This window comes from Onishia taeanensis, from assembly GCF_013349955.1.
Classification (GTDB): Bacteria; Pseudomonadota; Gammaproteobacteria; order Pseudomonadales; family Halomonadaceae; genus Onishia; species Onishia taeanensis_B.
The window spans coordinates 111912-155412 of record NZ_JABVXC010000011.1 but is presented as its reverse complement, the minus strand read 5'-3'; the positions used below and the strand labels follow the sequence as shown (position 1 = coordinate 155412).

Sequence of the window (43501 nt, the reverse complement as noted above, 5' to 3'; positions counted from 1 at the left end):
TGAGGTGATGAAGGTATGGCAGATCAAGCACCCTGAGTTATTTACCAAGCGGGTGGTTAATCACACGGGACCCGACACCTAGGCCTGAAAGCCGCCGATACATCCAGGCCGGGTGGGATACGCGAGTTGCCTCTGGAATTGCCCGCCCTGACGGAGGCGGATTTTACCGGGTGTGCGCTACCCGAGGGTCAGCACCTGGAGGAGTATCTTGCCCGCCACCATGAGATACGGGCCCTATGGCAGCAGCACGTCGAAACCCTGCAGGCCCTACCAAGGGGCCTGATGCACGGCGACTTGAGCCTGACCAATTTCCGCGAGTGGGACGGGAAGCTGTTCTTGTTGGGCCTGGATGATGCCTGTGTCGGCCCGCTGGGTGGCGACCTCGCCTGGATGCTCTTCTATGCCGAGCGCATTGCCTGTCCGCAGAAGCGCCAGCGCCATAGGGAAAGGGCAATACGCCGCTACACCAGCGCCTGTCGTGAAATGGGGGCCTCGCTGGACGAAGCGCAGGTGTCTATCGCTGCGCGGGCGGTGTATTTCAAAAAGTGGCTCTTTCCGGGCTTGGGGACCCAGGCCAACCTCGAGGCGCTGGCGATACGCCAACGAGAGGCTCTGGCGTTTCTGGAAGCCCTGGACTGAGTGAAGCCACATCGACGAGAGGTGCTTCTTGCATAACTCACGCTTTGAAACCCTGCGCGAGCTGGAACGATTGCTGGTGTGGTTGGTGAATGGCCCGCTGGCCGTTGTCGTCAAGCCTCTGCTGCAGGGGCTGTTGTGGTGTCATGGGCGCGTCGAACGTATCCCTGCGCCACGCCTGCGGGCCCTGGGAAAGGGGCTGCAGTGGGATGTCACGGTGAGCGTGGTGCCCGAAGGGCAATGCCCGGGCATGTCAGAAGCGCTGGAGCTCGAGCGCAAGTTATGGGCGGGGCATGCTCGCTATGCCTTGCCATCGCTGGAACATCTGGCCCATTCGCCGGTCGGGTTGCCCCGGGTTCAGGCCTTTGCGGCATGGGTGGTGGGGCGTTGGTACCTGGCCGATGGTGACGATGGTGAACGCGCGCTGCAATACCTCATGCTGGCTCGCAGCCTGCACCCTGCCCGCCGCTGGCAGCCCGGGCAGGTGGTGCTGGAGTGTGAAGCCCTCCTTCGTCTTGAACGCTTGGACGAGGCCCGCGAACGGCTGGCCATCACGGCCGAGACCGTTGCGCCCTGCAGTGAGTGGTACCTGGCCAGCGCCAACCTGGTACGTGCCGAAGGTGGGGAGGATGGACGGCGCCTGGAGCTCTTGAACGCCATGTTGGTGCGATACGGGCTACAACCACTGGCATTGCGAGAAGCATGCGCGCCGTTACGGCTCGCCAACTTGGTCGGGGCCGAGGTCGCCCCCCTTCCTGTCGAACCTGCCGCCACGCACGCCTTGATCAGCGTGCTGATGCCGTGCTTTGGTTGCGCGGACACCGTCGAAACCGCGATTCGCGGCTTGCTGGCCCAGACCTGGCCCGCGCTGGAGATCGTGGCGGTGGATGACGCCAGCGATGATGCGACCTGGCCGGTGCTGAACCGCCTGGCGCAGGAGGATGCGAGGGTTCGCCCGGTGCGTCACGCAAGCAACCAGGGGGCCTATGCGGCAAGGTTGACGGCGCTTGAGCAGGCCCAGGGCGAGTTAATCACCGTGCACGATGCCGATGACTGGTCGCACCCGGAGAAGCTGGCGCTGCAGGCCAGGGCCCTACGGAAGGATCCGGCGCTCAAGGCGTGCATGAGCAGTTGGTGTCGGGTGGGGGAGGATCTCGTCGTACGCATGATCGGCGCTACACCGGGCAAGGGCTATCTGCGTGAGAATGAATCCTCGCTGATGTTTCGCCGCTCGCTGGTGGAGGAAATCGGCGCTTGGGATGGCGTGCGCGCCGGCGCGGATACCGAATACATCTGGCGCATCCGTGCGGCCTTTGGCCAGCAGGCCGTCGCCTTGGTTAAGCCAGAGGTGCCGCTTTCCTTTTCGTTGATGCATGACACTTCGCTGACCCGCACCGGGCGCACCCATGTCAGGACCATGTTCCATGGCTCGCGTCGCATCTACCGTGAGGCCCAGGCCTGGTGGCACCGCACCGCTGGCAGGGAGGCGTTCAGGGCGTTGCCCTGCGAGCCCGGCAGGCGGCCGTTCTTTGCGCCGCCCCAGCTGCTGGAGAAGGCGCCAGCCCCTGTCGAGGTTGATCTGGTGGTGGTGGCGGACTTGGGCGAGGCCTCGCCCGAGAAGGGCGCCGTGGAGGCGTCGATACGTCGGCAGGTAATGGCTAAGCGAGTGGCCGTGTTTCATTGGCGGCATTACGACTCGCCGGCCATGCAGCCGATCTGCGATCTCTACCAGGCCATGGCGGCCAACGGCACACTGACCATCATCGGCCCCCAGGACCGAGTAGTGACCGGGCAGGCCCGGGTGGTGGGCGCGCTCATGGCGCAACATCGTCTGGATGACTATCCCGCCTGGCAGTGCGAGCGCTTGGTAGTGGAGGCCGCCGGGCTGGAGGCGATGACTCAGGAGGCATTCATGGCGGCGGATGCACACTTGCATCAGGCGTTTGGTATTCGTCCGGATTGGCCCGAGCCTGGCTATCAGCGGCGTGAATGGTCAATCGGCCGGGAGGCTCAAGCATGACGAGCAGCGTGCCCAATGCATTGAAGTCACAGGCTTGCTGGTGGCTCGAGCAGTACGCCCACGCCGTGGCTCTTCGCCCGGCCCAGCAGCGGCCGGATGCACGGCAGCTCTGGGCCCTCTTCCGGCTGGGCATGTATTCGCGGGTGGCCGAAGCCGAGCCGCTGGACGGCCATTGGCGTGGTCAGTTTGCCCAGGCGGCATCGCTGGCGGCCTGCGGTGATACTGAGGCAGCGGGGAAAATGGCTGAGCGGCTGTTTGCTAGCCGGCGGCTGAGAAAGCGGGGGCCGGCGTTCCTGCAGGCGTTGGCGGCATTCTCGCCCGCGTTGGCGGAGCGCCATCGAGCGCAGGCCGACTTGCCCGAGTCGTCGTTACTGCCGACGGGGCTGTCGGTTCGCCTGGGGGACGACGACCAGGCCCGACATCGGTTGAGGGCTTGGCGTGCCGCCAATGCACATACGTCCCCCGAGTATCATCTGCTGGAGGGGCACCTGCATGCGGCAAGCCCCGGTAAGCAGCTTGCAGCGATGAATGGCTTTCTGGCTGCTCATGGTCTCGTTCCCATCGGATTACACGATCCAGATGCGCCGGCAGGGGTGATGAATCTGTGTGCCGCCAGTCGGTTGCCAGCCGCCGAGGGGCCGCTGGTCAGCGTCTTGATGACCACCTTTCGCTCCGGACCTCGTGCCGAGCAGGCGATTCGCTCTCTCCTGGCGCAGACGTACCGCAACCTCGAGATCATCGTGGTGGACGATGCCAGCACCGACGATACGCTGGCACGACTCGAGGCCATGGCCGAGCAGGACAGTCGCGTGCGTTGCCTGCAATTGCCGAGTAACGCCGGGACCTACGTGGCCAAGAGCATCGGTCTGCGCCACGCCCGGGGCGAGTTCGTGACCTGCCATGACTCCGATGACTGGTCGCACCCCGAGAAGATCGCTCGACAGGTACGCCCGTTGCTGGCTAAACCGAAGCTGGTGGCCACCACCTCGCAATGGGTGAGACTGCAGGACGACGGCCGTTACTATGTGCGCCAGGTGCTGCCCTTTACCCGCCTGAATCCTTCGTCACCACTTTTTCGCCGTCAACGTGTTCTGGATGCCATGGGCGCCTGGGATTGGGTGCGCACCGGAGCGGATAGCGAGTTCCTGGCTCGCTTGAAGCTCGTTTTCGGCCGAGGAGCCGTGAAACGGCTGGTGGAACCCCTGGCCTTCGGTGCACATCGGGATGATTCGTTGATGACGGCTAAAGAGACAGGACATCTGGATAATGCCGTGTCACCGGTTCGGCTGGCCTATTGGGAAGCCTGGAACGACTGGCATATCGCCGCGTTGCGCCTTGGCGATCCGCTGTATATGCCGCTGGACATGCTGGCAGATCGGCGCTTCGCGGCACCGGCAGAGATTCAGGTGGCTAACGCTTCGACTCGTCAGGCCTTGCGCTGAGCACAGCGGGAAAAATGTCCGGGCCGACTCAATGTCCACGACTAGTTCGATAGCACCACTTATAAAACAACAAGAACCTTTCATCAGTCAGATCGATCAGCATAGAGGCTTGAGTGCCGGATTCCATCGAATATTGTCAGGTTGAAACCTATCGAGTCAGCACCTCTGCAGAGGCGCAGCCGGACGAGTGGCGCTTTGCATCGGCTGGCCCGTCGTTCTTGAAGTTGCTGTTCGGCGAAGCCTATCGCCAGCGGCGGGTGCTGGCATCTGGGGTGAATTGGCAACGCGTGTTGTTCATCGCCGTCGATGGTGAGGTGGCGGGGTATCTGCAGTTCTTCCTGCGCGGCGAAGGGCCCCATCGTCCTTGTTTCGATGATGTCAGGGGTGAATTCGGTTGGTCGGCGATGTGGCGATATCCACTGTATTGTGGACTGATGCAGCGCTTCCGGCGGCCTGAGGCCTATGCTTATCGGCTGATTATCAAGGAGGCGTACCGTGGGCAAGGGCTGGGTCAGCAGCTGATGCGAGATTGGATAGCGATCTTGCAGGATGAACAAGTCGAGCAGGCCGAGCTGGACGTTTGGGGCGCCAACCAGGCGGCGATCAGGTTTTACTCCAGGCTCGGTTTCAGTGCTGTCAAAACACGGCGGTTGAAAGTGCTCGGGCGTTGGTTGCCGGATGGCGCCTTCGTGCGGATGGCACGACGGCTTGGCGAGACAGAGGCGCCATTCCGGCAGAGGGACAGTCGTTGATCGTCGATAAGGTGAGATCACTGGGGATGGCTCTGCTGCTATCGGGCTTAGTGGGGTGTGTATCCTCGCCGCGGCACTATTCGCAGATCGCGACGGACCTTGCGCCGCGTGAGGGCGTGTCGGTATCAATGCTTCAGGGTCGAGGGTTCGACCTGCTGGCTATTGAGCATCTAGCGGCCGGGCCTGGTGCGACGGTGTTCATCGAAGGTGACGGTCGTCCATGGCAGATCGGCGGTCGGCACGTCTCGCCGGATCCCACGCCGGGAAGTCCGTTACTGTTGCCGCAAATGCTGGCTTGGCCAGGCACGGCGCTGTACCTCGGGCGCCCCTGCTATTTTGGCCTTGGTCCTGAACAGCAGTGTAAGCCGGAGCTCTGGAGCTTCTCTCGCTATTCGCCTGAGGTGGTAGGGGCCATGCGTGAGGCGGCGGACGCCTGGCTCATGGGCTTGCCGGATATTGATGAGCTTACGCTGGTGGGCCACTCGGGAGGCGGTGTGCTGGCACTGCTTGTGGCGGAGGAGCTTACTGCGGTGGAGCATATCCGCGTGGTTGCGCTTTCAACCCCGGTCAGTCTTCAGCGCTGGACGGCGCTTCATGGCTATCAGCCGCTAGGTGGGTCCGTGGATCCCGCCAGGCGCGACGGGTGGCGCCAAGGCATCGAGCGACATTTCTTCTTTGGGGCACTCGACCGCAATGTGCCGGCGGCTCATTTCGTGCCGGTTGCCGAAGCTATTCCCGGCAGCAGGGTAACGGTTGAGGAGGGGGTGGGGCATCTCTGCTGTGAGCCTGAGGTGTGGCGACCCAGGCAACAATAACAATAACGGGAGCCCAAAGCTGGGCTCCCGCTGGAATCCGGGCCGCTGAGCAGCCCGGTAAATCGCATTACATGGTCACAGAGGAGTGATCAGGTGTGATCAGAACTGGTAGACCATGGCCGCTTGAACGGCTGTGTACTCGGTGTTGGTGGAGCCTACCGTGGTTCTGGCGGAGATATTGAATTGCATGTTTTGGCCGAGACGATGTGAGCCACCGATTTGCAGCTCGGTGCGGTTATCGTCATCTTCCAAGGTGTCGACGCTATCGTCGACGTCGCTGGTCACATCTTCGTAGTAAATCACGCTGCCGTAGATGCGGCCTAAGCCAAAGTCGTTGCTGAATTTGATGCCGGTGAAGGCTTCACCCAGTTCGATACCGTAGTCTTGTGTGGTGCCTAGGGTCTCGCCGTCCAGGTCATCCTTCATATAGGAGCCGCCGGCAGTAAGGCCGGTGTTGAAGTTGCCGTATGCTGGCAGGAAGTACGTGCCCGACAAACGTGCGCCGAAGCGGTCGCCATCCAGCTCGACTGCGTTGAAGCCGCTGCTGAATTGGCCTTCCAGGTCTTGGTAGAGCAGGATGCCGTCCAGCACAAGGCTATCGTCCAGCAGCGAGATGGCCCCGTAGGGAGCGAGGAAGTTGCCGCTCAAGTCGGCTTCGCCGCTGCTAGTGCCCTTGTTGGTGATCTCAACCTTGTTGTAACCGGCGGAAATACCCGTCAGCAGGTTACCGTGTTTCTGGTCAACGCCTACCAGAGCGGCCTTGGTGCTGCCGTCATAATCGGTGTTGCCCGTTTCACCCGAGATATCGCCGACTTCGCTTGAGACCCAGGCATTCAGCCCGTCTTGGCGACCGCGCATGGTGTTACCCGTATAGGCCAGGTCGCTGCTGGCACCGCCACCGCGGGGAGCGCCGAAGCGAGACTGCATGGCGTTGTCGATCTGTGTGCTGATGATGCCAAAGCTTTGCGCCATGAATTGCTTCTGGGCGCTACGCAGTGCCATGTCGGCGTTCAGGACGCCCAGTTTAGCGGCAATCGATTCAATTTCACTGGCGGACAGGCTGTTCAGGTCGCCGTCGATCAGCAGGTTGCCAGAACCATCACGCAGGCGGAACTGGGTATTGCCGTCGAAATCAGCCAGGGTAGTGCCTTCCGGCAGCTCGAAGGTGACGGGCTCACCGTTGAGCTTGGCATCGAAGGTGCTCGCAGAGTCTAGGCTGTCAGGAGACCCTTGAAACTCCACCGTGATGGGGCGCGAATCGACAACACCGGTCAGGTTGAAGTTAGCGACCTTATCTGAATTGTCGTAGGCGTCTATCAGGCTGGAACTGCTGGTGCCAACCTTCACTTGGTTGCCGTTAACCAGCAGCGTGCTGCTGTTATCCTGCAGAGTCTGACGCAACGTGCGTCCATCTAGCGTCTTGAGCTGCAGTTTAGACCCGTCGTCTAGGGTGATGGTGCCACTAGAGGCGTCCAGGTCAGACGAATCGGCGCTATCGGCGATCTCGCTAATCTTGGGGAGCGCCCCGCCTAGCCGGACCAGTTCGCTGAGGCTGAACGGCTCCGCTGCGGCCGAACCACAGGCAATGAGGCTTGATAAACCGATGGCGGTGGCCAGCTGCTTCTTGAACATATCCATTCCCTTGTTGCGTTTTTTTAGTGATCCTACCGGATGGTAATGTATGTTAGTAATATTTAAAATGATACTTTCATGACTATGTCTGATTTATCGGCTCATCCTGCGTCGACTTTAGGGCGTGAACGCATATCGTTGATGCCCTGTGCCAGGTAGCGTAAGAGGCCCTGGCCGGGCACCTATACGCTCCTGGCACCTATACGCTCCTGGCACCTATACGTTCCTGGTACCTACGCTACTAGTACCTATAGCGCTTGCATAAGGGCATCGAGAGTGCGGTCGACTTGCGCCTTGGTGTGGTCGCAGGACATAAAGAAACGCAGACGCGCACTTTTCTCGGGTACGGCAGGGTGCAGGATGGGCTGCACGTTGATGCCCTTGTCGAAGAGCGCATCGGAGACCCGGGCGGTGAGTACCGAGCTGCCCAGAATCACCGGCACTACCGCGATGCCGGTGCTGTGCCCGGTGTTCAGCCCCCTGGCCTGTGCTTGATGCAGGAAGTAGCCGGATACCTCTTGCAGCCGGGCAATTCGCTCAGGCTCTTCGCGCATCAGCCTAAGGGCTGCGAGAGACGGCGCGGCTACCTGAGCGGGCATGCCAACGCTGTAGAGGAAGCCTGGCGCGAAGTAGCGGAGCATGTCGATCAAGGCCGTGCAGCCGGCGATGTAGCCGCCGCAGCCGGCCAATGACTTGCTCAGCGTGCCCATCCAGATGTCGACGTCTTGGGAAGGCACGCCACTGTGCTCGCTAATGCCTAGCCCGTGCTTGCCCATCACACCGAAGGAGTGCGCCTCGTCGACCATCAGCCAGGCCTGATGGCGCCGCTTTATCTCGACGAAGCGCTCGAGGTCGGGGGAATCCCCATCCATGCTGTAGAGGCCTTCGATCACGATCAGCACGCGTTCGAACTGGCCGCGCTGACGTGTCAGTAGTTCATCCAGGGCGTCGGGATCGTTATGGCCAAAACTGATTCGCCGCGCACCGGACAGCTGTGCACCGACCAGGCTGCTGTTGTGGATGTATTCGTCGTGCAGCACCAGATCTCTTGGCCCAAGCAGGTAGCCCAGTGTCGAGACATTGGTGGCGTGACCGCTGACGAACACTACGGCGTCGTCGACGTCGTAGGCTTGGGCCAACGCCTGTTCAAGCTCCTGGTGAATGGGTCTTTCTCCGGAGACCGGGCGGCTTGCCGACACCGAACTGCCATAATGCTGCACGGCTTCGATGGCGGCTTGGTTGACTGCCGGGTGGCCGGAAAGCCCTAAGTAGTTGTAGCTGGCAAAGTTGATGCAGTCGCGTCCGTCGATACGAGTGGTGGCGCCGGCGCTGCCTTCGTGGACCTTGAAGAAGGGGTCGCGAATGCCGAGCTGTTGGCCACCAGCGCGCATCATGCATATCTGTTGATAGCCGGGGTGCTGGTCGAAGCGAGTGAAACGCTCGTCTACGCTGGCTGCCGGTTGGGCAGGCGCCACTTTTTCTTCGCCGGCAGCAGGTCTGACCTGTTGGCGTTGGCGGGCCTGATCAATCAAGCGCTGCTTGAGGGACGGGGTATCTTGGCTCATGCGTCCACCTCCTTGGTAGTGGATGTCGCATCCTCGACTCCGTGCTGCGCCTTGAGTGAAGCCAGCTGGGCCTGTTCATCCGTTTGCTCATCCGATTGTTCATGCTCCACGCCCTGAAGCTTGCGCATGAGGTACTCGGCTAGCTTGGCAAGGGTAGAGGCTTCACTGAGCACCATGACGGGAATCTGGATGCCCAGGCGGCCTTCCAGCGCTGTCATCAACTCAACGCCCATCAGTGAGTCGAAGCCCATATCGTAGACAGAGCGGTAGATATCCAGCTTTTCCTCTTCCACCAATAGAATCTTGGCCAGTTCCTTGCGCAGCAGCTCAATTAGGGTCTCGCGCAGTTCATCCGGACTAAGGCTTGCCAGTAACTGCTGAAGGTCGTCATCCCCCTCGCTGTCATCGCTGACGTCGGCATTGCGCGCGATGTCCCGATAGCGGGGGGCATCGGCCGTGGGCAGGAACCGGGCGAGAGCAGGCCAGTCGAGCTCCAGCACGCCCAGAGACCTCGCGTCATTGAGCAGCATCTGTTCCAGCACCTTGAGGGCATCCTCCGCGAGCAGGGCATGCCCACCCAGGCGCTCTTGCAGGGCATCGCGGGTGTCGGTATGGCGGGCCAGGAAGCCCACGTCTTCGATCGCGCCCCAGCGCACGCAGGTGGCCGCCAGCCCTTGGCGGCGGCGGGTGGCGGCAAGCTCTTCCAACCAATGATTGGCGGCGACGTAGCTGGCCTGGCCGGGGTTGCCGAACAGGGTGGTGGCCGAGGAATACAGCACAAAGAAGTCGAGGCTATCGTCGCGGGTCAGCAGGTCAAGATGGCGTGCACCGTCGATTTTGGGCGCCAGGGCGTTGGCAATGCGCTCTCCATCCAGGTTGCGGATCAAACCGTCGTCGATCACGGTGGCCGCATGCACGATGCCCTTGAGCGGGCCGAGCCGGTCACGGCAGGCAGCGAGCAAGTCCGCCAGTGTGGCCCGGTCGGTGACGTCGCAGGCGGCGGCATAGACGCGCACACCGCGCGCTTCCAGACGAGCAATGCCGTCCTGGGCCTCTTCGGTGGTGGGGCCGCGGCGGCCGATCAGGATTAGCTGACGCGCGCCTTTGTCGGCCAACCACTCGGCGGTTCTCAGGCCAAAGCCGCCCAGGCCGCCGGTAACCAGGTAGCTTGCCGATTCGCTAAGTTGCAGCGTGCCAACCGTTGCCTTGACCGGTTCGGCCGTCGGCGGCTGCTCGTAGGTGACCACGACCTTGCCGATTTGGCGCGCCTGCTGCATGTAGCGGAAAGCATCGATCACGCTATTGCTGTCAAAGGCAGTAAAAGGCAAGGGGCTCAGGGTGCTATCGGCGAACAGCGCCATCATCTCTTCGAACAGCGACTGGGTCAGGCGCGGTTTTTCGCGCATCAGCTGGTCGGAGTCGATGCCGAAGTAGCTCAGGTTGTTGCGGAAGGGGCGCAGGCCCACCTTGGTGTTTTCATAGAAGTCACGTTTACCGAGCTCCAGGAAGCGGCCGAAGGGGGCTAGCACGCGCAGGTTCTGATTGATGGCTTCGCCGGCCAGGGAGTTGAGTACCACGTCGACTCCGCGGCCGTCTTCGCTGTCGTGCAGGATGTCTTCGGCGAAGGTCAGCGAGCGAGAATCGTAGAGCCGGTGGATGCCCAGCAGCTCCATGAAGTCGCGCTTTTCTTCGCTGCCGACGGTGGCGTAGATTTCCGCTCCCAGCCAGCGGCCGATCTGAATCGCGGCCAAGCCGACGCCGCCGGCGGCCCCATGAATCAACAGCCGCTCGCCGGGTTCGAGCCGTGCAAGATGCTTGAGTGCGTAGTACACGGTAAAGAAGGTGGTCGGAATGGTGGCCGCCGCGGCGAAGCCGATTCCGTTGGGGATGGCCGCTAGTGCGTGGGTGTCGGCGATCAAGCGGTCGCTGAAGCTGGCCGGGCCGAAACCGACCACGGCATCCCCGGGCTGGAAGCGGCTGACGTTTGCGCCGGTGCGAACTACGCGGCCAGCGAACTCGAGCCCCAGGGTGGGCCCGGCAAAGCCGTGCTCGATGGCCTCATCGGACAGCAGCCCCAGGGCATACATCACGTCGCGGAAGTTGAGCCCGGTGGCCTCGACCTTCACTTCGACCTGGCCGTTACCCGGTGCGGGCAGGGCATGAGACTGCCAGCGCAGGTGGCGCAGCTGGCCGGGCAGTTCGAAGCCAAGGCTCAGCGCTTGATCATCCATCGTGACCGTCTGCTGCTCGGGAGCCGGTACCAGGCCCAGGCGAGGCACCCAGCGCTGGCCGTCGGCGTCCAGCACTATCTCGGTTGTTTCATCGTCCGGCTTGCTCAGCTCGTGTACTAGCGCGTCGAGCAGCGGGTCAGAAGATGCCGCGGCCATGGGGACGTCGAGCAGGCGCACGCTCCGCGTGCCAGCTTCGTTGCTGAGCGAGCGGCCAAAGCCCCAAAGGGCGGCGTCTTCTGCGACATGCTTGGTTTCTGCGACATGCTTGGTTGACGCTGCTTCATGCCGGGCATCATCGAGGCCGGCCCCGACATCATGGGTCAGGAGCCAGAGGGCGGCGGAATTCTCGCTGGCTTCAAGGCACTGGAGCCATTCCGTCGCCATGCGACAGCGCCGAGCTTGGTCTATGCTGGCAAGCCCTCGCAGGTCAATAACGGCATCAAAGGGGTCGCTCTCGATGAGGCTCGAAGGTGAAGCTTCATCGCTTTGGTGGTATTGGACCGGGTGGCCATTTGCCATCAGGCGCGTAGCGATGGCTTGCCCAAGTGCGGACTCGGCGTCGCCGCTGACAATCAGCCAGGCGCTAGGTTCGGCGCTAGGTTCAGCCTCGCTTGCTGACTTGCCGGGCCATTCTGCCACCACGGCCTGAACGCCATTGTCAGCGACTTCTAATGCCTGAAGCTCGATCTGGGTAAAGCCTGCCGAGGCCAGCAGTGCCTTGGCTTGCGTTGGCGAGCAGGGCGCCTGGCTCTCTTTATGCTGTGCCAATGTCAGCAGTTGTTGCCAGTTCGAACTGGCCGTGCCTACCAGCATGATGCGGGCGCTTGGCGCCAGTTGGTCTGTTAGCTGATCCATCAGGTGACGGACGTTGTCGAGGCCACTGTCTAGGCTTATTAGGGCGATCTGCGCGTTGGTATGCCGAGTGGCTGGCTGGTCAAGGCTTGAGTAGTCAAGCTGGGGATAGCGCTCAGCCAGCGTTTCGGCCGCTGAATGGGCGGCTGGGCTTAGGCCCAGGAAGTGATAATCGCAACGGTCGCTGTCGAGCAGGGGTAGCAGGCGAGCGGCGAGCCTTGGCGAGACGGCTGAGGCTTCCAACAGGCCGAGTCGGCCACCGCTGGGTAATGCTTCGAGCATAGCCTTGCACTGGCTAGACAGATACGCAGCGAGTGCGTGCCAGCCATCATCGCCAATCGCTTGGTGAATCAGCTGGCTGGCGAGCGCTTCAGGCAAGGCCAGCGACTCGAGGTCGCGAGACTCATCGAGCAGGGCCGGTAAGTGCCGGCCGACGCGTCCCACCCGGTGTGTCAGGGCCGTGCGTTCCGGGTAGTCTCGAATCAGCAGATTCCAGATCGTCGCCGCATCGACGTCGAATTCGGTCTCGGCAAGCTGCCAGCCCTCGGCGCTTTCGTCAGCCAGGCCGTTGTCGGTAGCCAGTTGCAGCAAAGCTTCTGCCAACTGCCGAACATCAGGCGCCTGCTGCTCAAGCCACCAGCGTGCCAGGTGTCGTTGAGGATCGGCCAGAGGAGCAAGCGCCTCGCTGGTGAAGGCCAGTACCAGGCTATCGAGCAGCGGTTCCACTTCGCTGGCATAGTGTGAGCCCGTGTGCGACCGGTACGCTGCGGCCAGGGCTTGGCACATCTGAGGCGCTGAAGTGTCGAATGCAGACGCATCGGATGAAGACGCATCGAGTGGCGCCGGTATGGGCTTGCGCGGTGCGGCGACCAGGCGGTGATCCAGGAAGCTCAGGCGCTGGCTGGCCTGTCGTTTGAGGCGAACGGCTTTGAAGCGGGCTTCTTGCACGACGGCAATGGCTTGGCCTTGGTCATCGAATATGGCCACATCGGCACACAGAGAGTGCGGCGCACGGCTTGTCAGGCGCACCTGCACCAGAGCCGGGATACGATCACCAACCTCGACCTGTATGCGTTCCAGGCGCACCGGCACATAGGCGAGGCCGTCGGCCACCTGCATTTCGCGGGCAAGCCGTGGAATGAATAGCTGGAAGGCACTATCGAGGATGCCGGGGTGCAGCAGGCAGGCACTCTGGCTGTCGTCAAATGTTGCTCGGATGGCATCGGGCAAATCGATGACGCCGATGATGTCATCACCTTCCACCCAGCCGTGGCCGATCGCCTGGAAGGCTGGGCCGTACTCGAGGCCGATGCGGCTCGCCATGGCCAGATGGGCGTCGCGGTCGAAGTCTGGGACGCGGTCAGGTATCGATGGCGCTTGGCGCGTTAACGATAGCCCATGACTCTGGCTTAACAGGCGAGCGCTGGCATGCAGGTTCCAAGGATCATCGCTGGCGGGCTCGCGGCTTTGCATGCGGATCGTGCCGTCGGCTTCATCCATGCACAGGCGCATGCGCTTGCCGTTCGGGCCATCGAGCAGCAGCGGGCTGTGGATCTCGAGTGACTCGATGTCGATTAGCGGTTGTGCCTTGTGGGAATGCGCGGCTGCCAGGGCCAGTTCTGCGTAGCCGGCTCCGGGGAAGACGATGCCATCGCCGACCCGGTGGTCGGCCAACCAGGGCAGCCGTTTAGCGTCCAGCTGGCTTTCCCAGGTTAGCACCTGCTGGGCCAGGCGATAGCCCAGCAGCGGGTGCTCATAATGGCGCGACATCAGGCCCTGGGAGTCACCAGTAGGGCGATACCAGTAGGGTTCGTGTTGCCACGCGTAGTGTGGCAGGTCGATATGGCGCCCGGTGACCGGAAACCAGGTGTCCATGGCTATCGGCACGCCCGACAGCAGTACCTTGCTCAGGCACTGGTTCATGGCGAGCGTGTCGCCCTGGTCTCTGACGATGCTGGAAATCACCGTGCCTGCATGGCCCATGTCCTTCAACACATCATCGATGTAGCGGCGCAAAATCGGGTGGGCACCGATCTCGATGAAAGTATTGCCCCCATCATGGATGGCATCGGTAATAGCCGATTCGAACAGCACGGGCCGACGAATGTTGTGCCACCAGTAGAGGCCATCCAGCGGGGTGTCGGTAATCTGGTTACCGGTCACTGTCGAGATGAAGGGGATAGTGGCGACACGCGGGGTGATGTCGGCCAGCGCCTCGGTGACCTTGCCTTTGATGGGATCCATGGCCGGGCTATGGAAGGCATAGTCCAGCGGCAGTCGCTTGACGAAGATGCGCTGTTCTTCGAGCGCCGCTTCGAGGGCCGCCAAGTCATCGGGTGAGCCCGCGAGCGTAACCCCTCGTGGGCTGTTGATGCCCGCCAGCACAATGCCGTCGAAACGTGCATCGTCTAACCAGGGTTGAATCTCGGCGGCGCCGAGGCCGACCGCGGTCATTTCCCCGCTGCCCTGGGTGTGTCCCTGGTAGGTGCTGCGGTAATAGATGACCTTGACGGCATCCTGGAGCGTCAGGGCGCCGCTGGCCCAGGCGGCCGCGACTTCGCCGACGCTATGGCCGGTGACCTTTGTCGGCCTGATGCCGTGGTCTTCCAGCATCCGAGTGACCCCGACTTGCAATGCAAATAGGGCCGGCTGGGCGATTTCGGTTCGCGCCAGGCGCTCATCGCCATTGCGCCCTTCGAGCTCTGCCCGTAGCGAGAAATCGGCGTATCGCAGAAACTCTCGGTCTACTTCATCTACGGCGGTGGCGAACACGGGGGAACTGCTGAGCAGCTCCTTGCCCATGGTTTCCCACTGGCAGCCATTGCCGGTATATACAAACACGGGGCCTTGTGCCGCGGGCACGCGCTGACCTGTGGTCACGGCATCGGGCATGTCGCCTGCGGCGAACTGGGCGAGCGCACTGGCTGCCTCGGCTGCGTTGTCGCTGAACAGTAGGGCGCCATTGCGATGGTGCTCTCGCCGATGGAGCAGGCCATAGGCCAGGTCGTAGAGTGAAGTCTCACTCTTGCTGAGCTGGTCACTCAGTGCCTGGGCCTGCTGGCGCAGTGCATCGTCGTCGCGAGCCGACAACCTTAGCGGTAGCGGCATGGGGGCTGTGGGGTTCGGCCTGCTGGCGCTTGCGGAGGTACTGGTGTGGCTTTCCAGAATGACGTGGGCGTTGGCGCCACCGAAGCCGAAAGAATTGATGCCGATGACCAGTCGACCCTCGGGGCTCAGTTCGCGGGCCTGGGTGACGATATCCAGGTTCCAGCCGTCGGCGTCGATGCGAGGGTTTAGGGTCTTGATACCGATGGTGGCCGGCACTTCGCGATGGCGAATGACCTGGAGTGCCTTGGCCATGCCGGCAACGCCTGAGGCGGTTTCCAGGTGACCAAGGTTGCTCTTGACCGAGCCAATGGGCAGCGGGCGACTGCGTTTCTGGCCTAGTGCAGCGCCGATGGCTCGGGTCTCGATCGGGTCGCCGACGGCGGTACCGGTCCCATGTGCCTCGACGTAGTCGAGGTCGTCGGGCGTCATTCCCGCCTGGGCGAGTGTGGCCGTCATCAGGGCAACCTGTGCATCGGGGTTGGGCACGGTCAGCCCCGACTTGTGGCCGTCTGTATTGATGCCGCTGGCGGCCACCACCGCCAGGATGCGATCACCATCGCGCACGGCTTTTTCATGGTCCTTGAGCATGAATATGCCGCCGCCCTCTGAGCGCACATAGCCGTCGCCATTGGCGTCAAATACTTGGCAGCGGCCGTTCGGCGATAGCATGCTGGCTTTGGAGAAGACCACGAAGCCATAGGGGTGCAGGTGCAAGCTGATGCCACCCGCCAGGGCCATGTCGGTTTCACCGCTGCGTATCGATTGGCACGCCTGGTGGAAGGCGACCAGGGATGACGAGCAGGCCGTATCCAAGGACATGCTGGGCCCCTGGAGGTTGAACACATACGAAATGCGATTCGAGGCAATGCTTGCGGTGTTGCCGGTAGCCGAGGATGTGTCGATGGCCGACATGTCATCAGCCATGCGATACGAGTAGTCGGCGGAGGCTACGCCCATGAAGACACCGCACTGGCTGCCACGTAGCGACTCTGGAGGAATGCCGGCGTCTTCCATGGCTTCCCAGCTCATTTCCAGCAGCAGACGCTGTTGGGGGTCCATGCTGGTGGCTTCACGGGGTGATATGCCGAAGAAGCTGGCATCGAACCCAGAGACATCGCCTAGGCTGCCCGCAGCGAAGGTGTAACTGGTACCGGGGTGCTTCTTATCGGGATGCAGGAAAGCGTCTTTCCCCCAGCGATCTGAGGCGACTGACGTTACCAGGTCTTTTTCTTCCTTGAGCGCTTCCCAGAAATTCTCGGCGCTGGTGGTGCCGGGAAAACGGTGAGCGGCGCCGATGATGGCAACGCGCTTGGTCATTGGTGCTCCCTGTCCTTGTCTAGCTCTTTATATGCCGCGTTGGTGCCGCTGCGTGACGTTGATGTGGCACTTTTCAGCACAACTTCATCCAGCACAACGTCAATCAGCAAGGGGCCTAACTGTTCGATATCGATTATTGCGTGGTCATGTTGGTCGGTAGTCCCTGTCTGGCTTGGTGTCCCTTTACGCTGTGTTGTCGACCACAGCAGGTAGTCTGTCAGGCCATTGGGGGCGCCGAGACGTGCATAAACTTCCGGCATGATGGGGACATGATCACCGTACCAGCACAACACGCCCTCGCGGCTCGTCGCCGACAGCGTGTTGGCAAGCGACGCCAGCATGTCATCGGCGTTATGCAGGTGCCGCAAATACACCGATAGTTCCTCGCAGCCAGGCTCGGGCGGTGCGGTATGCCAGCGCTCGGTATCCGCCTCACTGGCTGATTCGAGATTCAGAGGACCATGGTTCTCCATGGTGATCGCAAAGATGAATAGCGGGCGCGTGTTTTCCTCTTCACACAAGTCCGCTATCTTGCTGGCGACCGCCTTGTCGCCAATATATTGTCCATCTTTTTGGGACGAATTGAAGGCATGGATATCGATGAATTCATCAAACCCCAGCTGGGGAAACACCTTGTCACGAAGGTAAAAACTGGCGGGGTAGGGGTGAATGCAGACTGTACGATAGCCCATGGCCTTGAGTACACCGGCCAGGTTGGTCAGCGGTTGTCTGTTCATCTGGTGATAGGGGTTGAAGCGATGTACACCGAGTGCCTCGGGATAAAGGCCCGTCAGGAAGCCGCACTCTGTGCGCACCGTGTTAGCCCCCCAGGCCGGCACACGCAGTCGCCCTGCCGACAATGCCTCATCGGCAATGCGGTCAAAGCTAGCCAGTATCTCGCGGGCAATGTTGGGCGCCCAGTCGCGGGGGTCGAAGAAGGATTCGCTCTGTATGGCCACAACATGAGGCAGTTGCCCAGTCGGGCCAGGGGGCTTTTCTGAGTGCCGGGTAAAAGGTGAGCGCTTTGCGGCTTCGGGGAAAGGCTGTCGCGCCAGTAGCCCATAGGCCCATAAATAAGTGGTCAGTCCAAGACCCTTCAGATCGCGCTCAGGATCGAGCGAACAGGAAGGCAAGCGAAGTAGCCCCCAGCCTAGCGTGACGATCGATGCCATTGCCAAAGGCAAGATGACGGCCGCTAGGCTCAGTGCCCCATAACGCGAGATCAGCGAGGGCTCGAGCAGCAAACCGGTGGTGATCGCCGCCAGACTTGCCAGGGTCGCCGCAATGGTCAGTCCGATGCCGAAGAAGGGGATATATAGCCTGGGGTGGCGAATTGCGTCGGTGAAGTACTCGAAGTCCTGGCAAAGGAAGGGCTCGCGCAGCGACAGGTACTTGGTGTTATTGACTTGAACGACCAGCAAGTGAAGAGACGTCATAATCGCCATGGCAAACCACGGGCGCTGCACCAGCGTTGTCCAAAAAGCGAACTGAATGCCCCAGCTACCCAGCTCGACACACCAGGTGATAAAAGCGCGGCGCCAGAAGGGACGAGGCATGGGGCGTAGCATGCCATCCAATAGGCGCCCGGCCACCAGGCCGAGCAGTGCGGGTAGCCACAATGCCTGGAGCACATTGACAGAAGAGGCAAATAGAGGCGAGGCAAATAGAGAGGAGGCCAAGGTCACGCCGAATTGCCTCCATAGCCGAGCCACGATAGAACACGTTGAGATATACCCGCCGGCAACACGGCCAACCACCAGCACCCAAGGTTAAGCGGAAAGGGGAAGCTGATGCGTGCCTGGTTACGCTCAATGCCGCGGGCTATGCAACGTGCGGCACGGGCGGGTTGCCAGAGAAAGGGCTTGGGGCCAGGCATGTCATGACACATTTTCGAGCTGACATAGCCGGGCATGACGACCGTGACGCCCACACCGCTTGTGGCCAACCAGCCGCGCAGTGCTTCGCCATAGGCTTTAATGCCAGCTTTGCTGGCGCTGTAGCTGGGCGTCAGTGCCAGGCCGTGGTAAGCGGCAAGTGAGCTCATCACCACCAGTTGGCCACTGCCTCGAACGCGCATGCGCTTGCCCAGGTGGTTGAGCATGGCCATGGGGACTTTCAGGTTGATGTCCAGCAGGTCGCTGACAGCTTCCCAGGACTCTCCCTCGCCATGCTCGCCGATGTCTGTATTCATGCCGGCATTGGCGATGACCAGATCGGGGGGGGTGGGGTCGCAAAGACCCTCTAACCAGGAGAACAGCGTCTGCTCATTGCACAGGTCTATCTCATGGGTCCTCACCTCGGCGCCTTGCGCTCGGCATTGCTGGGCAATGTCCTGCAGGATGTCCTGGCGTCGCCCGTGGAGAATCAGCTGGGTACCGGGTGCGGCATAAGTTCGAGCTAGTGCCGCTCCGATGGCCCCCGTGGCGCCGGTGATCAGGACGCGATGGGGGGAGTGGCGTTCGTCTGGCATAGCAGGTGCTCGAGTGGTGAGTATTCAGCGGTCAGTACGTGCATGGCGTTATCCACCGCAATCTCGATCGCGGGTCGGCTGTAGAAGCCCCCATTGATCTGTAGGCAGTGAATGATGGTGCGCCGAAAATTCATGAATAATTGCCGGTCAGGAGGGCTAGGCGCTTTCCAGAAGCCATCCAGAGAGCCTTGATGCGTCAGGCCGGCAAAGTGATAGATAGGATCGGCGAGGGCGAGCGTGGGGCAGCCCAGTTCGAGGGCCACATTGCCGACGGTACTGTTAACGGTAACCGTGCCGGCCGCGCGGCGAACGATCGCCTCGAGATTGCCGGATTCCAGGTATACCACCCGGTCGCCTAGCTCATGTTCTTGGGCGAGTCGCTGGATAAGGGTGCCGTAGCGAGACAGTCCCATGTCGAGGGGGTGATTCTTGATCAACAGCCGGGCATCTGGTGGCGCGTGTTGGGCAAACGAGGCAATCACGCGTGCGATCACCTCGTTCATGTTGGTAAACGCCGAGTGATGCTGTATCTGGGCATCTCCGCTGAGCTGCAGGGGCAGCAAGTAGAAGGGCTTGTCGGATTGCAATACTGCGTCAATTCGCTTGGCATCGCGGTGCTTTAGCCACTTGAGCCGTGAAAAGCGCAAGGCGTAGCTGGCGTACTCCAATGGAGCCGAGACTGGGGCATGGGTACGATAGTGGGGGTAGGCGACAGGGTTGATGACGTTGCCCAGGTGATAAGCCACATCGTGCAACGCTCGCGCCCTGAAGGGGTTGGGAAATCGCTTGGGCTTGGGCGCTTGAGGCAGGTGTGGGCCGATCTCGCGATACCAGTCAGGATCACGGGGTAATAGAGAGTGGGCGTTGACCCCTTCACGTTCGAGTGTCACCCAGAACGGGCGGAAATACCCTTCCTCGAAGACATGATTGCGAATGCCAAGGCGTCGGGCTTCTTCGACCATCTCGCGGTGTACCGGCCTGCAGTCGCCGAACACGATTTGATCGGTGATGCCGTGACGCTGCCAAATGGATGCAATGAAGCTCGGTAGCTCGTCGAGCCGTCCCCGATATTCATAGGCTGGCCCGCGCCAATAGAGGCGATCGCCACCCGTGAAGTTCACCTTGACGACAAGATGGCCAGCGGCGCGCAGCCGTTTAGCCAATCGGTCGAAGAAGGGGGAGCATACCCCTTGAAGCAATAGAAACGCTCTTCCCTGAACCTGCAAATCAACGCCTTCCTGACATGAGTGAACGATAGCGGCGATATATGCGTGTGGCCAAGGATAGGCCACGGTGCATCGCGCGTTGTTGTTCCAACAATCGCAGCGCGGTCTCGGCGTTGCAGAGCTGTTTTTCTTTGGGGGTGACGTAAGTGGGGTAGAGGATAAGCGTCCCTGCCACCAGCGCATCCAGGCTCAGCAAGCGTTGACGGCGACTGCAGGCTAGTCGGTCTTGGGTGAGGCCCCAGCCGGCGTAAAACGGCATGCCATAGGTGTGAACCGACACCCCTCGCAGAAGCCCTTCGAATCCCGTAAGCGAACACATGGTATGGACTTCATGGGCAACATCAAGCAAATCCGTGATATCGGCATCCGTCACTTCAAGGTCATAGAGTGGGAGGCCGTGATGACGGGGAGCGTCAGCGTCGATGCTGCCAACACGGGCACCGCTCACTACATCCGGGTGTGGCTTGTAAATAATGAAGGCACCGGGATTCGTGGCGCGAACCGCTGACAGCAGGGCCTGGTTGGTTTGAATGTCAGGTGATCCGTAAGCGATTGATGCATCGCTTTCGACCTGCCCTGGCACCAGGATAATGCGGGTTGCGCTAGGCAAGTCGGGAAGGGGGTGGCCGGAAAGGTTGTATTTTGAGACTCGGCTGGCAATCAGCCGCTGGCGAAGCCGTGCCGCTCTTTCCAGCAGGTGCGGGGAAAAATCGGCACCATTCAGGAGCTCTTCTAGATCGCTGGGCCGGCTGGCATCGTAGTAGATGCCTTGCGAGTCCAGCACTAAAGACAGCGGGGCGACCAGGTCGGCTCCCAGGCCTACCGAGCGGAGGAAACCGTCCTCCATGCGCCACATCGACAGCCCTTGCTGCTCGCAGTGGCGGCGATGAGCCTCCGACGCCTGGTGAGCCCAGATGAGCATGCGAGGTGCCGGTGACGCCTGGAGTCGCGGAAGGAGGCGTCTGCGCGAGAAGCGTACCTGTTTACGCGAGAAGTGCACCTTGGCATTGGGGCCCAGGAAGTCACCGATAAAGTTGCGTTTCCAGCCTGAGAACCCCAGGGCCCACCAGTCACCGCTGTGGCGAGTCCGTTGGCGTTTCTGGTCGGCGATCAGGTCGATCGTTTCTTCCAGGCTGCTGCTGTCACCGGTATAGGGGTTGGCATAGCGGCAGTAGCGAAGATAGGCGGCAGAAAAAACGGCCTCGAGCGAACGGGCACTTCCGCGCCGAGGGCAGTGCTGCCGGTCTTCTGTTAGCCCCCAGCCGGCGAAAAAGGGCATGCCATGGCAAACCACTCGTTTACCCGCCAACAGGGCCTCGAAACCGAGCTGACTGGTAACGACATGCACCGTATCTACGGCATCGAACAGAGCCCATGGATTAAGGTCATCAGCTATCAGCGTACAGCCCCTGGCCCTGGCGTCTTCAAGCAGGTGCCCGGTCTTCTTGCCGGCGATGACATCCGGGTGCACCTTGATGAGCACCTCGGCGTCCGGGGCCTCATCGATGGCCTGTGCCAGCATGTCGCGAAAGGTATCGTCGTTGGCAGCACCATAAGTGATCGAGGCGTCGCCTTGCGTCTGGTCGACCACCAGCACCCGGCGGCGGCCGCTGGTGGGCAATGCTCGGTCTGGTGCATGGTTGTACTTGGAGAGGCGGTGATGACGAATCAGCGCCATGCAGTGGCGGGCGCGCGCGAGTTCGGTCGCTGAAAATTCGCCATTGGCAATCATCGTTTCCAGGTCAGAAGGGTGTCGGGCGTCGTAGTAGATGCCCTGATGGTCAACGACCATGCTGTGTGGTGCATAGCCCCTGACACCCAGCCCCATCGAGCGTAGAAAGCCGTCTTCCAGCGCGATGTAAGGCACCTGTTGCCTGACTGCCAGTCGCCGAGCGCGATCGGCTGTCGCCTTTAGCCCCCAGCCGATGATGGCGTTGACTCTCTTGCGGGGAAGTCTGCTCAAGTCCTTGAATTCTTTGAACTCCGGCAAAAACGAGGCCAGAGACCCAATCCTACCGATGCCTCTTGATGTGAAGCCCGCGACCCTATGCTTGGCTGTCGCGATGCTTGGTTGGTGGGTGGGCATGTGATACGTCCTTGTTCACGACTGAACAGTAGCGACACTTGAGTCCCGTCAAGGCGCAAGCTAATACCAAAGAAGCACTATACTAACAATTTATGCGGCGACCATGTGTTATGCGGCGACCAAGTGTTATGCAGCGATCAGGTGTTATGTAACGACCGTGTGGCCGGTGCTCACGGCCAGCTATGGGCAGCGACTGCTCATTCCGTGACCCAGGCTGTGTCTGAAAAGTCGACGAGCGAAGGCCAGACAAGGCAAAAATCGGCGAAAGAGCGGAGTTTACGGGGTGTAAATGAGCATCTTGAGCCGATTTTTAACGCCGTATGGGCGAGCGCAGTACTTTTCAGACATTGCCTAGGCCCTGCACGAAACTACCTGCGCTCGACAATACGGTGTCTTCGCTCGCTGACTTTTCGTACCAACCTAGGGCCGGGCAAGATACAGCATTGTTATAAGCTTCGAAGCAGAGATTACTGGCTATTCTTCGCTTTAAACCTTAAATTTGGCTATAAGAAATTTTATTTCTTGCGTAAAATGGAATAAAACGGTTCATCGATTCGAGACGCTTGCCATGACCTCCGATCTACATCCCTCAACGCTTCCCCAATGTGGGGGTGATGCGTCGCTTGCTCGTCTGCGCGACTTTCCCCGCGGCCAGGTAGCGCTGGTGGGCGCGGGGCCGGGCGACCCGGAGCTGCTGACCCTAAAAGCACTCAAGCGGCTGCAGGCCGCCGAAGTGATTCTGCATGATCGCCTGGTCAGCGAGGAGATTCTGGCCATGGCCAATCCCCGTGCCCGTCGTCTCTACGTGGGCAAGGCGCGCTCGCAGCACAGTTTGCCGCAGGAAGGCATCAATCAGGCGCTGGTGGATTGGGCTCGTCAGGGCAAGCGGGTGGTGCGGCTCAAGGGGGGCGATCCCTTCATCTTCGGTCGCGGCGGCGAGGAGCTCGAGACTCTGGCGGCGGCGGGCATCGCTTTCGAGGTGATTCCCGGTATCACCGCAGCCTCAGGCTGCGCGGCTTATGGCGGCATTCCGCTGACCCATCGCGACCATGCGCAGTCGGTGCGTTTCGTTACCGGTCACCTCAAGAACGGCAGCTGTGATCTGGATTGGGCGACGCTGGCTCACCCTGGACAGACGCTGGTGTTCTACATGGGGCTTGGCAGCCTCGAGATCATTCGTGAGGCGCTGATGGCCCATGGCCTCGACGCCGAGACGCCGCTGGCGCTGATCGAGCAGGGCACCACGGCGCGTCAGCGCGTGCATGTCGGCAGTCTCGCCCAGCTGCCTGACGCCTTCCATGGCGACACCATCAAGCCGCCGACGCTGATCGTGGTCGGCAGCGTGGTGCGCCTGCATCAGACGCTTGCCTGGTTCGACGGCGAACGGTCGGCCAGCCGTGGTTGGGAAGACGGCAAGCACCCAACTCCCCTCAAGGCGTCTGACAGTGCCTAAAAATACCGGTTCTCTGCCCTTTTATTCTTACGCCGCGCTGGTGCTGCTGGCCTTGCTGTTGGCCGGCTGTGCCGGCCAAGGTGCTCGCGACGATACCCCGGTCGGGGGCGCTGGTACTGCCGGCAGCGAGATCGGCATGGCGTCCTATTACGCGGACCGCTATCACGGGCGCACCACCGCCAGCGGAGAGCGCTTCGATCAGCAGGCCCTGACGGCTGCCCATCGCACCCTGGCATTCGGCACTCGGGTGCGTGTCACACGTCTCGATAATGGGCGGGAGGTGACGGTGCGTATCAACGATCGCGGCCCCTTCGTTCGCGGTCGGATCATCGACCTTTCCAAGCGGGCTGCGCGTCAGCTGGGCATGGTGCGAGATGGCACGGTCAAGGTGCGCCTGAGCGTGCTGCGTTAGTCCCATCGTTATGAATCTCGTGGGCTGTGGCGCTCTGATAAGACGGCGCGCCTGATTCAGCAGCCTTGTTGGCCGCCCCTTCGGGGGCGGACTGCCAGCGACGAAACTCTCGCTGCCAGCGCGCCAGCAGCGCCCGCCGCTTGAGATCATCCAGCGTTGCCAGCAGGGCTGGGCTCAGACGGATGGGGCGCAGGGCGTCACCGAGACGAGCCTTCAAGGCATTGGCGGTGCCCGGACCTTTAAGCGATGGGTGGACGGCCCCCAGCGCCGTGCGTTCGGCAATGACGCGCTGGCCGTGCTCGCTGATCAGGTAATCGAGAAAGCGCTGCGCGGTGACCGGGTGCCGCGCACGTTTGGGTATCAGTGCCAGGCGTTGGGTGACCAGCGCATAGTCTTTCGGAATGACCATCTCGAGGGCCGGGTCGTCGGCCACCACATTCTGGGCATAGCTGCCCAGCAGGTTATAACCCAACCAGTATTTTCCCTCCTTGAGTCCCTGGAGCATGGCGCCGGTGGTCTCTTCAAGCACCGCTTCGGTGGCGCCCAGTGCCGCGACCAGTTCCCAGTAGCGGGGCGACAGTCTTGCCTCCTCGACGGCATAGCTGTAGCCCGCACCGCTCTTTTCAGGATCATAGGTCACGACCCGTCCACGCAGCGCTTCGCCGTGTTGTTCAAGCAGGTCAAGCAGTTCGGCATGACTTTGCGGCGCACCGAAGCGCTCGGCCAGCTCGCGCCGGTAGACCATCACGATAGGTTCGAAGGTCACCGCGAACAGCTCATGTCGCCAGCGAGCCCAGTTTGGCCAGGCGTCGGCGCGGGCGCCAGTCAGTGGTTGGGCATGGCCGTCGTTGGCGAGTCGGTACTGCCAGGGCATGGCCGAGGAAATCAGTACATCGGCGCTGGGCGTCTGAGCCGCCAGGAAGCGATGGTTGAGTTCCAGGGTGGTCAGGTTGCGATAGGTCAGGGAAATGAAAGGGAAGCGCCGGTGAAAGTCCTCGAGCAAGGGTCGGACCTGGGGAATATCCAGAGCCCCATGAACCGTCAGTTGCTCGAGAGGCTGGGTGGCAGAGGCCGTACCTGGGAAGCGCAGCGTTTCCTCGGCCCAGGAAGGCGTGGCAGCAAGCAGCAGCCCAAATGTCAGCAGCCAAAGTGTCAGCAGCCCAGGTTTCAGCAGGTCAGATTTCAGTACTCCAGGTTTCAGTAGACCAGGCTTTAGCAGGGTCAGGACCAGGCGCCTCGCCGCTGCCCTTGGCGATGGACCGGACAGGTTCATGCGCGATCTCCCGTAAAATGGACGGCGACTCTGAGGCCCGTGTCGTCGGCCTTCGACTCCAGAGTCAGGCGAGCCTTGTGACCCCGGGCAATGCCATCGACGATGGCGAGGCCCAGCCCCGATCCTTCGCCGCCATCGCGTCCTCGATAGAAGGGGCGTAATACCAGCAGGCGTTGATCCTTGGCGATGCCGGGTCCGTCATCCTCGACGGCCAGGGTCGGCGGGTGGTCGGTGACCCGCACGGTAATGCGCTGCGCGCCATAACGGCGGGCGTTGTCTATCAGGTTGGTTAGCGCCTCCTCGAGCTGCCAGGCCACGCCGTCGATCATCAGCGGCGTCTCGTCGGCGTCGACGCCAAGGTCGATGCCATCCCGGTGGCAGCTCGCCCAGGCGTCTCGGGTGGCGCGCCGAGCCAGCGCATTGAGATCCAGTGGGGCAAGGTCCGGCGTGGCCTCCGGGTTGTCGAGGCGGGTCAGCGACAGCAGCTGGCCGGCCAGGCGTGCGGTACTGGCGCTGGTGGTCCGCATGGCTTCCAGGGCGCCGCGCCAGGCGGCGGGGTCATCCTGGCGCAGCGCCAGCTCGGCGCGAGTCGAGAGCCCGGCCAGGGGCGTGCGCAGCTGATGCGAGGCGTCGCCGATAAAGCGTTCCTGATTGGCACGCACCCGGCGCATTCGTGCCAGCAGGTCGTTGACGGTCTCGCGCAGCTCGGCGAGTTCGCGGGGCAGGGGGAGTTCCAGGGGAGCCAGGGTGCGCGGGTCACGGCTGCGGATGGCGCTGCGTAGCCGTGTCAGCGGGGCCAGGGCCGAGCGAATCGCCAGCAGCAGGGCGGCGATGGCCAGTGCCGCCATGGCACCGATATAGGCCAGATTACCGCGCAATAGGCTGAGGGTCAGTGCCTCCCGGCCTTCTCGCGTATGGGCAACGCGGATCTCGAAGCGCTCCTGCAGGCTCCAGTCTTCGAGTCGGCTGCGGCGGGTGCCCTGGCGCAAGGCAAGCGAGTGCCATTCGATGTCGCGATAGAGCAGGGTATCGCCACGCGAGCCATTCTGGGGGCTGCCCTGAAGCGTGTCCTGGAGAGTGTCCTGGAGTGAGCCTTGCAGGTTGCCATGGCCCTGATCGGGGCGCTCATCGCTAGGCAGCCGAGCATTACCGGTGATGAAGTTGCCTTCACCATCGTAGAGCGCATAGAAGACGCGCTCTTCGGCATCGGTGGCCAGCATTTCCAGCGCGGCCGGAGGCAGGTCCAGCCACAGCTGATCGTCTTGCCACTGCACGCGGTCGGCGATCGCGAGGGTTGCGGCCTCAAGCAAGCGGTCAAAGGCACGGTCGGCCGTATGGCGCGCGTCCAGATAGGCCTGCACCAGCATCAGGGCACCCAGACCCAGCAGTGGCAGCAAAAGCCAGGTCAGCAGCCTGCGGTAGAGGCTGGCCGGTCGCCTCATGGCGCCTCCAGCAGGTAACCCAGGCCGCGCACGGTGCGCAGGCTCACATCGCTGTCTTTCAGGCGCTGCCGCAGACGGTGGATATACACCTCGATGGCATTGTCACCCATGGCCTCGCCGGCGAAGGCATCCTCGGCGAGGCGGGCCTTATCGACCGGCGTTCCGGCATGGCGCATCAGGCAGGCCAGCAGCCGCTGTTCGCGCGGGGGCAGGGCAAGCGCGGCGTCGTCGAGGCTGAAGCGCTGGGTCTCGGGGTCGAAACTCAGCGTGCCGACGCGCAGTGCCTGATGCCGGCCACGACGGCGAAGCAGCGCACGAACCCTGGCTTCTAGCTCGTCGAGTGCAAAGGGCTTGGCGAGGTAGTCATCGGCGCCGAGATCCAGGCCGCGCACTCGGTCCTCGATGGCCCCCCGGGCAGTGATGATCAGCACCGGGGTGTCGCTGTCGTGGCGTCGCAACGCAGCCAGCACCTCAAGACCGCTGGCGCCCGGCAGGTTCAAGTCGAGCAGCACCAGGTCGGCCACGTGGCCGGGCTGAGATAAAAGGGCCAGGGCCTGGTCGCCATCATCCAGTGTGGTGACCGTCAAGTGCTCGAGGCGCATGGCATCGCTCAGGGTTTCGGCGAGCAGCGGGTCGTCCTCGATCAGCAGCAGCTTCATGATGTGCCTCCTTGATGCTGGACGGTCGGTGAGGCGAGCTCGCGCCTTGCCGCCTCCAGCAGTGCCTCACCCTGCGTGCCCTTGAGACGCCCACTGGGGCCGGACAGCGACAGCCACAGGTCGCCCGCGGCTGCATCCGCCTCGGACAAGGCGACGCACAGCATGAATCCGCCACTCAGTGGTTGGGCGGGCGCGTCGGCGTTGTCGATGGTCCAGCGATCGCCGGGGTTCAGCTCATGGCGCAGGCTGGTGTCTGGCAGGCTGGTCAGGCGGCAGTTGACCATCCCCTGGACGACCTCGAGCAGGGCGGCGGTCTCACCGCTCTGCTGACAGAGCTGATCCAGCACCGGCTGGACGCGAGCGGCCAGCCCGCGACCGGGGCGATGGCGTCTGCCTAGCCGCAAGGGCGTGGGGCCTAGCGAGAAGCGGCCGTCTGCCCCTCGCGTGACATAGCCAAAGCGCTCGAGAGAGGCGAGCAGGCGTAGCAAGGTGCTCTTGTAGAAACCGGTGGCCTCGGCCAGGTCGGCCAGAGTGAATGCTTCTTTCGGTGCATCGAAGACCTCGAGGATCTTGAGCGCCCGTTCCACGGCTTCGACGCGTTGTTCTGCCATGTCTCGTTTTGCCTCGCTGCTATAGGTCTCGCCCATGCAACTTTGGTCGCGTTTGGGCGTAATGGCGTTGACGCACCAGGTTGGGGCGCCTAACTTTCCATTCCAAGGAACGATGTTCTGCCTTACAGAATTGTAAGGTGGCTGACAGCTTCCGACAAGCCCTGAATGCAACAGACCGGAAATGGCGTCTTTTGAAAGCGTCGCTTTGGCAAGAGCCGTTTTGGCAAGAGCCGTTTTGGCAAGAGTCGCTTTTAAGGAAGTTGCGTTTAGACAAGTTGCTGCCGATGCACGCCAACGCATCACCATCTACGGTATCCAGCATGCCCGCGTTGCGGGCCGGATGACCCAGCGAGGCCAATAACAATGTTGATGAAACGCATGTTCCCGAAACACCTGTCGATGAAGACACCCCTTACGCTGATGACCGCAGCGGCGCTGACCCTGAGCGCTACCGTTACCCAGGCCTTCGAGCCGGAAGGCAAGGTCGAGTGCCTGGCGCCGGCCGACCCGGGCGGCGGCTGGGACTTCACCTGCCGCAGTGTCGGCAAGGTGCTCGAAGATCTCGAACTGGTGCCGCGCAGTGTGCAGACCATCAACATGGCCGGCGCTGGTGGTGGCGTGGCCTTCGCCCATACCGTCAGCAAGCGGGCCGGCGATGAGCAGTTGCTGGTGGCCGCATCCACCGCTACCACCACGCGCCTGGCTCAGGGCCAATTTCCGGGCATGAATGCCGACATGGTCAACTGGATCGGGGCGCTGGGTGCCGACTATGGCGTCATTGCCGTGGCCAACGACTCGGATTATGACGACTTGCCCGAGCTGATGGATGCCGTCAAGGAAGACCCGCGCAGCGTCAAGTTCGCCGGTGGCAGCGCCAAGGGCGGTTGGGACCACCTGAAGGTATTGATCGCCGCCCAGAAGGCCGGCATCGAAAACCTGCCGCGCATTCCCTATCTGTCTTATAACAATGGCGGCGAGGCCATGACCCAGGTGGTCGGCGGTCACGTGGATGCCTTCACCGGTGATATCACCGAGGCACAGGGCTTCATGGAATCCGGCGATCTGCGCGTGCTGGCGGTGCTGTCCGAGGAACGCCTGCCGGGCAAGTTCAGCGACATTCCTACCGCTCGCGAGCAGGGTATCGACGCCATCGGCCCCAATTGGCGCGGCTTCTATATGCCGGCCGATATTTCCGATGACGCCAAACAGTACTGGCTCGATGCCATGGACACCGTCTATGAAAGCGAGGAATGGAAGAAAGTCATGACCCAGAACGGTCTGATGCCCTTCCATATGAGTGCCGATAAGTTCGAGAACTTCGTGCACTCTCAGATCCAGTCAATCGAAGACCTGTCCAAAGATATCGGGCTGATTAAGTAATGACTTTCAACGACCGCATCTTCGGGGTCCTGATGATCGTCCTGGCCGTCGCGTACGGCTGGGGCGCTACTCAGTTCCCGGAACCCTTCGGAGGCGGGGCCGAAGCCGTTGGCCCCGAGACCTTTCCCCTACTGCTCGCCGTGGTGCTGACGCTTTCGAGCCTGTACATGATCGTGCGTCCCGATCCGGACAATGCCTGGCCCTGGAGCCGCACCGGCGTTGAACTTGTGATCGCGGTGGTGGTGTTGGTGCTCTACGCCATGTTGCTGCAGCCGCTGGGCTTCATTCCCAGCACACTGCTGGCGGTCGGCACCCTGTGCTGGCGCATGGGAGCATCCCCGGGCAAGGCCTACCTGACCGGTGGCATTGCCGGCGTGGTGGTCTTCCTGCTCTTCAACTTCGCACTCGACCTGGCGTTGCCGCTGGGCCTGCTCGAATTCCTGGAGGCAACCTAATGGAAACGTTGGGCTTCCTGATGGACGGTTTCGGCGTCGCGCTGCAACCGCATAACCTGATGTTCGCACTGATGGGGGCCTTCCTGGGGACCCTGATCGGGGCACTGCCGGGGCTTGGTCCCGCCAATGGCGTGGCGATCCTGATTCCGCTGGCCTTTACCCTGGGACTGGCGCCTGAAACCGCCATGATCATGCTGACCTCGGTCTATGCCGGGGCCATGTACGGCGGGCGTATTTCGTCGATCCTTTTGAACATTCCCGGCGATGAGCCGGCGATGATGACCTGCCTGGATGGCTACCCGATGGCCCAGAAGGGCAAGGCCGCCGAGGCATTGGCGATCTCTGCCGTGGCGTCCTTCGTGGGCGGCCTGGTCGCCACCGTGGGCCTGATACTGCTGGCGCCGCTGCTGGCCGATTTCGCCCTGACCTTCGGGCCGGCGGAGTATTTCGCACTCTTCCTGCTGGCCTTCGCTACCCTGGGTGGTATCACCGGCAAGAACCCCATGAAGACCGTGGTCGCGGCCTGTATCGGCCTGATGATCGCCACCGTGGGCATCGATTCGACCGGGACCCAGCGCTACACCTTTAGCGTGTTGGAGCTTTACGAGGGTGTCGACTTCATCATTGCCATCGTCGGTCTGTTCGCGATCTCCGAGCTGATGTTCTTCATCGAGGAGAAGGCCGGCGGCGGCAAGGAGAAGATGACCGTCAACAAGCTGTCGCTCTCCTGGGCCGATATCCGTGGCATCATGCCCTCGAGCATTCGCGGTGGCATCCTCGGCTTTATCGCAGGGGTGCTTCCCGGCGCCGGTGCGTCGCTCGGCAGTTTCATCGGCTACACCCTCGAGAAGAAGGTGGTAGGCAAGAAGGGCTACTTCGGCGAGGGCGATCCGCGCGGTGTGGCAGGCCCCGAGGCCGGCAACAACGGCGCTTCCAGCGGTGCGCTGGTGCCAATGCTGACCCTGGGCGTGCCGGGCAGTGGCACCACTGCGGTGCTGTTGGCCTTGCTGATCTCGCTCAACATCACCCCGGGTCCGCTGATGTTCACCCAGAACGCGGATATCGTCTGGGGTGTAATCGCGGCGCTGCTGATCGGCAACTTCCTACTGTTGCTGCTCAACATTCCGCTGGTCGGCATCTTCGTCAAGCTGCTCTCGGTTCCCCCGATGTATCTGCTGCCGATCGTGACCATGGTGGCCTTCGTCGGCATCTACTCCATCAGCAACACTACCTTCGATCTCTACTTCATGGTGGCCTTCGGGGTCTTCGGCTATGTGCTGCGCAAGCTGGAGATTCCGCTGGTGCCGATCATCCTGGGCCTGCTGCTGGGGCCGGAGATGGAGAAGAACCTGCGCCATGCCATGGAAATCTCCGATGGCGACTGGATGGTGTTGTGGGATAGCGGTCTGGCCATCGGCCTGTGGGTCGTTGCTGGTTTGGGGCTGATTCTGCCCTATATCGTCGGCCCGCTGCTGCGCCGGCGCATGCAGGCCGGTGGGGCGCAGTCGGACTGACATCGGTAGTTTTCACCCGAGACATTTCACCCGTACATTTCACCCGTACATTTTATTCGTACATTTTAGTCCTACATCGTATCGAGCAACTGCATCACCTTTTTGGGGCATCGGCCAACTGGCCGGTGCCCTTTTTTATGCTGGGTTGATCATATTGATGCACGCTGCCGCTGCCTGTAGCGCTTTGTATAACTCTTTGTCTGCTTTGATGTATACAGCTGCACCAATAAGGCGCATTACCGATATCGAAATGACCAAAAGAGGGCAAGTAATGGGCGCTGGCGCAGGTGAGGGCGGCGATCAAGGAGGCAGAGAGGTCGTTGAGTTCTCTATAACACAATGATTCCCAATGATTATCGGGGCTTGCTGATGTGTTGGCACGGCCCTTGCGATGTGTTTGGGCCGGCCGCTGAACGACCGGCAGCGTCGCTGGATATTGCCGAATAACGACTTTCAATAACGGCTCTCAATAACGGCTCTCAAGAACAACCTTAAACAACAACGTTCAAGAACAGCCTTCAATAACAAGACATAAGCAAGGAGATCCATGTGAACACTTCGACCCCTTTCTATCGTTGGCTGGCTGCGGCCCTGCTCTCTGCGGGCGTGACCCTGCCGGCACAGGCACAGGAAGACCCGATCAAGGTCGGCATCCTGCACTCACTCTCCGGCACCATGGCGATCAGCGAGTCCACTCTCAAGGACACCATGCTGATGTTGATCGAGCAGCAGAACGCGGCGGGCGGCCTGCTGGGACGTCAGCTTGAGCCGGTGGTGGTGGACCCGGCTTCCAACTGGCCGCTGTTCGCCGAGAAAGCCCGTGAGCTGCTGGCGCAGGAAAAGGTCGATGTGATCTTCGGTAACTGGACCTCAGTGTCTCGCAAGTCGGTGCTGCCGGTGGTCGAAGAGCTCAATGGCCTACTGTTCTATCCGGTGCAGTACGAGGGCGAAGAGTCTTCCGAGAACGTCTTCTATACCGGTGCAGCGCCCAATCAGCAGGCCATTCCTGCGGTGAATTACCTGATGAACAACGTCGGCGTGGAGCGCTGGGTGCTGGCCGGCACCGACTATGTCTATCCGCGGACGACTAACAAGATCCTCGAGGCCTATCTGAAGGGCCATGGCGTCGCCGACGAGGACATCATGATCAACTACACGCCGTTCGGGCATTCGGACTGGCAGAACATCGTCTCCGATATCAAGCGTTTCGGCAGCGAAGGCAAGAAGACGGCGGTGGTCTCGACCATCAATGGCGACGCCAACGTGCCGTTCTATCGTGAGCTCGGCAACCAAGGCATCGATGCCGCCGATATTCCGGTAGTGGCCTTCTCGGTGGGTGAGCAGGAGCTGTCGGGCATTGATACCGCGCCGCTGGTGGGCCATCTGGCCGCCTGGAACTACTTCATGAGCGTCGATAACGATGCCAACTACGACTTCATCGATGCTTGGATCGACTATACCGGTGATGAGATGTCCGTCACCAATGATCCCATGGAAGCGCATTACATCGGCTTCAACATGTGGCTCGAGGCCGTGCGCAAGGCGGGTACCCCAGACGTGGATGCGGTCAAGGACGCCATCATCGGCGTGACCGTGCCCAACCTGACCGGCGGTTACGCGGCGATGATGCCCAATCACCACATCACCAAGCCGGTCCTGATCGGCGAGATTCAGGATAACGGCCAGTTCTCGGTAGTTTGGGAAACGCCGTCGACGGTGGCAGGCGATGCCTGGTCGGACTATCTGGAAGGCTCCCGCGATCTGATCAGCGACTGGCGCAAGCCCATGGAGTGTGGCAACTACAACGTGGTCGAGGCTAGCTGCGGCGGCGGCGTCGAGGCGCAATAAGCCTCGAACAGACCAGGTTCGACGGCTTGATGTCGGACCTGGCCTGCCGCGCACGTTTCCAGAGAGGTTGCATCGCGGCTTCATATAGCGACTTTCCGTCGCGTTTTTCATTGCGATTCCAAAGGACATGCCCATGAGGATCACCCGATGCCTCACGCTGTGGCTGCTGCTGTGTGCACTGATGCTTGCACTGCTAGGTAGCGCACAGGCGCAGCAGGATGACCCCGGCAAGCCGTTGCTCGAAGCACTTGCCAGTGCCTCCTATGCCGCCAAGAGCGATGCCATTGACGCTATCGTTGCCAGCGGTGATTCCCGCAGCCGTGCCTGGCTTGAAGCCCTCAACGACGGCAAGCTGCAACAGAACAAACAGACCGGTCAGTTCGTGGTGGTGTTGGCCAATCGCGGCCGGAACTGGCCGGTGGAAGATGCCTTGAGCGGTGAGCCGCTCGGCGAGATGTCCCGACGCGAGCTGGACCGTATCGGCATCAATAACGCCCTACGTGGCCAGCTGCGCAGCACCCTGGCGGTGCTCGATCTCTATGTCGATAACCCTGACGCTCGCCTGCAGGCGGCCAACGACCTGCTCGGTCAGGTCGATGCGGGCATGGTGGCGCCGCTCGAGGCGGTGCGGGACCAGGAGCCTAGTGAGGCAGTGCAGGAGCGGCTGACCGAGGCGCTGGCCATTTATCGGCTCGAGCAGGGCGACGCCCAGGCTATCGAGGCCCTGAGCGGCAGCCTGCATCCCGAGGCGCGAGCCGCCCTCAACGGAGCCGCTGCCAGTGACGATCCCGCCCTTGCCGCCCAGGCCAAGAAGGCACTGGACGGCATCGAGCAGACCCTCAAGATCAATCGTGGCTTTGAGACGCTGTACTTCGGCCTGAGCCTCGGCTCGGTGCTGGTGCTGGCGGCGATTGGCCTGGCCATTACCTTTGGCGTGATGGGCGTGATCAACATGGCCCACGGCGAGTTGATCATGCTCGGCGCCTATACCTCCTGGGGAATGCAGCAGCTGCTGCCGGGTCAGCCGGGCCTGGCGGTGATCCTGTCGATCCCGGCCGGTTTCCTGGTCGCAGGCTTGGCGGGAGTCGCCATCGAGCGCTGCGTGATCCAGTTCCTCAAGGGGCGTCCGCTGGAGACCCTGCTTGCTACCTTCGGCGTCAGCCTGATCCTCCAGCAGCTGGTGCGCACCCTGGTGTCGCCCCTCAACCGCACGGTGATTACCCCTGAGTGGATGAGCGGCTCGCTGGTGATCAACGATGCACTGTCGCTGACCCTCAACCGCCTCTATGTACTCGGCTTCGCGCTGCTGGTGTTCGCGGGGCTGATGCTGGTCATGCGCCGCACCAGGCTCGGGCTCGAGGTGCGCGCGGTCACTCAGAATCGCGCCATGGCGCGGTCCATGGGCATTCGCGCGACCCGCGTCGATATGCTCACCTTCGGCCTCGGTGCCGGGGTGGCCGGGCTTGCCGGCGTGGCGCTGGCTCAGCTGACCAACGTCGGCCCCAACCTCGGCCAGAGCTACATCATCGATTCGTTCATGGTGGTGGTGTTCGGCGGCGTCGGCAACCTGTGGGGCACCCTGGTGGCCGGCATGTCGCTTGGGGTGATCAACCAGGTGCTGGAGCCATGGGCCGGCGCTGTGCTGGCCAAGATCATCGTGCTGGTGTTCATCATCCTGTTCATTCAGAAACGGCCTCGCGGACTCTTTCCGCAGAAGGGCCGGGCGGCGGAGGGCTGATTCGATGTCTCTTTCAAATACGCCGTCTTCAAGCTCGCCGCTCTCCAACTTGTGGCTGACGCGACCCTTTAGCGAACGCTCGACGCGCATATTTCTCACTGTGCTTGCCCTGGCGCTGGCGGTGGTCACGGTGCTGCACCTGGCCTTGCCTGCCGGGCATCCGCTGCACGTTTCGAGCTATACCGTGACATTGCTCGGCAAGTACCTGTGCTATGCGCTGCTGGCGGTAGCGGTGGACCTGGTCTGGGGCTATCTGGGCATTTTGAGCCTGGGACATGGGGCCTTTTTCGCTCTCGGTGGCTATGCCATGGGCATGTACCTGATGCGCCAGATCGGCGATCGCGGTGTCTATGGCGATCCGGTGCTGCCGGACTTCATGGTCTTTCTCAACTGGGACAGCCTGCCGTGGTTCTGGCACGGCTTCGACATGGCCTGGTTCGCCTTCCTGATGGTGATGCTGGCGCCGGGCCTGCTGGCGCTGCTGTTCGGCTTCCTGGCCTTCCGATCCCGAGTGACCGGCGTATATCTGTCGATCATCACCCAGGCGCTGACCTTCGCCCTGATGCTGGCCTTCTTCCGCAACGAGATGGGCTTTGGCGGCAACAACGGTCTGACCGACTTCCGTGAACTGCTGGGCTTCGATCTGCGAAGCGATGCCACCCGGTTAGGACTCTTCTTGGCCTCCGGGGTGGCGCTGGCGCTGGGTTATGTGGTGTGTCGCGGCATTGTAGGCAGCAAGCTTGGTCGGGTCTGCGTGGCCTCTCGCGATGCCGAGGCGCGGGTACGCTTCCTGGGCTATCGGGTCGAGCGGGTGCAACTGTGCGTGTTCGTGGTCTCGGCCATGCTCGCGGGTGTCGCCGGCTCCCTCTATGTGCCCCAGGTGGGGATCATCAATCCCAGCGAGTTCTCGCCGCTGTTTTCGATCGAAGTCGTGGTGTGGGTAGCCCTGGGCGGGCGCGGCACCCTCTATGGCGCGGTGATCGGCGCCATTCTGGTCAACTATGCCAAGACGGTCTTCACCGGTGTGATGCCGGATGCCTGGCTGTTCGCCCTCGGTGGGCTCTTCGTGGTGGTCACGGTGCTGCTGCCCAAGGGCATCGCCGGGCTGATGAGCCGTCGTCGCAAGGCAGATAGCGAGACCCAACTCAAGGAGGCAACGCCATGAGCCTGCTCGACGCCCTGGCCGATCGCGATCGGGTGTTCGACTTCCTGGTGCCGGCGGCATCCCCCGTGGACGTCCGCCACGGCCCGATTCTCTACCTGGAAGACGTCAACGTGAGCTTCGATGGCTTCAAGGCCATCAACAATCTCAACCTGACCATCAACGACGGTGAGCTACGCTGCATCATCGGCCCCAACGGCGCCGGCAAGACGACCATGATGGATATCATCACCGGCAAGACGCGCCCCGACAGTGGCCAGGTGTGGTTCGGCAGCCGCCATAACCTGCTGACCAAGAATGAGCCCGAGATCGCGTCATTGGGCATCGGCCGCAAGTTTCAGAAGCCGACGGTGTTCGAGGCGCTCAGCGTCTTCGACAACCTGGAGCTCGCCATGTCAGCCGACAAGCGCGTGCTGCCGACCCTTACGGCCAGGCTGTCCGGCGAGCAGCGCAGTCGTATCGATGAAGTACTCGAGACCATTGGCCTCGAGGCGCTTTGCGGCCGCCAGGCGGGGATTCTTTCCCATGGCCAGAAGCAGTGGCTGGAGATCGGCATGCTGCTGATGCAGCGCCCGCGACTGCTGCTGGTCGACGAGCCGGTGGCCGGCATGACCGAGCAGGAAATGGAGCGTACCGCCGAGCTGCTCACCAGCCTTGCCGGCAAGCAGTCGGTGGTGGTGGTCGAGCACGACATGGGCTTCGTGCGCTCGATTGCCCGCCAGGTCACGGTGCTTCACCAGGGCAGCGTGCTGGCCGAGGGCACGATGGATCAGGTCTCGAATGACCCCAAGGTCATCGAAGTCTACCTGGGCGCAGAGGAGGAGGCCTGATGCTCGCGATCGACAAGCTCAACCAGTTCTATGGCGAGAGCCACACCCTGTGGGATCTCGATCTCGAGGTGCCCAAGGGTGAATGCACCTGCGTGATGGGGCGCAACGGCGTGGGCAAGACGACCCTGCTCAAGTGCGTGATGGGCGAAGTGCCGATCAAGAGCGGCAGCCTGCGCTTTGACGGCGAGGTGGATCTGACCAAGAAGCGCCTCGAGGAGCGCTCCCGGCTCGGCATCGGCTATGTGCCCCAGGGTCGCCAGATCTTTCCGCTGCTCAGTGTCGAGGAAAATCTGCGCACCGGGCTTGCCGCGCGCAAGGACGGCAGTCGCCGCATTCCTGATCGAGTCTTCGAGCTGTTTCCGGTGCTCCATGAGATGCGCCATCGTCGCGGTGGCGACCTATCCGGCGGTCAGCAGCAGCAGCTGGCGATTGGCCGTGCGCTGGTCATCGAGCCGCGGCTGTTGATTCTCGACGAGCCGGGGGAGGGCATCCAGCCCAATATCGTCGCCCAGATCGGCGAGGTGATACGTCGGCTGATTCGCGAGGATGGTCTGACCGTGCTGCTGGTCGAACAGAAGCTACCTTTCGCCCGCAAGTATGCCGACCGCTTCACGATCCTCGATCGCGGCCGCCCGGTGGCCAGCGGCGGGATCGGCGAGCTTTCCGATGACCTGATCAAGCGACACCTCACCGTATGACGGTCTTCGAGCCCCTTTCCCACCAGAAGGCTTGCCCCTTGGCCAGCGGCCATCGCTTCGACGGCGAGCGCCACTGGGCCGCATCCATCGAGCTCGGCTTTACGCGTCGCGATGAGCCGGCCGGTCCTGTGACCCGTTTGACCCGTGCTCGCCACCAGGGCCCGCTGCGGGTTCAGCGGCCCTTCTATCCGGAGTCTCGCGATGCCGAGGGGGAAGCCGGTAGCTGCCATGTCTATTTGTTGCACCCGCCGGGCGGCCTGGTCAGCGGCGACGCCCTTTCGATCGGCGCCAAGGTTGGCCAGGGCGCCCGGGCCCTGATCACCACCCCGGCCGCCAACAAGCTCTACCGGGCCGACAGCCATGGGGTGGCCTGGACTCAGCATACGAGCCTCTCGGTGGAGGCAGGCGGTGAACTCGAGTGGCTGCCACAGGAAACCATCGCCTTCGATGGCTCCCGTGGGGTGCAGAGCACCGAGATTGCGCTTGACCAGGAGGCGCGCTGCCTGGGCTGGGAGGTGCTGGCGCTCGGTCGCCCGGCCGGTGAACTGCCGTTCGTTTCCGGGCATCTCGAGCAGCGCTTTTCCCTGACCCGTGACGGTCGCCCCCTGTGGCATGAACGCCAGCTCCTCGACCCGACGCACCCACGCTTTTCGGGGCCTTGGGGGCAGGGCGGGGCCAGCGTGCAAGCCACGCTGTGGGCGGTGGGCCTCGATGACGAGGCCGGCGCCGTTGCCATATTGCGCGAGGCGCTGCCGGCCTCGCCCCGCTGGGCGGTGACGGTGCGCCAGGGGGTGCTGCTGTTGCGCTATCTCGGCGATGAGCGCAATGAAGCCTGGGCGCTTTGTCAGGCGGCCTGGACACGGTTGCGGCCGATGCTGCTGGGTCGTGAGGCCAGCGTGCCGCGTATCTGGATGACATAGCGGCACTTCGTGCCGGTAGCGAGTGACGGGCAGCGGGCGTCGAGCACCATGCTGCCGAAGCCCGAAGCCCGAAGCCCGAAGCCCGAAGCCCGAAGCCCGAAGCCCGAAGCCCGAAGCCCGAAGCCCGAAGCCCGAAGCTCGAATTCCAACGACATGATTTGGGAGCTACTGCGATGGAACTGACCCCGAGAGACAAGGACAAGCTGCTGCTGTTCACGGCGGCGTTGCTCGCCGAGCGCCGACGTGATCGTGGCCTCAAGCTCAACTACCCCGAAGCGGTGGCGCTGATCAGCGCCGAGATCATGGAAGGTGCCCGGGACGGACGTAGCGTGGCCGAGATGATGAGTGCCGGGCGTGAGATTCTGACCCGCGATGACGTCATGGAAGGGGTGGCCGAGATGGTCGACGAGGTGCAGGTCGAGGCGACCTTCCCGGATGGGACCAAGCTGGTCACCGTTCACAACCCGATCGTGTGAGGAGATCCCCATGATTCCCGGTGAGTATCAATTGAAGGACGGCGAGATCGCGCTGTGCGAAGGACTCGAGCGGATCAGCGTGACGGTCGCCAATACCGGTGATCGCCCGATTCAGGTCGGCTCGCACTATCACTTCTTCGAGGCCAACCCGGCGCTGGACTTCGATCGCGCGGCGACCCGTGGCCATCGCCTGGATGTAGCTGCGGGCACGGCGATTCGCTTCGAGCCCGGTCAGAAGCGCGAGGTGACGCTGATTCCCTTCACCGGCAGCCGCATCGCCTATGGCTTTCGTCAGCAAGTGATGGGGGCGCTCTCTAACGCGCCCGCCGATGCGCGTATCTCATCTACCGTGCCCGAGGCTGCGCGACCCTCGTCATCCGATGATGCCGATCAAGGAGAGTCGTCATGAGCGATACCACGCCTAGCAAGATCAGCCGTCAGGCCTATGCTGATATGTATGGCCCGACCGTCGGCGACCGGGTGCGCCTCGGTGACACCGAGTTGTGGATTGAAGTTGAGCGTGACGCCGCCTCCTATGGCGATGAGGTCAAGTTCGGTGGCGGCAAGGTAATCCGCGACGGTATGGGCCAGAGCCAGCGTGCCGATGGCTCGGTGATGGACACGGTGATCACCAATGCGCTGATCCTCGACTGGTGGGGCATCGTCAAGGCAGACGTGGGACTCCAGGGCGGGCGCATCGCGGCGCTCGGCAAGGCCGGCAACCCGGATACTCAGCCGGGAGTCGAGATCGTCATCGGCCCGGGAACCGAGGTGATCGCGGGCGAGGGCAAGATTCTCACCGCCGGCGGGATCGACGCCCATATCCATTTCATCTGCCCCCAGCAGGTCGAAGAGGCCCTGATGAGCGGGGTGACCACCATGCTCGGCGGCGGGACCGGCCCGGCCACCGGCTCCAATGCCACCACCTGTACGCCGGGGGCCTGGCATATCGGCAAGATGCTGCAGGCCGTGGACAGCCTGCCCATGAACATCGGCTTTCTGGGCAAGGGCAACGCCAGCCTGCCCGAGGCGCTGGAGGCGCAGCTCGAGGCGGGGGCCATGGGGCTCAAGCTCCACGAGGACTGGGGCACCACGCCGGCTTCCATCGACGCCTGCCTGTCGGTGGCCGAGCGCTATGACGTTCAGGTGGCGATCCATACCGATACCCTCAATGAGTCAGGGTTCGTCGAGGATACCTTGGCGGCGTTCAAGGAACGCGGCATTCACACATATCACACCGAAGGCGCCGGGGGCGGCCATGCGCCGGACATCCTCACCGCCTGCGCCAAGCCCTATGTGCTGCCGTCGTCGACCAATCCGACCCGGCCGTACACAGTCAATACCATCGACGAGCACCTGGACATGCTGATGGTTTGCCACCACCTCGACCCCAACATTCCCGAAGATGTGGCCTTCGCCGATTCGCGTATCCGCCGCGAAACCATCGCCGCCGAGGACATCCTGCATGACATGGGGGTGATCTCGATGATCGCCTCGGATTCCCAGGCCATGGGGCGGGTGGGCGAGGTGATCTGCCGCACCTGGCAGACGGCCCACAAGATGAAAGTCCAGCGTGGTCTGCTGCCGGAAGACGAAGCACTGGGAGCCGACAACCTGCGTGCCCGGCGCTACATCGCCAAGTACACCATCAACCCGGCGATCACTCATGGGCTGAGTCACGAGGTGGGCTCGATCGAGGTCGGCAAGCTGGCCGATCTGGTGCTGTGGGATCCGGCCTTCTTCGGCGTCAAGCCGGCGCTGATCGTCAAGGGCGGGATGATCGCTGCCGCGCCCATGGGTGACCCCAATGCGTCGATTCCCACGCCGCAGCCGGTGCACTACCGGCCAATGTTCGGCGCTTTCGGCAAGGCGGCCAGCGCCACGCGGCTGTCTTTCGTCAGCCAGGCGGCACTGGAAGCGGGCGTCAAGGAGCGCCTGGGGCTGGATAGTCCGCTGGTGGCCTGTCGCGACACCCGGGCCGTGCGCAAGTCGGACATGAAGCTCAACGATGCCTGCCCAGCCCTCAGCGTGGATTCGCAGACCTATGAGGTGCGCGCCGATGGCGAGCTCTTGACCTGTGAGCCGGCCACCGAGCTGCCACTGGCTCAGCGCTATCACTTGTTCTGAGCAGTGGGGCGATTACCAGACGTCAAGCGGCGCCGGTGGCAGGTCGAAGCGAGGGTCCTTTGTCATGGAAGGCAAAAGGAGCGTACAGGGAAGTATCGACAGTGCCCTTTTGCAGACGGCCACAGGGTCAGCCGCGGAAAATTTCTAGAGACGATGCCAATGCTGAAATTGATTGAACGCCTGGGGCCCATCGAGGCAAGCCGGGCCAGCGACACCCTGACATTGCCCTTCGAGCTTCGTATGCGAGGGCGCCTCAAGGCGCAGACCGATGACGGCCAGGAGGTCGGCCTGTTTCTCGACCGCGGCCCGGTGCTACGGGATGGGGAAGGCCTAGAGGCCGATAGCGGCGAGATCGTGATCATTCGCGCTGCTGCCGAACCGGTGGTCACGGCACGAATCGAGGCCGGCCTGCCGCTGGCGAAGCTCTGCTATCACCTCGGCAACCGTCATGTGGCGCTGGCCATCGGCGCCGACGAGGAGGGCGGCTGGGTGCGCTTCCCGCCGGATCATGTGCTGGAGGAACTGGCAGAGCGCTTAGGTGCCACGCTTCATCATCATCAAGCGCCCTTCGACCCCGAGCCGGGGGCCTATTCCCATAAAGGGCATGCTCAGGCGGGGCATGCGCACGGTCATTCACACGAGCATTCACACGAGCATTCGCACGGGCATGCGCATGACCATGTTCACTGATGCGCGCTCGCCCGACGGCGCCGCCCAGGGGGACGACCTAGCCCTGCTGGGGCTGATGCAGTTGGTCAGCCCGGCGCTGCCGATCGGTGCCTTCGCCTGGTCACAGGGCCTTGAGAGCGCCTTCGAGCTCGATTGGGTACGCGACGAGGCAAGCCTTGAGGCCTGGCTGTCCGGCGTGCTGGACGACGGCCTGTCACGCTGCGAGTTGCCGGTGCTGGCGCGCCAACAGGCGGCTTTCATGGCACAGGATGGCGAGGCGGTGGCGTACTGGGATGCCTGGCTGGCGGCCAGCCGCGAGACCCGTGAACTCGCCGAGGAAGACCAGCGCCTGGGCGCGGCGCTCAAGCGGCTGCTACAGAGCCTCGAGCTGCTGCCGCCGTCGCCGCTGCTGCCGGTTCAGCCCGGCTATGTGACGCTCTTTGCCTGGCTGGCCCAGGCGCGCGTTATTCCTCCGCGCCAGGCGTTGTTGGGCTTTGCCTGGTCCTGGCTCGAAAACCAGTTGGCGGTGGCCTGCAAGGCGTTGCCGCTGGGCCACACGGCCGCCCAACGCCTCATCGAGCGGCTGCGTCCCGAATTGGTGGTGGCCGTGGACCGCGCCCTTGCGTTTGAGGATCACGAACTAGGCCCGTTGCTGCCAGGGCTGGCGCTCGCCAGCGCCCAGCATGAAACACAATACTCACGACTTTTCAGAAGCTGAAGGAGCCCCTCATGAATCACTGCTTGCGTATCGGTGTCGGTGGCCCGGTCGGTTCCGGCAAGACCGCGCTCTTGAAGCAGCTGTGCCTGGCGCTACGCGATTACTACGATATTGCCGTGGTAACCAACGATATCTATACCCGCGAAGATGCGGATTTCCTGCTGAGCCACGAGGCGCTACCCGCCGACCGTATTCTTGGCGTCGAGACCGGGGGCTGTCCGCATACCGCGATTCGCGAGGATGCCTCGATGAATCTCGCCGCCATCGATGACCTGCAGGCTCGTCATCCTGGTCTCGAACTGGTGCTGGTGGAATCTGGTGGCGACAACCTCTCGGCGACCTTCAGCCCCGAGCTCTCAGACCTGACGCTCTATGTGATCGACGTTTCCGCGGGCGACAAGATTCCCCGCAAGGGGGGGCCAGGCATCACCAAGTCGGATCTTTTGATCATCAACAAGATCGACATCGCCGAGCAGGTGCATGCCTCCCTCGAGGTGATGGAGCGGGATTCGAAAAAGATGCGGGGCGAACGTCCCTTTGTGTTCGCCAATCTCTACGACGGTGTCGGCGTCGAGGAAGTCATACGCTTCATTCTTGACCGCGGCATGCTACCGGAGCGCCGGCCATCGATCGCGCATGCCGGCAGCGACGCACACCAGGCCAGTTCGGCGGTCTGAACGCGGCCGATTCGTCATCTCATTGGGCCATGCGCTGTGTTTTCGTCATGCGCTGCCTAAGAAGACCCACGCTATTCGTCGACTCACGACATTCAGCTGAAAAAAGAAGGACGTTACCATGACCCGTGTTTCACGACTCACCGCTCTTGCCCTGGCGCCCCTGGCGCTGACTGCTGCCGGCACGGTCAGCGCCCACGTTGGCCATGAGGCTAGTACCGGCGGTATGCTCGCCGGCTTGCTGCATCCCATGACCGGGTTGGATCACCTGCTGGCGCTATCGGCCATCG

The 43501-nt window shown here is 62.3% G+C and carries 32 protein-coding genes and 2 pseudogenes (1 of these 34 running past the window's edge); 23 read left to right on the top strand and 11 right to left on the bottom strand.

Annotated elements, in window-relative coordinates:
• Positions 1-126: 126 nt before the first annotated feature.
• The 5 genes and pseudogenes from HUS66_RS18130 to HUS66_RS13335 all read left to right on the top strand — a co-directional run.
• Positions 127-402, top strand: a pseudogene (locus HUS66_RS18130) (phosphotransferase); the annotation flags it as partial.
• A gap of 265 nt (positions 403-667) precedes the next feature.
• The gene (locus tag HUS66_RS13350) at positions 668-2656 is read left to right on the top strand and encodes a glycosyltransferase family 2 protein (RefSeq protein ID WP_175071389.1); all 1989 of its coding nucleotides are present in this window, start codon (positions 668-670) and stop codon (positions 2654-2656) included.
• Positions 2653-4098: a glycosyltransferase family 2 protein gene (locus HUS66_RS13345; RefSeq protein WP_175071388.1), complete on the top strand. Its 1446-nt coding sequence runs from the start codon at positions 2653-2655 to the stop codon at positions 4096-4098. Before HUS66_RS13350 ends, HUS66_RS13345 begins: the two co-directional genes overlap by 4 nt.
• A gap of 113 nt (positions 4099-4211) precedes the next feature.
• Positions 4212-4850, top strand: coding sequence for a GNAT family N-acetyltransferase (locus HUS66_RS13340; protein WP_175071387.1), 639 nt, complete (start codon positions 4212-4214; stop codon positions 4848-4850).
• Positions 4851-4978: 128 nt separating this feature from the next.
• Entirely contained in the window at positions 4979-5665 is a 687-nt protein-coding gene (locus HUS66_RS13335; RefSeq protein ID WP_175071386.1) for an alpha/beta fold hydrolase, read from the top strand.
• A 99-nt stretch (positions 5666-5764) separates the two neighbouring features.
• On the opposite strand, the gene HUS66_RS13330 is transcribed toward HUS66_RS13335, so the two are convergent.
• From HUS66_RS13330 to HUS66_RS13300, 7 genes are all read right to left on the bottom strand, one after another.
• On the bottom strand, positions 5765-7297 hold the full coding sequence (locus tag HUS66_RS13330) for a hypothetical protein (protein ID WP_175071385.1): 1533 nt from the start codon (positions 7295-7297) through the stop codon (positions 5765-5767).
• Between the two features lie 248 nt (positions 7298-7545).
• A complete protein-coding gene (locus HUS66_RS13325) occupies positions 7546-8862 on the bottom strand; it encodes an aminotransferase class I/II-fold pyridoxal phosphate-dependent enzyme (RefSeq protein ID WP_175071384.1) in 1317 nt (438 codons plus the stop codon).
• The gene (locus HUS66_RS13320) at positions 8859-16370 is read right to left on the bottom strand and encodes a type I polyketide synthase (RefSeq protein WP_175071383.1); all 7512 of its coding nucleotides are present in this window, start codon (positions 16368-16370) and stop codon (positions 8859-8861) included. Before HUS66_RS13320 ends, HUS66_RS13325 begins: the two co-directional genes overlap by 4 nt.
• Complete coding sequence (locus HUS66_RS13315) at positions 16367-18055, bottom strand: LTA synthase family protein (protein ID WP_175071382.1); 1689 nt, start codon at positions 18053-18055, stop codon at positions 16367-16369. The genes HUS66_RS13320 and HUS66_RS13315 overlap by 4 nt, the downstream gene beginning before the upstream one ends.
• A complete protein-coding gene (locus tag HUS66_RS13310) occupies positions 18052-18840 on the bottom strand; it encodes an SDR family NAD(P)-dependent oxidoreductase (protein ID WP_175071381.1) in 789 nt (262 codons plus the stop codon). The genes HUS66_RS13315 and HUS66_RS13310 overlap by 4 nt, the downstream gene beginning before the upstream one ends.
• The gene (locus HUS66_RS13305) at positions 18804-20039 is read right to left on the bottom strand and encodes a capsule biosynthesis protein (protein WP_254628831.1); all 1236 of its coding nucleotides are present in this window, start codon (positions 20037-20039) and stop codon (positions 18804-18806) included. Before HUS66_RS13305 ends, HUS66_RS13310 begins: the two co-directional genes overlap by 37 nt.
• 28 nt (positions 20040-20067) lie before the next feature.
• Positions 20068-22029 (bottom strand): capsular polysaccharide biosynthesis protein, encoded by a 1962-nt coding sequence (locus HUS66_RS13300; protein WP_340162762.1) that lies wholly within the window; start codon positions 22027-22029, stop codon positions 20068-20070.
• Positions 22030-22720: 691 nt separating this feature from the next.
• Between HUS66_RS13300 and cobA the strand changes: the two genes are divergently transcribed.
• Together cobA and HUS66_RS13290 are read left to right on the top strand one after the other, a co-directional pair.
• Positions 22721-23605 carry a uroporphyrinogen-III C-methyltransferase gene (gene cobA / locus HUS66_RS13295; RefSeq protein ID WP_175071379.1) on the top strand — a complete coding sequence of 295 codons (885 nt, stop codon included), beginning with the start codon at positions 22721-22723 and terminating at the stop codon, positions 23603-23605.
• Entirely contained in the window at positions 23598-24017 is a 420-nt protein-coding gene (locus HUS66_RS13290) for a septal ring lytic transglycosylase RlpA family protein (protein WP_425340089.1), read from the top strand. Before cobA ends, HUS66_RS13290 begins: the two co-directional genes overlap by 8 nt.
• Here the strand turns inward: HUS66_RS13290 and HUS66_RS13285 are convergent.
• Genes HUS66_RS13285 through HUS66_RS13270 form a run of 4 tightly spaced genes read right to left on the bottom strand, consistent with a single transcriptional unit; the run spans position 23989 to position 28002 of the window.
• Positions 23989-25290 carry an ABC transporter substrate-binding protein gene (locus HUS66_RS13285; RefSeq protein WP_175071378.1) on the bottom strand — a complete coding sequence of 434 codons (1302 nt, stop codon included), beginning with the start codon at positions 25288-25290 and terminating at the stop codon, positions 23989-23991. The two genes, HUS66_RS13290 and HUS66_RS13285, sit on opposite strands and share 29 nt — an antisense overlap.
• Positions 25287-26732, bottom strand: a complete 1446-nt coding sequence (locus HUS66_RS13280; protein ID WP_175071377.1) for a sensor histidine kinase — start codon at positions 26730-26732, stop codon at positions 25287-25289. Before HUS66_RS13280 ends, HUS66_RS13285 begins: the two co-directional genes overlap by 4 nt.
• A complete protein-coding gene (locus HUS66_RS13275; RefSeq protein WP_175071376.1) occupies positions 26729-27391 on the bottom strand; it encodes a response regulator transcription factor in 663 nt (220 codons plus the stop codon). The genes HUS66_RS13280 and HUS66_RS13275 overlap by 4 nt, the downstream gene beginning before the upstream one ends.
• Positions 27388-28002 (bottom strand): helix-turn-helix domain-containing protein, encoded by a 615-nt coding sequence (locus tag HUS66_RS13270; RefSeq protein WP_175071375.1) that lies wholly within the window; start codon positions 28000-28002, stop codon positions 27388-27390. Before HUS66_RS13270 ends, HUS66_RS13275 begins: the two co-directional genes overlap by 4 nt.
• A 378-nt stretch (positions 28003-28380) precedes the next feature.
• Here HUS66_RS13270 and HUS66_RS13265 point away from each other — a divergent pair, with 378 nt between their 5' ends.
• From HUS66_RS13265 to HUS66_RS13190, 16 genes and pseudogenes are all read left to right on the top strand, one after another.
• Positions 28381-29382, top strand: coding sequence for a Bug family tripartite tricarboxylate transporter substrate binding protein (locus HUS66_RS13265; RefSeq protein WP_425340088.1), 1002 nt, complete (start codon positions 28381-28383; stop codon positions 29380-29382).
• Positions 29382-29837: a tripartite tricarboxylate transporter TctB family protein gene (locus HUS66_RS13260; protein ID WP_175071374.1), complete on the top strand. Its 456-nt coding sequence runs from the start codon at positions 29382-29384 to the stop codon at positions 29835-29837. The genes HUS66_RS13265 and HUS66_RS13260 overlap by 1 nt, the downstream gene beginning before the upstream one ends.
• Positions 29837-31351 (top strand): tripartite tricarboxylate transporter permease, encoded by a 1515-nt coding sequence (locus HUS66_RS13255; protein WP_175071373.1) that lies wholly within the window; start codon positions 29837-29839, stop codon positions 31349-31351. Before HUS66_RS13260 ends, HUS66_RS13255 begins: the two co-directional genes overlap by 1 nt.
• Positions 31352-31930: 579 nt before the next feature.
• Positions 31931-33199, top strand: a complete 1269-nt coding sequence (gene urtA / locus HUS66_RS13250) for an urea ABC transporter substrate-binding protein (protein WP_217488027.1) — start codon at positions 31931-31933, stop codon at positions 33197-33199.
• Positions 33200-33332: 133 nt separating this feature from the next.
• Complete coding sequence (gene urtB / locus HUS66_RS13245) at positions 33333-34937, top strand: urea ABC transporter permease subunit UrtB (RefSeq protein ID WP_217488018.1); 1605 nt, start codon at positions 33333-33335, stop codon at positions 34935-34937.
• A gap of 4 nt (positions 34938-34941) precedes the next feature.
• Positions 34942-36102: an urea ABC transporter permease subunit UrtC gene (urtC, locus tag HUS66_RS13240; RefSeq protein ID WP_175071371.1), complete on the top strand. Its 1161-nt coding sequence runs from the start codon at positions 34942-34944 to the stop codon at positions 36100-36102.
• A complete protein-coding gene (urtD, locus tag HUS66_RS13235; protein WP_175071370.1) occupies positions 36099-36929 on the top strand; it encodes an urea ABC transporter ATP-binding protein UrtD in 831 nt (276 codons plus the stop codon). Before urtC ends, urtD begins: the two co-directional genes overlap by 4 nt.
• Positions 36929-37627: an urea ABC transporter ATP-binding subunit UrtE gene (urtE, locus tag HUS66_RS13230; RefSeq protein ID WP_175071369.1), complete on the top strand. Its 699-nt coding sequence runs from the start codon at positions 36929-36931 to the stop codon at positions 37625-37627. Before urtD ends, urtE begins: the two co-directional genes overlap by 1 nt.
• On the top strand, positions 37624-38547 hold the full coding sequence (locus tag HUS66_RS13225) for an urease accessory protein UreD (protein WP_175071368.1): 924 nt from the start codon (positions 37624-37626) through the stop codon (positions 38545-38547). Before urtE ends, HUS66_RS13225 begins: the two co-directional genes overlap by 4 nt.
• 173 nt (positions 38548-38720) lie before the next feature.
• On the top strand, positions 38721-39023 hold the full coding sequence (locus HUS66_RS13220; protein ID WP_092528374.1) for an urease subunit gamma: 303 nt from the start codon (positions 38721-38723) through the stop codon (positions 39021-39023).
• Positions 39024-39033: 10 nt separating this feature from the next.
• A pseudogene (locus HUS66_RS13215) lies at positions 39034-39336 on the top strand (urease subunit beta); the annotation flags it as partial.
• A gap of 92 nt (positions 39337-39428) precedes the next feature.
• Positions 39429-41150 carry an urease subunit alpha gene (gene ureC, locus HUS66_RS13210; RefSeq protein ID WP_175071366.1) on the top strand — a complete coding sequence of 574 codons (1722 nt, stop codon included), beginning with the start codon at positions 39429-39431 and terminating at the stop codon, positions 41148-41150.
• Between the two features lie 159 nt (positions 41151-41309).
• A complete protein-coding gene (ureE, locus tag HUS66_RS13205) occupies positions 41310-41840 on the top strand; it encodes an urease accessory protein UreE (RefSeq protein WP_175071365.1) in 531 nt (176 codons plus the stop codon).
• A complete protein-coding gene (locus HUS66_RS13200; RefSeq protein ID WP_175071364.1) occupies positions 41818-42537 on the top strand; it encodes an urease accessory protein UreF in 720 nt (239 codons plus the stop codon). Before ureE ends, HUS66_RS13200 begins: the two co-directional genes overlap by 23 nt.
• 11 nt (positions 42538-42548) lie before the next feature.
• A complete protein-coding gene (gene ureG, locus HUS66_RS13195; protein ID WP_175071363.1) occupies positions 42549-43214 on the top strand; it encodes an urease accessory protein UreG in 666 nt (221 codons plus the stop codon).
• 118 nt (positions 43215-43332) lie between these two features.
• On the top strand, positions 43333-43501 hold the 5' end (the start) of the coding sequence (locus HUS66_RS13190) for a HupE/UreJ family protein (RefSeq protein ID WP_175071362.1). It continues 422 nt past the right edge of the window; only the first 169 of its 591 coding nucleotides appear in the window; the start codon lies at positions 43333-43335; its stop codon lies beyond the right edge, outside the window.

What these genes read in the sequence shown, in the direction of transcription:
- urtD (WP_175071370.1), top strand. Translation starts at nt 36,099, where the DNA reads ATGAGCCTGCTCGACGCCCTGGCCGATCGCGATCGGGTGTTCGACTTC.
- HUS66_RS13320 (WP_175071383.1), bottom strand. Translation starts at nt 16,370, where the DNA reads ATGACCAAGCGCGTTGCCATCATCGGCGCCGCTCACCGTTTTCCCGGC.
- HUS66_RS13345 (WP_175071388.1), top strand. Translation starts at nt 2,653, where the DNA reads ATGACGAGCAGCGTGCCCAATGCATTGAAGTCACAGGCTTGCTGGTGG.
- HUS66_RS13280 (WP_175071377.1), bottom strand. Translation starts at nt 26,732, where the DNA reads ATGAGGCGACCGGCCAGCCTCTACCGCAGGCTGCTGACCTGGCTTTTG.
- urtE (WP_175071369.1), top strand. Translation starts at nt 36,929, where the DNA reads ATGCTCGCGATCGACAAGCTCAACCAGTTCTATGGCGAGAGCCACACC.
- ureC (WP_175071366.1), top strand. Translation starts at nt 39,429, where the DNA reads ATGAGCGATACCACGCCTAGCAAGATCAGCCGTCAGGCCTATGCTGAT.
- HUS66_RS13310 (WP_175071381.1), bottom strand. Translation starts at nt 18,840, where the DNA reads ATGCCAGACGAACGCCACTCCCCCCATCGCGTCCTGATCACCGGCGCC.
- urtC (WP_175071371.1), top strand. Translation starts at nt 34,942, where the DNA reads ATGTCTCTTTCAAATACGCCGTCTTCAAGCTCGCCGCTCTCCAACTTG.
- HUS66_RS13200 (WP_175071364.1), top strand. Translation starts at nt 41,818, where the DNA reads ATGCGCATGACCATGTTCACTGATGCGCGCTCGCCCGACGGCGCCGCC.
- cobA (WP_175071379.1), top strand. Translation starts at nt 22,721, where the DNA reads ATGACCTCCGATCTACATCCCTCAACGCTTCCCCAATGTGGGGGTGAT.
- HUS66_RS13275 (WP_175071376.1), bottom strand. Translation starts at nt 27,391, where the DNA reads ATGAAGCTGCTGCTGATCGAGGACGACCCGCTGCTCGCCGAAACCCTG.
- HUS66_RS13335 (WP_175071386.1), top strand. Translation starts at nt 4,979, where the DNA reads ATGCTTCAGGGTCGAGGGTTCGACCTGCTGGCTATTGAGCATCTAGCG.
- HUS66_RS13270 (WP_175071375.1), bottom strand. Translation starts at nt 28,002, where the DNA reads ATGGCAGAACAACGCGTCGAAGCCGTGGAACGGGCGCTCAAGATCCTC.
- HUS66_RS13265 (WP_425340088.1), top strand. Translation starts at nt 28,381, where the DNA reads ATGTTCCCGAAACACCTGTCGATGAAGACACCCCTTACGCTGATGACC.
- HUS66_RS13285 (WP_175071378.1), bottom strand. Translation starts at nt 25,290, where the DNA reads ATGAACCTGTCCGGTCCATCGCCAAGGGCAGCGGCGAGGCGCCTGGTC.
- HUS66_RS13220 (WP_092528374.1), top strand. Translation starts at nt 38,721, where the DNA reads ATGGAACTGACCCCGAGAGACAAGGACAAGCTGCTGCTGTTCACGGCG.
- ureG (WP_175071363.1), top strand. Translation starts at nt 42,549, where the DNA reads ATGAATCACTGCTTGCGTATCGGTGTCGGTGGCCCGGTCGGTTCCGGC.
- HUS66_RS13325 (WP_175071384.1), bottom strand. Translation starts at nt 8,862, where the DNA reads ATGAGCCAAGATACCCCGTCCCTCAAGCAGCGCTTGATTGATCAGGCC.
- HUS66_RS13225 (WP_175071368.1), top strand. Translation starts at nt 37,624, where the DNA reads ATGACGGTCTTCGAGCCCCTTTCCCACCAGAAGGCTTGCCCCTTGGCC.
- ureE (WP_175071365.1), top strand. Translation starts at nt 41,310, where the DNA reads ATGCTGAAATTGATTGAACGCCTGGGGCCCATCGAGGCAAGCCGGGCC.
- urtB (WP_217488018.1), top strand. Translation starts at nt 33,333, where the DNA reads ATGAGGATCACCCGATGCCTCACGCTGTGGCTGCTGCTGTGTGCACTG.
- HUS66_RS13255 (WP_175071373.1), top strand. Translation starts at nt 29,837, where the DNA reads ATGGAAACGTTGGGCTTCCTGATGGACGGTTTCGGCGTCGCGCTGCAA.
- HUS66_RS13330 (WP_175071385.1), bottom strand. Translation starts at nt 7,297, where the DNA reads ATGTTCAAGAAGCAGCTGGCCACCGCCATCGGTTTATCAAGCCTCATT.
- HUS66_RS13260 (WP_175071374.1), top strand. Translation starts at nt 29,382, where the DNA reads ATGACTTTCAACGACCGCATCTTCGGGGTCCTGATGATCGTCCTGGCC.